This is a genomic window from Rhizobium sp. 10N414 (genome assembly GCF_056394785.1).
Map to the genome: position 1 here is coordinate 1 of NZ_JBFTIN010000004.1, position 57,671 is coordinate 57,671.

Below are 57,671 nucleotides of genomic sequence, written 5' to 3' on the forward strand. Positions count from 1 at the left end.
GCGCAATGTCGGTTGCCGTCACCTTGATGTCTGACGTGCCTGATGTCGTCGGCGTACCGCTGAAGGTGCGCGTCGAGGCATTGAAGCTCAGCCAGGTGGGAAGAGCGGTGCCGTCGGAAGAGGTTGCCGTGTAGGTCAGCGTGTCGCTGCTGTCGACATCGGTGAAGGTGCCGGCCGGCAGCACGAAGGAGAAGGCGGTACCGGCCGTGGCGTTCTGGGTGGCGGTCTGGGCCGCCAGAACCGGCGCGTCGTCGGCGCCGTGGATGGTGATCGTCAGCGMGGCCGTGGCGGTGGCGCCGGCGGCGTCGCGCATGGTGTAGCTGAAGACCTCGTTCAGCGTGTTGGTTGATTGCCGCAGCGCCTGCACCGCGGAGTTGGTCTCGTTGATCGTATAGCTATAGGCGCCCGTTGCATCGATCAGCAGGCTGCCATAGGTGCCGGCAAGTGCGGTGCCGAGCGTGCCTGTTGTCGCGCCGAAGCTGACCGCTGTGACGGTCTTGGTGTCGTTTTGATCCGGATCGGTGTCGTTAGCAAGCACATTGCCGCTGGCGACAGAACCGCCCGAACCATTGGCAACGCCGCCCTTCTCGGTCGCATCCCCGGCATCGGCAACCGCCGTCGGCGTCGTGTTGCCCGCTATCGTCGTGGTAATATTGAAGGTCTCGCTGGTGGCAAGGCCGGCAATGTCTGTTGCCGTCACCTTGATGCCTGACGTGCCTGTCGTTGTCGGCGTACCGCTGAAGGTCTGCGTCGCGGCGTTGAAGCTCAGCCAGGTGGGAAGAACCGAGCCGTCGGCAGAGGTTGCCGTGTAGGTGAGCGTTTCGCCGCTGTCGACATCGGTGAAAGTGCCGGCCGGCAACGCGAACGAGAAGGCGGTATTGACCGTGGCATTCTGGGTGGCGGTCTGGGCCGCCAGAACCGGCGCGTCGTCGGCGCCGTGGATGGTGATCGTCAGCGCGGCCGTGGCGGTGGCGCCGGCGGCATCACGCATGGTGTAGTTGAAGATCTCGCTCAGCGTGTTGGTCGACAGCCGCAGCGCCTGCACCGCGGAGTTGGCCTCGTTGATCGTATAGCTATAGGCGCCCGAGGCCGCGAGGACGAGACTGCCATAGGCGCCGTTGAGTGCGGTGCCGAGCGTGCCTGTTGTCGCGCCGAAGGCGATCGCCGTCACCGTCTTGGTATCGCCGGCATCCGGATCGGTGTCGTTAGCAAGCACGTTGCCGCTCGCAACCACGCCGCCCGAACCATTGGCAACACCGCCCTTCTCGGTCGCATCGCCGGCATCGGCAACCGCCGTCGGCACCGTGTTTGCCGTTGCTGGATTAAATAGTACATCGACCCAGTAGTTCTCACTGTTGAAGGTGCTGCTCGGGAAGACGCTGGCCGAATTATAGGTGTAGACACCGGCATTCGCCGGAGCCGTAAGGAATCCGTTTGTCACGGAAGACGCGAAGTAGTTTCCCGTTGCCGTGTAATGTCCGTAGTTGGTGTGATACGAGACTACATAGGTCGTACCAGCGGTGATCGCGACCGGGTTGGAAAAGCTCGCCGCCTGCCAGCCTACACCTGACTCGTTGCTGAAGGTGACCGTTGCCAGCCTGGTCCCCGTGCTCGACCACAGCGACGCTGTATGTGGCCCGATGTTCAAGTCGCTCTTGTAGTACCGCACGCCCGTGACCGTGCCTGCCACTGAGGATTGGAACTTCATTCCCACTTCGATCGCGTTGGGATCGACATCCGGCACGATGGGCGGAACGGCCGAAGCGGAAAAGAAGTTGTTGCCAGTTACCGTCACAGTGCGGCCGGCACCGGGGGTTTCGAGATTGAGGCTGTCATCCACCGCCCGGGTCTTAATATTGAACGTACCGGCTGCCTGCGCGACCCAGCTATAGGTCCAGCTCTCGTCTCCAACGGCCCGGTGCCACGTTGTCCCGCCATCGGTCGACACTTCGACGGCAGCGATGACGCCGCCGACGTCGGAAGCGGTTCCGCTGATGGTGATGGCGTTGCCTACCTTAAGAGGGGTCCCGTCGTTCGGCGCGGTGATCGATGATACCGGTTTTGTCGTATCCGTCGACTGCGTTGCTGATACCAGGCCTGCCTCCAATGTGCCAGGCTGGATCCCCATGTCCGCCAGCAGGTTGACCATGGCCTGCTTGACCCGCGGATCGACCGGCGTGGCCTCGAGATCGTGGTTCTGATCGAGTCCCCATGCCCAGTAAACCGTGCCGGCGCCGAACACCAGGGCGCCGCTAGGAGCTCGGTAAAGCGTCAGATTGTGCGTTGCGGTGGCAGTCCCGGTGATGGTGCCGTAGTCCAGCAGATATTGGTCCACGGGCAAGGTGGTCGACGACAGTTCGATCAGTCCGGCGGGACGCCAGCCATTATCGGGTGACTGATCCCATTCATATCCGAGATAGTTCTGCTGGAGCGTGGCCGTCTGGCCAGGTTGCAGGTTTGCCACGCTGGTATCGCGCCAGAAGCGCAGATTGGCGTCGTCATACGGGATGGTGATCGAATCGCTTCGGTACGAGTCGACCTGGAACATGGTGCCGGTCAGCGCGTTCTCCGGCCGCCCTCCCCCGACCGCGGTCGGGGAGACGAACCGTGGATCCCGGTAGGTTCCGGTCCATTGGTTATTCGGATCGATGGGGCCGGCCCTGGTCTCCTTGTAGCACACTAGGGTGCGATACGCTTGGGTGCCAGAACTGATGCTCGGAGCGAAGCGCGTCTCCCAGTAGACCTCGTTGCCGCTCCAGAAGCAGAGATTTACACCAGCGTCCCGTGCTGCCTCGACGTTGGTGCGTTGTTGTCCCGACCAATACTCGTCGTGGCCGACGCTCAGGAACATCTTGTGGTTCTGAATCAGGCTGCCGAGGCGATCGGAGTCCACTCCGGCCATGTAGGAAACGTCATAGCCGTTCTTTTCCAACCACTGGATGGCTGGGTACTCGACACCGAATATATAATCCTGTGGTCCGGCCGCCAGGCCGCCGCCCCTCGTGGTGATCGGGCGATTGTAGCTAACCGCGTATGCGCGCCCTGGGGACGAGTCGCCCCCCGGCCCGTTGCCCTGGTATAAATTGGCCCCGCCCCAGGGATTGTAGGCCTGCCAGGTCTCATCCGAAGTTTGGAAGAGGACGTCGCTGTGGCTGCTGTCGTCGCGCACGATGAACGGGATTTGGTTCTCGCCGAAGGTACCATCCTGACGCACGAGCTTCGCGATATAGATTCCCGACGTTGCGTCGGCCGGAATTGCCCAGGACGCTGAAACCGACCAGTTGCCGGCGTCGACCAAACCGGTGGTGCTGTCGCGCAACGCTGTAGGCTGGTTCTGGACGCCCGTATGCTGAATGGTGTCGACCTTGCGTGCTCCCATGCCGCCGTAATAACCGAGGCGATAGATGTCGATCCGATAGTTGTTGGAATTGGTATTGATCTTGAAGCTGACAGTCTGGCCCCGATTGATGCTAATGTCGGTGGCGAACCCCTCGATGTTCGAGCTCCCGGCTCCCGTGATGCCCCATTCGCTCTGCGGATTGCCCTGCTTCTGGTTTTCCGCCACAATCGCATTGGTGGTGGCGGCCGCCGCCGCCAGACTCTGCGTCGCTGCGCTTTGCGTGCCCACCGGTTCAGTCATCGAGCCGGAAAGGATATTCACACCCTGGGAGGTTGCGCTTGCCCCTCCGATCTCTCGACGGCCTGGCGATGACCCGTTCGAGACTGTTGAGCCCGTCCTCATTGTTGTTCCGTGCCAACCTGACAAGGGCGAAAGGTCGCGGTTCAGAAGCGGGTCGCTGACAGACGCGCCAAATGTTCCCTTGCCGGTCGCATAGTCCGATCCCTCGGCCAGCCTGGTTCCGGGCAGTTGGCCGTAACGCTGGAGCATGCCGCCGCCTTGCGCCCAATCGAGCATTCGCGTCGGAGAGGTATGGTAGCCGCAGATGCCAAACGCCAGAAATGAGTGCGATCCGTGAACACTCGCCCGCGCTGACGGGGTCGATTCAGGGGTGACGACCTTGCCGGAAGCGGACCCGCTCTCTACACTCATCGAACCTGGTCCGGACGCTGTCTGCGCAGCACCGTCAACGGAAATCGGCTGATGTACTACAAAGTCGCCGCGTTGAACTCCGGCTCCGCAGATCGTTGCGAAACTATCGGCCAACGACGGCAGTGTGGTGTCGTTATTGACCTGGCCGTGAGCGTCGCAGACCACCCCCGTCGACCGTTCGTCATCCTCATTGACCGCGATGGTGTTGACGGGACTGTCGGCGGCAGTGCCAGACTTAATCGCATCGGTCGTTTGTGCGGCCAGCGCGAGTCGATAGTTGTTATCTTCCCTATAGGCGGTGTTGCGAAGCTTGGCCTTTCGGCCCGCTAGCCACCGGGGAGTCAACGAATCCAATAGCATTGAGCGAGATGCCCAACGGAGAGCTTTGCGATGCATGGCATGCCCCCTCGCGAAAATCTACCAATGTGCAGATTGTCGAATGATAGCCGAAGAGGCGCGAAATACCTTGTACGCCTTTCGAGCTAAATCGGGCGATCACCTTTTGGCCAATAAGGACTATACCGCTCTCGCGTGACCGAGAGACGCCGTTGGAGGCGTCAGCGACGCCATGCAGGCGTTTTATGAGATCGTCAGAGAAGCGGGTCATGTCGACTAAGACCACGAATGGACATGGTTTTCGAGGTTGAAGCCTCCCTCGCCTTCCATGACGATGATGTGACCATCGCTGCATCAAACATCGCAGGATGCAACTGGCCCATCCGATCCTGATCGCTGGACCAACTCTCCGGCAGGAGCAGCCGTAAGCTCACCGGGGAGCCTCGTCGCGGTCAGCGAACACTCGAGCTTGGGATGGCAGAACTGTACCGAGGGTGAGCAGGAACGCGTCAGGATGGCCATGCGACCGAGCGAGAACGAAAGGAAGTGCGGCGCCAGGACGTTTGCTGCGATTCTAGCCCGCGAGAGCCAGGAGTTAAGCGCCGAGCTGTCAAGGACTGTTCCTGCCTTTGGCGGTCTTGCAAGGCGCCGATTTGCTGACCGCGTCCGGTTTCCCCTCTGCAGAGGCATATATTGCCAAAGGGCTGTCCGGAATGCTCGGACAGCCCCTTTATGGCTAGTTTGCAAGCAGATCGTTGACGCGGGTTTCGGCGTCTGTGAGCGCGGCATCGATCTCCTTTTGCCCAGTGATCGCAGAAGCGATCTCTTCGCCGATGATGTCGTTGACCGCGAACTGATGACGAACCTGTGCAGGCAGGGGTTTTGCGACGTTTGCGATGCTGAGGATCGTGGCGCGATGCGGCAGCGCCTTGAACTCCGCTGAGTCAATGACCGCCTGCTGAGCCGGCAGGTGACCGGTCCGGGCCCAATCGAAGTTGTGATCGGCCATGAACTTCAAGAACTTGCCGATCGCCGCAACCTGCTCCGGGGTCCGATCCTTCTTTGTCATCGCCCAGGAGTGGCCATCCGACCAATAGGCCGGTTCACCACCGAACACTGGCGGATACGGATAGACCGCATAACCGTTGGTGAGCGCGTTGTCGGCCTCTTTCGACAGGGCATCGAAGTCACCCACAACCCAGGTACCATTCAGAAGAACACCACCGTCCCCCTTGGTAAAGCCGGACAGGGATGCAGCATAGTCCTGGTCTTTCGTGGTCAGATCCTGATCGTAAATGTCCTTGAACAGCTGGACGATCTTCTTGGCTTCAGGTGTGTTGAGTTTGACGTGGGTCGGATCTGCGAAGAAGTCGGACTTCATCTGGGTCAGGTAGATATAGAGGGCACGATAGAACGCACCCTTTTCGTTGGCCATGCTCTGAACGAGATAGGGCTTGCCGGTCTTTTCCTTGAACTGCTTTGCCTGTGCGAGCAGTTCATCGGCCGTCTTCGGCAGCACTGGCGTTCCGTCATTATTCACCAGACCCGCCTTGCGGAAATAATTCATGTTGATGTGCCACAACATGGTGTGGGAATCGATCGGCAGGCCGAATATCTGGCCTTCCTTCGTCACCCCTTCCCGGCCCGCCGCGGTGAAAGTGGAAGAATCCACGCCGGCAGCCTTTAGTACCGCGTCCAGAGGCTCAAGAAGACCCTTCGACTGATAGTCGGACAGGACGGATTCATGGATGGTGACGACATCTGGCGGCTCGCCCGATGCCAGCTGCGCCGTCAGCTGGTCGTAACCAGGCCATTCGACGGTGTTCACATTGATCTTGATGTCGGGATTGTCGGCAACGAACTTGTTGATCTGCGACGTGATGATTCCGCACTCGCCTACAGCCTTGCTGACGTCGGTGTTGGTTCCCCAATCGGCGTCGCACGCTCCGAAGAACCGTTGAACTGTAATTTCGACCGGATCAGCGGCCAGAGCCGGCCACGACGCCATGGTCAGCGTCGCCGCCAGTAAGATATTCCTCATGCCAATCTTCATTGCAATCTCCTCCTATTGCTTGCGAAAATGCGCGTTGAAACCGGATTGTCAGATCATGATCGTCATCGCACTGCGTAACCCGAAACCGCGGTGACGATGTATTTCTGGAAGAACAGGTAGACAGCGAGCGTTGGCAGGCCCGCGAACACGGCCTGAGCCATCAGGAAGCCGAGGCCCTCAGTCTGGGCGAAGTTCATCTGCATGGACGCAATGCCGGTCGTGATCGTGTACATGTCCTTCTTGGTCGCCGAGATGAGCGGCCACAGATAGTCGTTCCAGGCACCGAGGAAGGTGAACACACCGAGTGTCGCCTGGGCCGGGATGGTGAGGGGTAGAAGAACCGTCCAGAAGATCTTGAAGCGCGACGCGTTGTCGAGCAGTGCTGCCTCGTCCAGTTCCTTGGGAATCTCCCGGAAGTACTGTGTCATCAGGAAAACACCGAATGGCGCAGCCAAACCGGGCAGGATCAGGCCAGGATAGGTATTGTGCAGTCGCAGCATGCTGAAGATCTGGTGACGCGCGACGATCACTGCCTGCTCCGGCACGGCAAGGCCGAACAGAACGATGACAAACAGAATGTCGCGCCCCGGAAACCGTAGCCGGGCGAAACCATAGCCGGCAAGCGACGACAGGATCAGCACACCCAGCGTCATCCCCGACGAAACGATGAGACTGTTCAAGAACCAGCGGAAGACATTGGATCCGCCAAACACGTCCGCGTAGTTCTTGATCGTATACGGAACGTGGAAGACCGAATTCGTATCCAGCTTCAGTTCCGCATTGAGCTTGAACGACAGCCCGACGACCCAAAGGATCGGCAATACCATGATCAGGCCGGCTGCCACGACGGCGAGAAGGATGATTCTGTCTCCCAGGGATTTTCCGACAATGCGGGAGCTCGTGCGGCTCATCGATTTTCTCCCTGCCGGTTGGAAAGGAAGTACTGCAGCATGCCGGCCATCAGGATGATCGCGAACAGGACCTGCGAGGTCGCAGCGCCCATGCCGACATCGAAGCGGGTGAAGGCAACGTCGTAGATGTAAAGGACAATCGGTCTCGAAGCATTGTTGGGGCCGCCCTGCGTCATCAGCTGGGCCTGGCCGAATACCTGGAACTGAAGCACGCTTTGAATGATCAGCACGAGCAGGAATGTCCGACGGATCGACGGAAGCGTAATGCGCCGCAGCGTCTTCCAGCGCCCGGCATTGTCGAGCGCAGCCGCTTCATAGATCTCGCCCGGCACCTGTTGCAGTGCGGCCAGAAACAGCATCATCGGCAAGCCTACGCCCCACCAGACCGTTGCGATCGCAACGGCCGGAAGCGCAAGACGCGCATTGCTTAGGAAGGTTACCTGCGGCAGACCGAACCAGCCGAAGATATTGGAAAGCAGGCCAATGTCGGGAATGAAGACGATGCGCCATATCAGGGTGACGACCGTGACCGACAGCACCGACGAGGCAAAGAAGACGGCGCGCATCACCGAGGCGAAGCGTGTCTTGCGATTGAGCGCCAGCGCGAGTGCAAGTCCGAATACCGCGAGAACCGGCACGGTCAAGACAACGAAATAGAGTGTATTCAGAACTGCCCCGCGGAAAATCTTGTCGCTAAAGAGACGCGTATAGTTTGCAAGCCCCACAAATTTGCCGGGGCCGAACAGGTCAGCCTTCGTCAGGCCTAGCCAGAAACCCCAAAAGAGAGGAATGACGAGCAGGCAGACGAAAACAAGCACGAAGGGCGCAACGAACAAGCCGTTTCGCAATCGGGATTCGTTCATGTGGATGGCCTGGCTCATCACGCTGCCTCTGCGGTGTGATAGCCGCGGCCGGCCGCGTCAAAGAGGTGGGTCCGGCGGCCGTCGAACGTCAGGGCCACGGCTGCGCCTGGCGCGAGTGGGCTGTCTCCTTTGGCTTCTGCCACCAGCAGCGAGTTATCTGCGATGCGAGCATAGACGAGCGTGCGATCCCCCAGCCGCTCGATGACCTCGACAACGGCATCCGTGTCGCCTGTGCCGGATCGCCCGATCGAAATGGCTTCAGCGCGGACCCCCATCGTGTAGTCGCTGGCCGGCGCCAGTTCTTTGATTGGAACCGCCGTATGGACAGTCGTTCCGTCGGTTAGGCGAACAAAATCGCGGTCCAGTTTCACKGGCAGGAAGTTCATGGCAGGAGAACCGACGAACTCGGCGACGAAACGTGTCGCAGGTCGTGCATAAATCTCCATTGGTGTGCCGACCTGTTCGATGCGGCGATTGTTCATGACCACGATCCGGTGTGCGAGCGTCATCGCCTCGATCTGGTCATGCGTCACGAAAACCATCGTTGATTTGACGCGGTTGTGAAGCTGCGCCAGCTCGACGCGCGTTCTGACACGAAGTGCTGCATCAAGATTCGACAAGGGCTCGTCGAACAGGAAGGCTTGCGGCTCCTTGACAATCGCGCGGCCGATGGCCACGCGCTGACGCTGACCGCCGGACAATTGCCCCGGCTTGCGATCAAGCAGCTTGTCGAGAACAAGAACATTTGCCGCCTCCGTTACCCGGCGAACGATTTCCGCTTCGTCGACCCCGATGTTGCGCAAGCCGAAGGCCATGTTGTCGCGTACGCTCATATGCGGGTAGAGCGCATAGTGCTGGAACACCATGGCGATACCGCGCTCGCCCGGCGGCAGATGATCGATGCGTTTGCCGTCGATGCGTATCTCGCCGCCGTCGATGCTCTCCAGCCCGGCAATCATTCGCAGCAAGGTGGATTTTCCGCAGCCGGATGGGCCAAGGAAGACCATGAACTCGTTGGAATTGATCGTCAGGGACAGGTTGTCGATGACCTGCACCGCACCATATTGCTTGCTTATGTTCACCAGTTCGATGAGCGCCACTTATTCCTCCGCTGATTGAGTTCCAGAGCCTGCCGTTTGAGGCCGAGCGCGGCTTTCCGCGCCCGCCTCAGCTCGTTCATTTGCTCTGATTGACCGTCGCGATCATGGCATCGAACAAGGCAGCAGCGACCGGATCGGTGCCGGCCTGGCCACTCGTCAACCGGAAGGTTGTTGCAACGAGATTGCCGCGCCCCACACGTCGTTCAGCGATGGTGACCGCGGGTTTGTGGACCCAACCGATGACCAGCCCGCCGTGGACCGGTCCGGCATACTCGAAGGTGCGGAAGCCCGTCATGACATGATGTGGAACGACCTTCTCGAAGGACAGGTCGAGCAACGGACCACCCGGCAATGAAGCAAACGCACCTTTACGTCTTATCCAGCTGAAGTTGGCAATCCAGTCGCCACGCCACAGCGTACCTTCACGTGCGATCAGTCCGATTCCTGGGAGCTGCTGGTCTATACCAACAGGCATATCCCGTTCATCGATGGTCATCTCGCGATAGAGCTTTTCGCCTTCGGGAATGTCCTTGCGCAGATTGCGGTGCGTGGGAATGCTGCCATCGGCGATCACAAGATAGCGTGCCCCGTGGCGCATTGCCTCAATATCGCTCTCATCAAGGGCATGCGCCAGATTGACGTCCGCCTTATCAGGCTCAGAGACCGGATAGCCCAGTGTCTCTGCAAAAGCGCGAAGCGCCGGATCCTTCGAAGCGATGCTCGGCAGGTTGGCTCGGCTGCGCTTTGCGTACAGCGCGATATCGAGAACATTGGTCGCAAGCCGCCGTCCGCTGGACAGGACCTCAACTTCGATGCGAAGCGTGCGATTGACGTCGGTTTCCGGCATTTGCATCGGCACGATGCCGACGCTTGCCACCGCGTTGGCACCCGTTGCTGGCAGTGCCCGCTCGCCGTCCTGCCCGTAGGTCCAGCGGATCGTTGCGCCATCCGGAATGGACGCGCCACCGGTCGCCACCGAGAGATCCACCTCCAGGAGTTCGCCGGCGTAGGCAGACCAGGCATTCGGGCGGGCGATCACGACGATGTCGCTATTGATGCTCGCGAAGTCGTCGTGGAAGACACGCGGATTTCTGTTGATGTCCAGAAGGCCGTTTGCCTCCCAATGAACGTCCGTGAATTCGGTGATGACGTAGCCGACGATCTTGGGATGGGCGCGCATTACCTCGATTTCATATTTGAGGTTCGCGAACTGGTACCATTGCGCAGCCTCGATGAACGATCCGAAGTCCGTAAAGACGGTGTCCAGATGGAGCGCGCGGAAGCGCTTTTGAACGCCGTGCGGATAGGCGACGCCATCACCCCATGTCGCACCGGTTTCCATCCAGAAGGGCTCGGAACCATCTTGCAGAAGGAGTTTCGAGGGATCGGGCAAGCCCCACACGCCGAACTCGGAGACGATGAGAGGCTCTTCGCCTCGCCACTGCGCATCGCCAAGGCCAGAATAGGTCCACGCTGCGCCCTCGGCAAATTGCCTGGTGATGTCGTCCCACTCCTCGCGTCGTTCCGGAATGGAGCGGTAGTAGTGGTAGTCATTGAGGTCCGACTTCACGTGGAAGTTCGGGAAACAGGCGGAATTGTCCGAAACAAGACGGCTCGGGTCGAGCGTCTTCAACCAGTCGTAGGTCTCGGCGAGCCACTGGCGATGATCGGCGTTCTCGACGATACGGGTTCCCCAATCCTCATTGATGATCGTCCAGGCGATGATCGACGGGTGGTGGCCATCGCGCCTGACGATTCCCTGCATGGTCTCGCGCATTCGCCCGGCCGAGGCGTCGCTGAAGGTCTGGACGTTCGGAATTTCGGTCCAGATCAAAAGACCGATACGGTCCGCCACATCGTAGTAGCGCGGGTCGGGAACCTTGATGTGAATGCGCAGCGTATTCAACCCAAGTGCCTTGGCCTTGCGCGCCTGGTCCTCGAGGAACTCAAGCGAAGGCGGCGTGCAGATGCCTTCGGGATAGTAGTCCTGATCAAGGGCGGCACGCATGTAGAGCGGAGCACCGTTGAGGAAGAGCTGGCCGCCCCTGGTCTCGATGGTGCGAAACCCGAATGTAACCGAAGTCGCATCGACGATTGCGTCTGCGACCGAAAGACTGATATCGGCACGGTAAAGCTGCGGTGCATCAGGCGACCAGGACTTCACCTCGCCAACAACGACGCTCAAGGTGCGACCAGATCCCTTAGCCGCGGCCTCCAGGGCTCCGTCCGGCCCGTAGACAGCGACGCGCACCTCAGCGTCTGCCGCGGATGCGGAAAGGTCCAGATCGAAGCGAACAACACCCGAGGAAAGGTCTGCCCTTACCTCGGCATGCTTGATGTGGCTGGTATCACGCGCCTCCAGCGTCACCGATTGCCATATGCCGCCGAGAGGGCCGTACCAGCTTTGCTTGCCATGCGGAATTTCCGCAAAGGGAAACTGCGGGTACCTGGTCGCGTCGGCGCTCGGAAGCGTAACCGAGACCTCGATCTCATTTTCCGGTTTGAGGATGCTGTTCGGAATCGTCAACGAGAACGGAAGGTAGCCTCCTTCGTGGTTGCCGATAGGCTGACCATTGACCAGGACTTCAGCAAAATAGTTCACCGCGCCGAAGTGAAGGGAGATGTCGCGCTCCGCCCATTCTTGCGGCAGGAAGAACTGCCGACGGTAGCTTGCAGTGCCAAACGCGTCGCGAAGATCGGCAAATTCGGATTGCCAGACGGATGGAACGGAAATCGAGCGCCAGTCGGCATCCCCTTCGAATTTGAACTGCCAGAGGCCGTCGAGTGTCATTCGCTTGCGCGCGTCCTGGGATAGCGGCAAAGCGGGCGTGACAGGGGCGGTCATGTACTCTCTCCCTTGCGAATTATGTTATTAGTTATATTATTAGTTATGGGTACAGAGAATATAACTACCTGGCAAGCCGGAAAATTCGGGACCCGCAAAACCCACAGTGGACGGTTGTCGGAAAAGTGGGTTTTCTATAATTTGATGAATGGGATGGGCCGATCGATGAAGTGGGACAAGCATTGACCAAGCGTGCAACCATGGTTGACGTTGCACAGCGTGCAGGCGTCTCACAGGCAACGGTGTCGCTGGTATTGAATGGGGTCAGCAATCCCCGCGTTTCCGAGGTGACCCGATCGCGCGTCGTGGAAGCGGCCGAAGCCCTTGGTTATCGCAAGGGCCCTCGACACAATGTTCCCGAGCATCGGCGACCCGTTATCGGGCTGCTGCTCGATGAAGTCAGCACAACACCGTTTGCCATGCCCTTCATCGAGGGCGCGCGCGATGAAGCGGCCCTGCAGGATATCCTGATCGCAACCTTCTGCACGCGCTCGGATCCCAAGATCGAGAGCGCGGCTCTCGATCTGCTTCAGGAATTGAACGTCATCGGCATACTTTATACCACCCTGACGACCCGACAGATCGTTGTCCCGGAACGGCTGAACGACATCCCCACAGTTCTCGTGAATTGCTATGAGAAGCATCGGCGTCATCCCTCGGTCGTTCCCGGCGATATCGCCGGCGGGCATGCGGCGACCGAGGCGCTGCTGAAGGCCGGTCATCGAAGGATCGCTCACCTGAAGGGCGAGGACTGGATCGAAGCTGCCAGGGACCGCGAAAAAGGATACCGGCAAGCGCTGACCACATGGGATGTGCCCGTCGACGAAGACCTGGTACTGATGGGAGGATGGACCGTCAATGGCGGCCGCGAACTGACCCTCAAATTGCTTGATCGGAAAGACCCGCCGACTGCCATCTTCTGCTTCAATGACCGAATGGCCGTCGGCGCATATGATGCCATCAAAAGCCGCGGCCTGCGTGTGCCCGAAGACATCTCCGTGGTGGGATTCGACGACGAGGATCTGGCCTCCTACATGGTGCCACCACTTTCAACGGTGCTGTTGCCCCATGACGAAATGGCGCGATGGGCCGTCGGTGCCCTCCTCGACCACAACGAGGGTATTTCATCCCACCGAACCACCCAGAAGATCAAGCTCGAGTGCCCATTCGTTGAACGCGGTTCGATCGCAGCCCCTCAGTCTTGATGCGGTTGATACATTGCCCCGTCGTTTTTGACCTTGGAAGAGGATCATTGTCGGTCCGCCGAGGAACGGGATCATGTCGACCAGGAATCGCGGGATGTCGCGCACCCTGGCGCGCGCCCCGTGATTTTCCTGAAGTGGTTTCGTTTGTCAGCGTTCAGCAAGCTTGAAACTCACGCATCGTCGATGCTGGGCGGCGGCAGGTGATCTGGTGGGTTCCCGGGGCCGCTTACTCAAAGCCGAGGCGCTGGGCTGCCTGGCGGAACAGCGCCTGGTCAGTGGGCGGCAAGTGGAATGCCGAGATGAAATCGTTCAGCCGATAGGCGGGATACCGATCGTGTATCATGGCGAGATAAGACTTCCCCTCACTCAGCCGTCCCGCGATCGACAGGCAAAGTGCGGCGATCGCCAGAATGTGAGCGTGAGCATTCGGACGGGCGGCGGCCTTGACGCCCCAGTTCGCGGCATCCTCGAAGCTTCCGAGGCGCACGAGAGCCAGGGCACGGCTTGCAAGCATGCCGAAGAGCAGCGGGTCGAAAGGACTGAGCGCGCGGGAGTGATCGGCCGCCAGGATCGCGGCGCCCGGATCACCGGACTGGGATTGAACGAAAGCGAGGGAGTAATGCGCGATCGCGAAACTGGGGCTCAGTTCGACCGCCTGTTGCAGCTCGCTGACGGACTGATCGTGCAACGCTCTCAACCATAGCGCCCGGCCCATGGCGAGATGTGCCGTCGGGTCGCGATCATCGACCATCATGCTCTGGCTCGCTGCTCGATAGGCAAGTTCGGCCTCGGCGTCGCGATCCGCCCAATGCTGGAAGGCACTCTGGAAATGGGTGAAGGAGAGCCCCGCATGCGCACGGGCAAACGTCGGGTCGAGGCCAATCGCCCTTTCGAAGAAGCGCTGGGCTTGCTCGTTGTCGCTCTTGGTGAAGCGATACATGTGCCAGAGCCCCCGGTGGTGGGCCTCCCAGGCGTCGAGAGAGTTCGGCGTCTTCAGGAGGGCACGATTGCTCTCGATCGTTTCGACTTCGCGCTCGATCGAGACGACGATCCTGCTGCCGATTTCCTCAAGGAGGAGGAAGGTATCGGCCACACGGCGCTCGAAGACCTCCGTCCAGGCGATGCGCGCTGTTCTTGCCTCTGTCAACTCGACGCGAAGGATAATGCGGTCGCCGACGCGCTGAAACGATCCGTCGACCACGTAGTCGACGCCGAGCAGCCGTGCTGTCTCGTCAACCGTGTGGTGCCGGTCCCTCAGCGCAAACATCGTGCCCTGCGCGATTACATGGAACGAGCGCAGCTTCGCGAGCCGTGTGATAATGTCGTATGCCAATGCATCGGACGGACCGCCAGGAGCGGCTACGGCCGACAGCTCATTGAACGGCATGATCGCAATTGATGCGCGCCGAGGCTCCTTGAGCAAGCTTTCGGTTTCGGGTGGAGACGATGCAGCCACAGCGCTGGCGCTTGGGCGCTGCTGCCGGAAGGTCTCGTCTGTCTGGGTTCTGGCCGTCTGCCAGGCGTCGCGCAAGGATCGCTCATTGATACCCTCGGCATCAAACAGCTTCGCGGTCGCTTCCAGATGCTCCTCGCCTTCTCGAAAACGACCCGCCTTGGCGAGGGACATCAATAGCAATTCGTGCGGGCGAAGGTCGAAGGGCGCAAGCTGGATCCAGCGATCGAGATAGGTTTGTGCCTCTTCGGGCGGGAAACGCTGCACCATATGCTCGAGAAGGGCTGTATGGATGTCGCGCAGCCGACGACGTTGCGACAGCAGCCATGTTTCGAATGCCGGGCTACGCTCGACGCCCGATCCTTCGTGAAAGTCCCCGGCAAACAGGGCTGCCAGGGACCGCAACTGGCTGAGTGACTGCGTCTTGAATCCATGCTGACAAGCCGCAGCCGCCTCGATCGCATCGATAAAGCAGTCCGACAGATCCAGTCTGATGGTGTCGCCCTTCGTGATGACGCGTTGTTCCCCGATCAGCGTGCGAATCTTGCTCAAGCACCATCGCAACTCGCCACGCGGATCGTCGGGGATATCCCACAACAGATCGCAAAGCTGCGCCCTGCCGCACGGCCTCGGTGAAAGCGCAAGGTAGGCCAGAAGAGATCGCACCTTCCGGGAGCCGGGGAGCTTCAGATCGACGCCCTCTCGCCGGATCGCCATCGGGCCGAGCAGTCGGATCTCGAGCGGGCCTCCAGGTTGATTTGCGTCCCCGCCGCCCGATTCCACGCTCATTCCCACGCCAGCTGCCACGCCGACCCCCACTATCCCTGTCTAAGCCAGAGACCGTGGCACGACACGTGCCCAACCACGGTTGCCATAGACGCACCATGAGGCTGATCAATCTGACCCAAGGAGAAAACAATGTCCACATCTGCGGCCGTCGCCAGTAATCCTCAGCCCGCCGTCGATTTCAGCGCGCTCAAGGCCAGGCAACAAAGTGCATGGTCCTCGGGCGACTACGCAATCGTTGGGACGACCTTGCAGATTGTCGGGGAAAGCCTCTGCGAAGCGCTCGATCTGCGCGCCGGTTCGAAGGTACTTGACGTTGCGGCCGGCAACGGCAACGGCGCGCTTGCCGCAGCCCGACGCTGGTGCGAGGTCACGGCAACCGATTACGTTCCGGCGCTGCTCGAACGTGGCCAGGAGCGCGCCAAAGCCGATAGGCTGCCGATCGTCTTCCAGGAGGCCGATGCAGAACATCTGCCGTTTGCCGATCAGTCCTTCGACAATGTGCTGTCGATTTTCGGCGTGATGTTCACGCCCGACCAGGAGCGCGCTGCGTCCGAACTCATTCGGGTCTGCAAGCGCGGCGGCTCGGTTGGCCTTGCGAACTGGACCCCTGACGGTTTCATCGGGCAGATGTTCAAGACGATCGGCAAGCATGTGCCGCCTCCGTCAGGTGCTCGCTCGCCGGCGCACTGGGGCTCGCGGGCACGGCTTGACGAATTGTTCCCGAAAGCCGTCGCGTCGATCGCAGCAACGCCCAGGCAGTTCGTGTTCCGATACAAGTCACCGGACCATTGGCTTGAGGTCTTCCGGACCTATTACGGTCCAGTGCTGAAAACATTCGCCGCCCTTGACCCGGCGGCGCGAGATACACTGACCGACGACCTTTTGGTGCTCATGGAACGCTTCAATCGCGCCGATGACGGCACCGTGGTCGTGCCAAGCGAATATTTGGAGGTCATCGTCACGAGGCTCTGAACACAGGCTTCCGACACCGGCCGGGCATGGGCTTTAAATCCCGATGCTCGGCCGTCAGGTCGAGCGTGTTGTTTTCGAGCCAGGCGATGCCGCCCGCTTGGAGTTGGAACAACGCTCTGATCTTGGAAACGAAAGCCCGGCTGCTGGCAGACTGCCCCTGATTGGAGAGGAGACTCAACCAGGATTTCGCGCGTTTGAAATCGCGCCTGGGGGCAACATGACACCGTCTGAGTTTAGCGCGGCCGTGGTGGTCGCAAGAATGTCGGCAAGCGACATTCAGGAACTGCTTGGCATTGACGAACGAACCAGAAGCCAGCTTGCCTCTGGAGAGAAGCCTGTGCCTCGTTGTGTCGCCTTGTGTCTGTGGCTCATGGCTGCCTATGGCGTTTCCATTCTGGAGGCTCGTGTCCTTGCGGAGGATCCTGGCAGTTAAGAAACCCGCTCCGGCGGAGCTCAAGGAGCCGATCTCTCGCTTTCGCAAAAATGGATCAATGCTCCAGTTCTGGCCGCTATAATAGAAGCCGAGAATGATGGCCTGCTCGTCTGTGACGGTGAACGCGATGTCACACGCCGCTCGAACCCAACCGTGCGAAGGCCGGGACGATTACCGTCATGCAACGTACCGCGCTCGGAGGCGACATCGAAGCCGCGCACATAGGTTTCCAGGCGGTCGATAGCCAAGCGCGATGTCGGAGGATGTCGCATCCGCAATCCACGCATAGAGCGACAGCAGATCGGCCGAGCTTCCGGTGATATAACCGTGCGGCACTTCACGTCTGGTCTTTCACCCGCTCCGCATGACGGGTGCGCACGCTGGCGAACGCATCATCGACACTGACACCGCGCGCGGGATCGGCCTTCATCGCGTCGAGGCTCGGGGCTGCCTGATGCTGGAGCCAGCGCCCGACCGGCTCATCGCGTTCTTTCAGCGCAGGAATACCCTCGCGGACCACCTCGCTCGCCGAAGCACAATCACCCGCGCTCACCTTCGCGTCGATAGACGCTGCCTGATCGCCCGGCAGGCTGATGGTTCTTTTCTCGATGGTCGCCACGATACACCTCCAGCATCCATCACATCACGTGGTATGAAATTCATGCCATCGACCTAAGCGCACTTCCATAGGCCAAAACCGTAGAATTCTGCACACTCTGACGATCTGAAAGATGTGCTCTACCTCATCGACGTCTTGACGATGCCGTAAAGACTATGGCCGCGGTTTGTCGGCGAAATGCTTGATCGCGTATTCCGCAACACGCTGGTTCGACTGCCTTGCGTCATCGAGCCAGAACGGGAAGAGTTGCCACTGGTGGATCATGCCAGGCCAGATCTCGGTCTCGACGTCGACTCCGACCTTTCGGGCCTTTTCAGCCAGCCTTAGCGTATCGTCCAACAATGCCTCGCCCGAACCGACCTGGACAAGCAATGGTGGAAACCCGGTCATGTCGCCATAGAGGGGCGACACCATCGGATCAGTGGGCGAGCGTGTTCCGAGATAAGCCTTGCGCATGAGATCGAGCTGAGCGGCGTCGATCAGTGGATCGGTGCTGGCGTTGGCCGTCAGCGATGCGCCTGTTGCAGCCAGATCCGTAACGGGGCTCATCGCCACGACGGCCGCAGGCAACGGTCCCTTGACCCGCATCTGCCTGAGCGTGGCTTCGATCGCGAGGTTTCCGCCGACGGATTCGCCAACGACGACGACATTGCTGGCCTCATAGCCGGAACCAAGCAGCCACCGGTAGGCTGTCAGCGCGTCGTCGATTTGTGCGGGATAGGGGTTATCAGGTGCAAGCCTGTAGTCGATGAGAAGCACGTCGGCGGACGCCGCCTTGGCCAGTGCGCCCGCTATGGCCCGGTGCGTGCGCAACGAACCGCCATAAAAGCCGCCGCCGTGGATATAGAGAATAGCGCGCTTGCCGATCGGATGATGCAGCCTTGCTGGCCAGATGAGCTGCGCATCGACACCATCGGCATCGACAGGCCTGATTTGCACGCGCGTCGGCTCGGGGGTGGCTTCCATCATGTCTTCGAACGCGTTGCGCCGATCGCGCAGGCTGTCGGCCTTCGCATAATAGTGCTTCCATGTTTCGACGAGCTTGCGGACCTGGTCCTTCGAAACCTGCGTCTGGACTGGCGTATCCCCGGCGCTCGTGGGCGACATCGAGAAGGCGACGGCAAGGCTTGCGACCAGACATGTTTTGGTCAGTCCCGCTATTGAGCGCATGATCGCCGCGGACGCACGCCCGCGCGATATGTCGACCCGCCGCCGCAAAATCTCCATCACAAGCACCGCGAAACCTCCGATTCAGGACATCTGTCGAGACAGGTGAAACCTGCCACGACCACGGGCCCTGTCAAGCTCGCCATGGTTTAGGACGCGACCCTTTTCGGCGTGTGAAAGTAATGCCTCTGTCGTATGCCGGCTAGGCTTTGGCCGCGAGCTCTTCCACGCGCTTCAGATTGACCACCGCCTTTACCGGCAGGTGATCGGAGGCAATGCGGGCAAGCGGCGTGTCGTGCGCCTCGACCGCTGTCACGACGCCCTTGCGGTTTGCCATGATGCGATCAAGCGCGAGAACGGGAAGTCGTGCGGGAAAGCTCGGCACGGCGAGCGGCTGCGGGCCGAAGGCGGACTGGAACGTGTGCAGTGACGAACGGTCGCCGAGCCGCCACTCGTTGAGATCGCCGAGCAGGATGGTCGGGACCTCACGCTTGTCGGCCATCAGTTCGACCAGCATCTTGGCCTGCTGTGCGCGCGAATGGCGAAGCAGCCCGAAATGGGCGGCGATGATGCGCAAGGCCCCGCCGCGTTCGAGATCGAGTTCGGCGACAAGCGCGCCGCGCGGCTCAAGCCCGGGGAGGTTGATCTGGTGTACGTCACGGACGAGGCCACGCTTGAAGAGCACGACATTGCCATGCCATCCATGAGCCTTGGCCATGCCGTTAACCGGCACCGGGATAAGTCCGGTCTCCCGTTCCAGCCGGCCGAGATCGAGAATGCCGGTACGCTCACCAAACCGGGTGTCGGCCTCCTGAAGCGCAATCACATCGGCATCGATTTCGTGGATGACCCGGCTGGTGCGCTCCGGATCGAAACGACGATCATTGCCGACACATTTGTGAACGTTGTAAGAGGCAATCAAAGTGCCGTCCGAGCGCGGCTTCTTCTCCGAATGCGCTGCATCCAGTCGCCTTTTTCGATTGCGGATCGATGCGAGGATGTTCGAGGGCAGACTGTCCTTTTTGGCATGCATCGGAGTTTGCTCGCGCTCCGTTGGTCGAAGTGGTTTGATCCGGAGTATAGGCCGGCTATTGAAACTTGCCACGCCTTTAGGCCGAAGAAATCCGCTACAAATAGGGCGATCCGAGCCAAAGAACCTTCTCAAGCAGCCGGACAGCGAAAGGTCGCGCACGCAGCCCCTGCAACGTAACCGGCGACGCCGATTTGATGGCCTCGTCGATATGCTCGTCAATCTCGTTGGCAAAGCCTTCATTCAGCACTTCCAGGTCGACCTCGAAATTCAGCCGCAGCGATCTCGGATCGAGATTGGATGATCCGACATAGGACCAGACCCCGTCGATCGACAGCAGCTTGGAATGGCTGAAGGCCCCGCTCGAGCGCCAGATGCGGCAATAGCTGGTGAGGATCTGGTCGAACTGCGCGGTCATCGCCCGGTCGACCAGGACGAGGTTGTTGACGGAGGGAACGACGATATCAACCTCGACGCCACGTCGTGCGGCGGTCGCCAGTGCGCTGATCAGCTCCCGGTCCGGGAGGAAATAGGGCGACATGATGCGGATCGATTTGCGCGCAATGGAGAAGGCACCCATCAGCATCTTGTGGTTCGTCTCGATGCTTCTGTCGGGCCCGGACGCCACGACGCGCATGAAGACGGGATCCCCCGGTTGGCGCTCGGGCATCGCGGTTCGCCATGCTTCCCCTTGCAGGATCTCGCCCGTGGTGAAGCGCCAGTCTTCGGCAGCAACGTTGAAGAGGTCGGCAACAACCGGCCCGGTAACACTGAAATGGGTGTCGCGCGCAAAGCCCTCCCCTGCTATTTCGCGGGTAAAACCTGCCCGGATGTTCATGCCCCCGGTCAGCGCGATGCGGCCATCGACGATGAGGATCTTGCGGTGGGTGCGCAGGTTCGCATAGGGCAAACGCAACCCCATGATAACGTTGCCGTTGAAGACCGAGACCGTGACGCCGCCATCTGCAAGATATCCGAGTATGCTCGGCACCGAATAGCGGGCGCCGACCGCATCGATCAGCACGCGCACCTCGACGCCCCGCTTGACTGCAGCAATAAGGGAATCGCCGATCCTCAATCCGATCGGGTCGCGGTCAAAGATGTAGGTCTCAAGCAGAACACTGCGGGCCGCACTGTCGATTGCCGCCTTCATCGCACCATAGCAGTCGTCGCCGGTTTCCAGCATGTCGATCGTGTTGCCGGTTGCGAGCGGAACGCGGGCGACGCGGTCGCCGAGTGTCTGGAGGGCAGCGAAACGCCGGCCAAAGCCGCTGATGACGATATCCGTGTCGGCGTCGAAGCTTTCAAGCTCATCGAGGTCTGCGTCGGGGATCAGCGCATCGCGCCGAAGGCTGAGCGAGGCGCGCCGGATTCGATTGATACCGGCGATCGCATAGAGCACAGCACCGACGATCGGTGAGAGGATGATCACCCCGACCCAGCCGATTGCGGCGCGGACCTCTTCCTTTGTCATGGCCGCGTGGATTGCTGCCGCGGCGCCCATGGCGAGCGAAACAACGAATAGAATATGCGGCCAGTAGGTCGATATGAGATAAAACATTGAGTTGAACTATAAACACAAAGCTGCAGTGTTCAATTGCGCACTCATGGGCATGAAGCGTGCGGTCTCGCCGGCGCAAAACCTGTCGTCGGCAAGCACAAAGCACGCACTGCCTAGCAGCCGAATGCTGCGATGCGGGATTTATTTTTGCAGTGTGTCAAAAATTGCTTGAAACCGCACGATTACTCTGGAACTCTGAGGCCAGTATCGCGTTAGACCACGGGCCTCACTGACTGGAGATCGGCGATGACAGAAACTCGCGAAGAGTGGATCAGGAAGCGTGCCTATGCGCTTTGGGAAGAGGAAGGGCGTCCAACGGGACGAGATTTCAAACATTGGGAACAGGCCCGTGCCGAACGCCAAGCGCTCGAAGGGTCTGCTGCATCCCCGGATGGCAAGGAAGTGAAGACGCGCAAACGCACCGCCTCTGCTTCCAACGCAAATGGCGCCATAAAGGGCTCCGCCCCCAGAAAGACAGCTGGCCGCAAATCGGCCTGATCGCTTGCTTCCATTTCTGCGACGGGCATCACCATGACGCCCTTCGTCACATGATTGCATTGCTTCTGCCCTATTGATTTCCAATGGGAACGAAAGGTGCGTCACGGGAAGAATAAGCATGACTGCGGATGACGCCGACCTCGCGGAAAAAATGCTGCGGCGACAATCCGCGCTGGAACCAAAATCGAATTTGGAAGTTGATAGATTCGTCGTAGCGGATTGCTGCCTCCGCATCGCGCCTTGAGGGTAAAATGACCGCTCTTGTCATTGCCGCGTTAGCCTATCTGGCCCTCGCCCTGATCCTAGTCTATGCGATCGACAATCTCGTTGCACTGTTCTTTCCGGATGCGCATTCTGCCATGTCGGTGCATTTTCCCGCCTTTGAGAAGATGATGGCGTTGTCGCGCAAATATTATCGCAAGTAAGCGACCTCGTCGGCGCACTTTCCTTCAGCTTCTGCCCCTTTGGGTTTGCGAGAACGTTGGAACTTTTCGAGCGTCAGTTGGTTGCCCTTTGCTCTGTCAGAAAAGGAGCCAGACATGCCAAGAGGCGACAAATCCGCTTACACGGACAAGCAGAAAAGAAAAGCCGAACATATCGAGGAAGGCTACGAAGACCGCGGCGTTTCCACCAAGGAGGCCGAACGGCGGGCCTGGGCGACGGTCAACAAGGAGAGTGGTGGCGGCAACAAGTCCGGCTCCGGTCGTGGCAAGCAAGATACCCACGAGGCATCGGAAAAGGGTGGGCGCAAGGGCGCCGCCGCCTCCGCAGCGCGTTCTGCAGCAGAGCGCTCGGCTTCGGCCAAGAAAGCAGCAGCGACGCGCAAACGCAACGCGCAGCACGCGCATCACTGATCTCCAGCAAGCCACCAGGAGGGGCCTCATGGCATATGAACTGTACTATTGGGATGGCATTCAAGGTCGCGGCGAGTTTGTCCGCCTGGCCCTGGAAGAAGCCCAGGCGGACTATGTCGATGTCGCCAGGCAATCCGGGCCCGCGATGGGAACCGGAGCGATGCTGGACCTGATGAGGAGCAAGCGCCAGCCCCACATTCCCTTTGCGCCGCCGTTTCTGAAGGACGGCGAGTTCATCGTCTCGCATGTCGCCAATATTCTCTCCTATCTTGGCCCAAAACTTGGCCTCTCGCCGGAAGATGAGAAACTGCGCTGCGTCGCCAACGGACTGCAACTGACCATCACGGACCTGGTGGCGGAGGTGCACGATACGCACCACCCGATTGCGACCTCCCTTTACTATGAGGATCAGAAGGAGGCGGCGAAAGCCCGCTCCGCCGCCTTTATCAGCGAGCGCATTCCAAAGTTCCTCGGCTACTTCGAGCAGGTGCTGCAACAGAACCCTCGAGGGCCGCACCATATCGTTGGCGATGCTCTCAGCTATGTCGACTTGTCGCTGTTTCAGGTCATCGAGGGCTTGCGATATGCCTTTCCAAAAGCGATGAATGCCTGTGCGGCCGACTATCCGGGGCTGATCGCGTTGCACGATGCCGTCGCCAGGCGCCCGAACATTACCGCCTACCTACAGTCGGACCGCCGGCTTGCCTTCAACGAGGACGGAATTTTTCGGCACTATCCGGAGCTTGATCTCGTGCCATAGCGGATATGGCATTGCCCCGGGTTGAGGGAGGCTGATAAGCTCCCTGCAACTCGCCCCAAACCATCCCGTCACATTCCCGGAGGCTATCGCTGCCATGGCAAATCTTGCTCAATTGCTTGCATCCATCAAAATCCCGGACCTCGCCGGCAAGGCGGTGCTGATCACCGGCGCCTCGACCGGTATCGGTGCAGCGCTCGCCCGCGCCTTTGCCGCGCAGGACATGAAGGTTGGCATTCATTACAATGCGAGCCGGGAGCCCGCCGAAGCGCTTGCCGACGAAATCAGGGCATCCGGCGCAACCGTGCATCTCGTTCACGGCGACGTGTCGAAGGAGGGCGAGACGGAGCGTGTCGTCGAAGAGACGGCCAGAACCTTCGGGCATCTCGACGGGCTGGTAAACAATGCCGGCGGCATGCTCGGCCGCAAGCCAACCGCCGAATATACCGACGAGCACTACATGAAGGTCATGGATCTGAATGCCCGCTCGGTTCTCGCTGCAACGCGCGCTGCCCATCCATGGCTGAAGAAGCAGGGCGGCTTCATCATCAACACGACCTCGATCGCCGCCCGCAACGGTGGCGGCAATGGTGCCGTGCTCTATGCGGCATCGAAGGGTTTCGTCTCGACGATCACGCGCGGCCATGCCAAGGAGTTCGTTCCCGACCGCATTCGGGTCAACGCGGTGGCGCCGGGCGTCATCGCCACGCCGTTCCATGAGCGCTACACCAACGACGAACAGATGGAGCTCCAACGCAAATCCATTCCGATGGGTTTCGTCGGCACACCGGAGGATTGCGTCGGCGCCTATCTCTTCCTGGCATCGCCGACGCTTTCCGGCTACATCACCGGCCAGATCATCGAGGTCAATGGCGGCCAGCTGATGCCCTAAGCGTGGGCTTGCACAAAGAAAAACGGCGCGGACGATCTCCACGCCGTTTTCGTTCTGCGATGAAAATCAGACGCGCTCGAGCGCGATGGCAATCCCCTGCCCGACGCCGATGCACATGGTCGACAGCGAGTAGCGCCCACTGGCTTCCCGCAGTTCCATTGCAGCCGTCCCGGTGATGCGCGCGCCGGACATGCCGAGCGGATGGCCAAGCGCGATGGCGCCGCCGTTGCGGTTCACACGGCCGTCATCGTCGGCTACGCCGAGTTCGCGCAGAACCGCCAGACCCTGCGAGGCGAATGCCTCGTTAAGTTCGATGACGTCGAACTGATCCTGCGTCATGCCAAGCCGTGCCATCAGTTTGCGCGATGCCGGGACCGGGCCGATACCCATGATGCGCGGCGGCACGCCGGCAGCCGCTCCGCCGAGAATGCGGGCGATCGGTGTCAGTCCATACTTTCTGGCAGCAGCTTCGCTGGCAATGATCAGGGCGGCAGCGCCGTCATTTACACCGGAGGCATTGCCTGCCGTCACTGTCCCGCCCTCCTTCTTGAAGGGTGTGGCAAGCTTGGCAAGCGCTTCCATTGTCGTCGCGCGCGGATGCTCATCCTTCTCCACGACGACAGGATCGCCCTTGCGCTGGGGGATGGTGACGGAGGTGATTTCCTTTGCCAGCCGGCCATTGGCCTGCGCGGCCGCGGCCCTTGCCTGGCTTCGAACCGCAAAGGCGTCCTGATCCTGGCGCGAGACCTTGTAGTCCTCGGCGACGTTCTCGCCGGTCTCCGGCATGGAATCGACGCCGTATTGCTTCTTCATCAAAGGATTGATGAAACGCCAGCCGATCGTCGTGTCGTAGATCTCGGCGCGGCGGGAGAATGCCGTCTCCGCCTTCGGCATGACAAAGGGTGCGCGCGACATGCTTTCGACGCCGCCTGCAATCATCAGTTCGGCTTCGCCTGCCCTGATGGCGCGGGCAGCAGCGATGATGGCGTCCATGCCAGAACCGCAGAGGCGATTGATGGTCGTACCTGGCACCGAGACCGGCAGGCCCGCCAGCAGCGAGGACATGCGAGCGACATTGCGGTTGTCTTCGCCGGCCTGGTTGGCGCAACCGAAGATCACATCGTCAACCGCTTCCCAGTCGACATTGCCGTTGCGCTCAATCAGCGCCCTCAACGGCACGGCGCCGAGATCGTCAGCGCGAACCGCTGACAGCGAACCGCCGAAGCGCCCGATCGGGGTGCGGATATAGTCACAGATATAGGCTTCGGTCATCAGGCTTCTCCCTTAGAGTTCCGGGACGACGAGATCGGCAACCGGACCGTCGATGTAGAGGGGCGCGCCGGTCATCGCCTGCAATTCCTCGACCGTCATGGCGGCAAGCTTCTCGCGCAACACGAAACGGCCTTCCACAATGTCGATCACGGCATGGCTCGTATAGACGCGGGTGATGCAACCGACGCCGGTCAGCGGGAAGGTACATTTGTCGACAAGCTTCGGCTCGCCGTTCTTGGTGACGTGCTCGGTAATGACGCAGACCTGCTTGGCGCCGTGCACGAGATCCATGGCGCCACCGACCGCCGGCACGCCCTTGGCGCCGACCCTCCAGTTGGCGAGATCGCCATTCTGCGCCACCTGGTAGGCGCCGAGGATCGCGACGTCGAGATGACCGCCGCGAACCATGGCGAAGCTGTCGGCATGGTGGAAGAAGGCCGAGCCGGGCTTCAACGTCACCGGCCGCTTGCCGGCATTGATGAGATCCCAGTCCTCCTCTCCGGCGGGCGGTGCCTCGCCGAAATCGAGGATGCCGTTTTCCGTATGGAAAATCGCCTGGCGGCCTGGCGGCTGATAGCGTGCCACCATTTCCGGAAAGCCGATGCCGAGGTTCACATAGGCACCGTCGGCAATGTCCTGGGCTGCGCGCCATGCGATGCTGGCATTGGAAAGCTTGATGTCTTCGCGGGTGTTGATGATGCTGATATCGACGGTCATTGATAGACCACTCCGGCTCGAACGAGCTCTTCTTCCTGGGCGGGATTGGCGACCTCGACGACGCGGTCGACGAAGATGCCGGGGGTGACGACATGCTCGGGGTCGATGCCGCCGGCGGGAACGATGCTGGAAACCTGGGCGATGGTCTTGCCCGCCGCCATGCACATCAGCGGATTGAAGTTGCGCGCCGCCTTGTTGTAGGTGAGGTTTCCGTGGGTGTCGCCAAGATGGGCCTTGACGATGGCGAAATCCGCCTTCAGCCAGCGTTCCTGCACATAATGCCGGCCGTCGAATTCAGCGATGACTTTGCCCTCGGCAAGTTCGGTGCCGTAACCCGTCGGCGTGTAGAAGGCCGGGATGCCGGCGCCGCCAGCGCGGATGCGCTCGGCAAGCGTTCCCTGCGGCACCAGCTCCAGCTCGATCTCTCCCGCAAGATACCTGTCCGTGAAGGCGCGCGGGTCGGACGAGCGCGGAAAGGAGCAGATCATCTTCCTCACCATGCCGGCGTCGATCATCGCGGCAATCCCGATGCGGCCGTTGCCGGCATTGTTATTGATCACCGTGAGGTTCCTCGGCCGCTTGTCAATCAGGGCGTGGATCAGCTCGATCGGTGCGCCCGACCCGCCGAAGCCGCCAATCATCACGGTCGCTCCGTCTCCGATTTCGGAAACGGCCTCAGCCGTGCTCCCGATAGTCTTGTCCATGCTGGATCACTCCTTGCCGGCGAGATGCTCCTCTGCGCCCTTCACCGATGGATAAAACGCGCAGGCAGGGCGGGCAAGGCATTTTGTGCGGTATTTGACATTTGTTCGTATATCGCACAAAACAATGCGGCCACAGTATTCTGACCGGGATCCAGCAGTAAGCCCGCGAGCAAAGGAGGAACCATGCGCGAAACTGATTTTGTCAGCGGCTTTGCCAGAGGACTGAAGGTCATCGAGGCGTTCGAGGAGACCCGCCAGCGGCTTTCGATCGCCGACGCCGCGAAGCTGACCGGCCTCGACCGTGCCACGGTGCGCAGGTCGCTCCTGACGCTGGCCGAACTCGGCTATGCCGAATATGACGGCAAGTTTTTCGCCCTGACGCCCAAGATCCTGCGGCTCGGGCACTCCTATCTCTCGGCAACGCCCCTGCCCGTCCTCATCCAGCCGCATCTCGATCAATTGTCGGAAAAAGCCGGGCAGAGCGCATCCGCCTCCGTGCTCGATGGCACGGAGATCGTCTATATCGCCCGCGCTTCGCAGCGGCGTGTCATGTCGATCAACCTGACGCCGGGCAGCCGCCTTCCCGCCTTCTGTGCCTCGATGGGTCGCGTCCTGCTGTCAGCGCTGCCGGAGGCCGAGGCAAGGGCAGTCCTTGCCCGCACCAACCTCAAGCAAAATACGCCAAACACCAAGACCGACGTCGAGGACCTGATGGCGGAGTTTCGGCGTGTGCGCGATCAGGGTTACGCCGTGATCGACCAGGAACTGGAAATCGGCCTCTGCTCCATTGCAGTTCCGGTCGAGAACGATCGCGGGCAGACGGTGGCGGCAATCAATATCGGCGCACCGGCCGCACATGCACCAGCCGCGGAAATGCCGGCTCGCTACCTGCCGCTCCTCCGAGAGACACAGAAGGCGCTCCGCCTCGTGCTGCGCTAGACACTAAGCTTCGCACGCTCCGCCATGCGCCATGATCGAGGCGTCTGGCCAGCCTGTTTGAGGAAGAAGCGCGAGAAATAGGCGGGGTCTGAAAACCCGAGCCTGTAGGCGATCTCCTGGACGCTGCCAAAGGTGAAGACCAACTCGCGTTTTGCCTCATCGAGGAGCTTTCGGGCAATCAACTCATGCGCACCGTAACCGCTCGTGGCGCGCACGATCCGGTTCAGGTGGGTCGGCGAGATGCCGAGCGCCCTGGCATAGAAAGCTGCCGGCTGGTGCGATTTGAAATGCCGCTGGATCAGGCCGTGCAGCAGCTCCATGCGACGTTCATTCTCGTCGGCGGCCGCCTCGTCGTCCTGTCTTTCAGAGGAGAGACGCGCGGTCAGCAACAATGCCGACGTCAGGTAGGACTCGAGCAGGTCGTTGCGCCCGCTTTTGCGCTGCGCGAATTCGCGTCCGAGCCGCTGCAGGCAGGCAGCCACGTAGCGCGCCTCCTCATCGTTCATGTCAAGCCTCGTCAGATGCGGCGATGCCATCCACTCGCCGAGGCGGCTGCGGTCGCCGGGGATGGCCTTCAGATGCGAGCTCAACACCGTGATGACGAAGCCGTCGATGTCCCTGGAGAAACGAAAACCGTGATCGAGGCCGGGGGGAACGGTAATGACCGACTGACCTTCGATCGGGTGCCAGGCGCCTGAGAACATTGCCTCGCCGGAGCCGCTATCGATGTACAATATCTGAAAGAAACTATCGTGGCGATGCGGCCGGATCTCGAAATGATGCAGGCTGCTGCGGGTTGGAATTGTTTCGCAGTGCAGCCAAAACTCCGGCTTTTTGCCGGTATTCTCGCCGTAGAGCTCGTAGGTCGGCACAATCCTTACCATTCCTGCCTCCATCACCCGATGTTCGCTTTGTGCAATTTCATGATGGATTTGTCCATTGTTGATGGCGCCCTGCCCGGTCAAGATTTGACAAAAGACAAGTGCGGGAGGACACCATGCGCACCAAGGTAGCCATCATTGGCTCCGGCCCTTCAGGGCTTTTGCTTGGCCAGTTGCTGACGGAAGCCGGCATCGACAACGTCATCCTGGACCGCGTTGGCAAGGATTATATCCTTGGCCGCGTACGTGCCGGCGTGCTGGAGGAAGGAACCGTTGGACTTATCGATGAGGCAAAGGCTGGCGCGCGCATGCATGCCGAAGGTCTTTCRCATGACGGCTTTTCCCTTGCCTTCGACGGGCGTGACCATCGCATCGACCTGTTCGGTCTGACCGGCGGCAAGCGCGTCATGATCTACGGGCAAACGGAAGTCACCCGCGACCTGATGGAGCGACGCGAGGCCAGCGGCGCGCTGACGATCTACGAGGCAGCGAATGTCAAGCCGCACGATTTCGATGGATCAGCCCCTTACGTCGCCTACGAAAAAGATGGTGCCACGCGCCGCATCGACTGTGATTTCATCGCCGGCTGCGACGGTTTCCATGGCGCCAGCCGCAAGGCGGTTCCCGAAAAGTCGCTGCGCACATTCGAGAAGATCTACCCCTTCGGCTGGCTTGGAATTCTGGCCGAGGTCGCTCCCGTCAACCATGAGCTGATCTATGCCAACCACCCGCGGGGATTTGCGCTCTGTTCCATGCGCTCGGAGCATCGCAGCCGCTACTACATCCAGTGTCCACTCGATGAAAAGGTCGAGGATTGGAGCGATGACCGCTTCTTTGACGAACTTCGCCGCCGCCTGCCTGCCCATCATGCCGATGCGCTTGTGACCGCGCCTTCCTTCGAGAAGTCGATCGCACCGCTTCGCTCCTTCGTTGCCGAGCCGATGCGCTTTGGCCGCATGTTCCTTGTCGGCGACGCCGCCCATATTGTTCCGCCGACCGGTGCGAAAGGCCTCAATCTCGCCGCGAGCGACGTGCATTATCTGTTCTCGGGCCTGATCGAACACTACCAGGATCGTTCGAACGCAGGCATCGACACCTATTCCCAAAAGGCACTCGCCCGCGTTTGGAAGGCGGTCCGTTTCTCCTGGTGGATGACAACGATGATGCACCGGTTCCCCGATACCGGTGATTTCGACCAAAAGATTCAGGAAGCCGAACTCGACTATCTGACGCATTCACGCGCAGCTTCGACCGCGCTTGCGGAAAACTACGTCGGCCTTCCCTACTAGTTTCCCTTCCGCCATCCACGGAAGGGTGCACGGAGAGCGGCGGTGGTTCATGCGTCCCACCGCTGCTCGCCCATCGATCGAGACCCCTGTCGGCTGGCAGGCTTGCTGGCGTCAGACCTTGCGGAATTCGAGTTCGTAGACGACTTCCTCGCCGTTCTTTGGATCGACACCAGGCGCGCCGCTGATGACAAGCCTGTTGCCGTCGATGGAGAATGGCCGGATCAGGTCGCTGACGCCCCAGGCCGGATTCCAGCTCGCATCGACATGGTGCACCACACGTCCATTCTCGAAGGTATAGGTTCCTGCATAGGCGAGCATTGAATCGAACAGCGCGACCTTTTCGGCGTCCGTCGGCACTTCGCCCTTGAGTGCCGGTCGCTCGCGGCTGACGACCACAGCCATTACCCGGCCATCCGGATGATAGGAAAGATATCCGACGGGGTCGGGCCCCATCGCATTCGTAACCACCCCGGTCGCGACAGCACGGCGCGTCCAGGATACCATTCTCCATGTTCCATGTAATGCGGCTGCACTTCCCATAATGTGGCTCCCACGCGCAGTTGCACGAGCTGGACGATACCACGCAGGCCGTATCTACAACAGGGTCGCTAGGTCTTGGTGGCAACCTCCATCGCCGCCTCCCGCAATGTCTGCATGAGGATCGAAAGCGGCAGCGAGGGGATGGCGTCCGTGCGCATTGTCAGGCCAACCGGTCCTTTTGTTTCGCTGGTGTTAATCGGCAAGACTTCCAGAAGGCCGTCGGCGATATCGGTTGCGACCACACCTGTGGAAATGATCCAGATGGCGTTGCTCGACCGCACGAAGGCGCGGCCGAAGGAGTCAGACACCGTTTCGATCTGGTTCGGCAGACTGGCGACGCCATTGGCAATCAGGAAGCTTTCCACGAAGGGGCGAATGATCGAGGCGCGCGTCGGCATCAGCACGGTATATTCACCGAGCTTCGCAAACAGCGACTGGCGCGATTTCAGCAGCGGATGGCCGGCACGAACGGCAAAGACGACCTGTTCGGAGTAAAGATGCTCGAAGGAAAAGCCGGCCATCTTCTCCGCGCCGGCAAGCCGCCCGACGACGAGATCGAGGTCGCCGACGCGCAGCTGCTCCAAGAGCACCGCATTCTCTCCCGTCACGATCTTGATGCGGCTCCAGGTGTTTTCCTTGAGGAAAAGCTCCATGGCACGCGGCATGATCCGCGTCGAAACCGTCGGCAAGGCGCCGATGCGGATCGGCGGCGCCTCGCCGAAACGCTCCTGGGATACCGAATCAAGGCCCTGGCGCAAGGCCGTGAGCGCTGCTCCCGCATGGCGGAGAAAGACGTCGCCATAGCGGGTAATCTTGATGCCGCGCCCGTCGCGCTCGAAGACCGCAACGCCAAGCACCTCCTCCAGTTCGCGGATCGTCTTGGTCACCGCGGGCTGGCTGACATTGAGCAGTTCGGCTGCCTTCATCACGCTTTTCTGGCGCGCGACCTCGACAAATGTCTGTAGATGACGAAACTTCACCCGACTGTCGATCATGGGTTTCATAACTCCGGAGTTATCGAAATGCCACGAAATATCATTTTACCTAACCAGACTAAACATCCAATTTGATCCAGGGTCTGTGTCGGACCCTCTCGTCAAGTCGAGTGCGACTTGCATGGGGACCGGCACGGAGAGGAGATTTGCCGTGCAGTTTGCCCATATCAATGACATCGCGATCCACTACCAGCTGATCAGCGGCTCCGCTGACAAGCCGGTCATCGTCTTTGCAAATTCGCTTGGCACCGATTTTCGCATCTGGCGCGACGTGATCGTGCGACTGGCCGGGGATTACGCGATCATTGTCTACGACAAGCGGGGCCACGGGCTTTCCGATGTCGGCCAGGTTCCCTATTCGATCGACGATCATGCTTCCGATCTTGCCGGGCTGCTCGATCTTCTCGCGGTCAAGCAGGCCTTCATCTGCGGTCTTTCCGTGGGCGGGCTGATTGCTCAGGCGCTCTACAAGGCGCGGCCCGACATGGTGCAGGGACTGATCCTGTGCGATACGGCGCACAAGATCGGCACCACCGAAAGCTGGAATGCACGGATTGCAACCGTCGCCAGCAAGGGTATTGCGAGCATTGTCGACGGCGTCATGAAGCTCTGGTTCACGCCGGCTTTCCGGCGACCGGAGAACACGGCCTATCACGGTTACAGCAACATGCTCGTGCGCCAGCCGGTGGAAGGCTACCTTGCCACCTGCGAGGCAATCCGCGATGCCGACTACACGGACGCCGCCACCAGGATCAGCGTTCCGACGATCTGCATTGTCGGTGATCAGGACGGCTCGACGCCGCCCGATCTGGTCAAGTCGACGGCCAGGCTCATTCCCAACGCCCGCTTCGAGATCATACGCGATGCGGGCCATATCCCTTGCGTCGAGCAGCCGGAAGCGCTGACGGCAATCATTCGCGCATTCATCGATTTCGCATTGCATGGAGAAAAGAGCCCATGAGTGAACTCCACCAGCCGTCGAAGCGCTTCGAGCAGGGTATGGCGACGCGCCGTGCCGTGCTGGGCGATGCCCATGTCGATCGCGCCGAATCAAGCTCGACCCCCTTTGACAAGCCGTTCCAGGACCTGATCACGGAAGCGGCCTGGGGACATGTCTGGTCGCGCCCGACACTGACGCGCCGCGAGCGGTCGATCGTGACGATCGCGCTTCTGGCAGCACTTGGCCAGGACGACGAGGTGGCGATGCATGTCCGCGCCACCGCCAATACCGGCGCCTCGCGCGATGATATTTGCGAAGCGTTGCTGCACGTGGCGATCTATGCCGGCGTTCCCGCCGCCAATCACGCCATCAAGATCGCCAAGCATGTTTTCGAACAGATGGACGCCGGCAAGGCGGCCTGAAAGGCATAGGATGTCCGATCTTCCCAACCGCAAGCCAGAAACCGGCGCCTTCTTCGCGCGAGACCGCGAATGGCATGCGCCTGCCTTCACCCCAGGCTACAAGACCTCGGTCCTGCGTTCGCCGCAGCGGGCGCTGTTGTCGCTCGACGGAACGATTTCGGAAATCACAGGGCCGGTCTTCGGCCACTCCGTCATCGGTGAGCTCGACAACGATCTGATCCATAACTTCGCCAGGCCGGGCGAAAGTGCCATCGGCGAGCGCATTATCGTCCACGGCCGTGTGCTCGACGAACGTGCACGCCCGGTACCCGGTGCCCTTGTCGAGTTCTGGCAGGCCAATGCCGGCGGGCGCTATCGGCACAAGAAGGAAACCTATCTCGCCGCCATCGATCCGAACTTCGGCGGATGCGGGCGCTGCATCACCGATGAGCATGGTCAGTATGCGTTTCGCACGGTTCGCCCGGGAGCCTATCCCTGGCCCAACGGCGTCAACGACTGGCGCCCGGCCCATATCCACTTCTCGATCTTCGGCCATGGCTTTTCCCAGCGTCTGATCACGCAGATGTATTTCGAGGGTGATCCGATGATCTGGAAGTGTCCGATCGTCGGCACGATCCCCGACAAACGCGCCATCGAGCAATTGATTGCGCCGCTCGACTGGGGCAACACGATTCCGATGGATGCGCGCGCCTACAAGTTCGACATCGTTTTGCGCGGCCGCCGCTCGACGATGTTCGAAAACCGCATGGAGGGGAACTGATGGTTCAGGAACTCGGCTATCTCAAGGAAACGCCCTCGCAGACGGCAGGCCCCTATGTCCATATCGGCCTGACCCCGAACTTCTGTGACATCAAGGGCGTCTATGAAAATGACCTCGGAACGGTGATGGTCAACGACAAGACGCTTGGCGAGCGCATCACGGTAACAGGCCGCGTTTTTGACGGTGCCGGTGCCCTGGTGCGCGATGCAGTCATCGAAATCTGGCAGGCCGACGGCGCCGGCCTCTACAATAGCCCGTCCGAGATGCGTGGCACGGCAGATCCGAACTTTACCGGCTGGGGCCGTTGCCCTACACGCGCCGAAGACGGCGTTTTCACCTTCGACACCGTCAAGCCGGGCCGCGTTCCCTTCAAGGACGGCCGCAAGATGGCGCCACACATCACCTTCTGGATCGTCGCACGCGGCATCAACATCGGCCTGCATACGCGCATGTATTTTCCAGAGGAGGCCGAGGCCAACAAGGCCGACCCGCTACTTGTGCGCATCGAGCACCGGGAGCGCGTCGACACGCTGATCGCCCAGCGTGACGGATCGACCTATACTTTCGACATCCGGCTGCAGGGCGACCGGGAGACCGTGTTCCTCGATATCTGACCGCAGGGACTTGCGTTAAGGCCATTGCAGGCGCAGTTGTCGGTCGCAGCAAGAAAGACACCGATGACCATCTCAGCCTTTGATCACCCGTTTCTGTCTGGCCTGCTCGGCGACGAGGAAACGGCTTCGTATTTCTCCGCGGCGGCGGATATTCGCGCCATGCTCGGGTTCGAAGCAGCACTCGCCAGGGCCGAGGCCGTTCACGGTCTGATTTCGCATGAAGCGGCACGCCATATCGGCACGGTCTGCGCAACGTTTGAACCGAATGTCCTCAATCTGAGAACGGCCACGGCCCGCGACGGGGTTGTGGTTGCCGATCTTGTCAAACAGCTGCGCGAGGCAGTCGGGGAGCCGTATTTTGATTGCGTTCACCTCGGCGCCACGAGCCAGGATGTCATCGATACCAGCCTGATGGTTCGCCTGAAGGCAATCGCGTTCCTGTTTTCAAACCGGTTCACGAAGCTTGCCAAGGTGTTCGACAGTCTCGACGCGCAGTTCGGGAAAAGCGCCTTGATGGGGCGGACCCGCATGCAGGCTGCGATCGCGATCACAGTCTCTGATCGCCTTCGCGCCTGGCGCGCACCGCTTGCCGGTTATCGGGACCGGCTGACCGAACAGAACTTTCCCCTGCAGTTCGGCGGGGCAGCCGGTACTCTCGACAAGCTTCAGGATCTTGCCCCAGCCGTGCGCTCAGCCCTGGCCCAGGAGCTCGGCCTCTCAGACACGCCGCAATGGCAAAGCCAACGCGGGTTCATCGCGGATTTCGCCAATCTGCTGTCGCTCATCAGTGGCAGCCTTGGCAAATTCGGGCAGGATGTCGCGCTTCTGGCGCAGGCGGGCGATGAGATCGAGCTGTCCGGGGGTGGCGGTTCGTCCGCAATGGCGCACAAGCAAAACCCGGTCGCAGCCGAAACGCTCGTTGCTCTGGCGCGCTTCAATGCGACCCAACTCTCCGGCATGCATCAGTCACTGGTGCACGAACAGGAGCGATCGGGCGCGGCGTGGACGCTGGAATGGCTCATTCTGCCGCAAATGGTTATGGCGAGTGCCACTTCGCTTCGCCTGGCGCTTGAACTGGCCGGCAATATCATGCGAATTGGCCACAAATCATAACCCTCGGGGTATGATTTGTGCCGTTTATTTCATTTTACATTACCGTTTTGAATGAGACACTATCGCCAAGGCTTTAGCTGTGAACTAAAGCGGCGTAGGAGTGCGCCATCGTCAATGGGAGGATTTATGAAACGGTTTGTCCTGGCCGCCGTTGCGGCAGTCGTCATGAGCACAKCGGCCTATGCCGATACCGTCAAGGTCGGCGTCGTCGGGCCGTTCTCTGGTCCGTTCGCCCTGCAGGGCAAGAACTTCAAAGCCGGTATCGATGCCTACATGGCGATCAACGGCAACAAGGTCGGCGACAACACCGTCGAAGTGATCTATCGCGATCTGCCCGCGGCCGATCCGGCGCAGTCGAAGGCGCTGGCGCAGGAGCTGGTCGTCAAGGAAAAGGTCCAGTACCTCGCGGGATTCTATTTCACGCCTGACGCGATGGCCGTGACGCCGATCCTGAAGCAGGCCAATACGCCGCTCGTCATCATGAACGCGGCCACATCGGCAATCGTCACCAAGAGCCCGCTGGTGGTGCGCACCTCGTTTACCACGTGGCAGACCTCGACGCCGATCGCCAAGGTTGCCCATGACGCCGGCGTCAGCAAGGTCATCTCCGTTGTCAGCGACTACGGTCCGGGCGTTGACGCCGAGAATGCCTTCAAGGCGGCCTTCGAGAAGGAAGGCGGTCAGGTCGTCGAGGCGATACGCATGCCGCTCTCGACCAACGACTTCAGCCCGATCATGCAGCGCATCAAGGATTCCGGCGCGCAGGGCGTTTTCGCCTTCCTGCCATCCGGTCCGACGACGCTCGGCTTCGTCAAGGCCTACAATGAAAACGGCCTCAAGGCTGCCGGTATCAAGTTCTTTGCGCCAGGTGACCTGACGCAGGAATCCGATCTTCCGGCACTTGGCGATGCTGCTCTCGGCATCCAGACAACCTTCCATTATGCCGTCTCGCATGATTCGCCGGAGAACAAGGCGTTTGTCGAGGCTGCAGCCAAGGCAATCGGCAGCAAGGCAGAACTGTCCTTCCCCGCCGTCGGTGCCTATGACGGCATGAACGTCATCTACAAGATGATCGAGGCGACCGGCGGCAAGCAGGATGCAGCCAAGGCAGTCGAGGCAGTCAAGGGCCTGACATGGGTCAGCCCGCGCGGTCCGGTCTCGATCGATCCGGAAAGCCGCCATATCACGCAGAACATCTACCTGCGCGAAGTCACCAAGGCCGATGATGGCACCTATTACAACAAGGAAGTCCAGACGTTCGAAAAGCAGGGCGACCCTGGCCTTGCGGCTGCGAAGTAACGACCTCTGACATCTGTAGCGGACCGGGATGCTTGCGGCGCCGAGCGCGCTCGAAGCACCGCAATGCCGGCCCGCTCCAACAGCATCGGGATAGCCTCATGCAAACAGTCTTCAGCATAGCCGTCGATGCGCTTGCCTATGGCATGGTGCTATTCGTCATCTCGATCGGTTTGTCGGTAACCATGGGACTGATGCGCGTCGTCAATCTCGCCCACGGCGCCTTCGCCATGATCGGCGGTTACATCGCGTCCTATGCCGCGCGCGATCTCGGGCTTGGCTACGGTGTTGCGGTGATTGCCGCTGTCGTTGGGACCGTCATCATCGCAATTCCTGTCGAACGCTTTCTCTACAGGCGGATTTATGGGGCGCCAGAGCTGACGCAGGTGCTGATGACGATCGGCATTACCTTCTGCATCATCGGCATTGCCAACTACGTGTTTGGTCCAACCCTGAAGACGATCCCGCTGCCATCGGGACTTCAGGGCTCGGCGGACCTTGGCTTCCGAACCATCCCTGTCCACCGCCTGTTTGCTATCCTGTGCGGTCTCGCAGTCGCGGGCGGACTTTGGTATGCGATCGAAAGGACCAGCTTTGGCGTGAAGCTGCGCGCCTCCGTCGACAATGCGTCGATGGCGGCAGCACTCGGGGTGCGCACCGAGATCATCTATGCGCTAAGCTTTGCCGTTGCCGTTGGCCTTGCCGCGTTCGGCGGGGTTGTCGGCGCCGAACTGCTGCCGGTCGAACCCTACTACGCGCTGCGCTATATGGTGACCTTCCTCGTGGTCGTTTCGGTCGGCGGAGCCGGATCCATCCCAGGCGCATTGATCGCCTGCCTCGTGCTCGGCGGCATCGATACGACAGGACGCTACCTGATGCCGGAATTCGGCGAATTCTTCTTCTACCTCGCGGTCATTGCGATCATCTGCATCTTCCCGCGCGGTCTTGCGGGAAGGACGAAATAGAATGGCTGCCGTCATGAACACCGAAGCAGGCGTTTCCGCCTCCGCCCGCCTCCATCGATCGCTCGGCCGTGATGCGGCAGGCGCTGCGGCGATCCTGGTCGTTGCCGTCATCGGCTACTTCCTGTTTCCGGATAATCTTGCGCTGCTTACCCGCATCGTCGCCGTCGCCCTGCTTGTTCTCTCGCTTGATCTTGTCACGGGCTATTGCGGCGTCGCGACGCTTGGACACGCGGCCCTCTTCGGTTCGGGCGCCTATGCCGCGGGTATTCTCTCGGCGCATTATGGCATCAATGATCCGCTGCTGATGACCCTTGCGGGCATCGCTGGCGGCGCTGTCGCGGGACTGATCAGCGGTATCATTATCCTGCGTGGCCATGGCCTGCCGCAGCTCGTCCTGTCGATCGCGCTCATCCATCTCTTCCACGAGTTCGCCAACAAGGCGTCCAGCTGGACCGGTGGGAGTGACGGGCTGTCGGGGATCTCTGCCGACCCTATCCTCGGATATTTCGAATTCGATCTTTATGGCCACACCGCCTACGTCTTTGCGATTGTCGTGCTGCTCATCGTCTTTGTGCTTCTGCGTCTCATCGTGCGCTCGCCCTTCGGCATGTTGTGCCGTGGCATAAAAGAGGATCCGTTGCGCATTAAGGCCATGGGGGCCTCGCCAAAGGCTGCCCTGATGAAGATGTATGTGATCTCGGGTGCTGTCGCCGGCGTCGGTGGGGCACTTAACGCCATCACCACACAGGTCGTTGGCCTCGACAGTCTCTCCTTCACCCTGTCGGCGGAGTCGCTGGTCATGCTCGTTGTTGGTGGCACGGGCTCACTGTTCGGCGGGCTTTCCGGCACGGTGATCTTCATGCTCTTCGAGGACTATGTCTCAGCGGCAAACCCATTCCACTGGCTGACGATGGTTGGCGCGCTTTTGATCGCCGTCGTCCTGTTCGCACCGAAGGGGCTCTACGGCTCCGCCGCAGCCTTCTTTAACCGCAGGAAGGAGGCGGGACAATGAACGCCGTCTTCGAAGTTGCCAACCTGAAGAAATCCTTCGGCGGCCTTGCCGTGACAAACGATGTCTCGCTGTCGATGGCGCCGGGCGATCGCGTGGCGCTAATCGGACCGAATGGTGCTGGCAAAACGACCTTCGTCAATCTTGTGACCGGCAACTTGCAGCCCGATTCCGGCGATGTCCGGCTTGCGGGCGAGACTGTCACCAAAGTTGGTGCCAATGGCCGTGTCAAGCGCGGCCTGGTGCGGTCCTTCCAGGTTACCCGGCTCTTCCTCGAGATGACGTCGGCCGAGCATGTCGCCCTTGCCATCCTCCAGCGTCAAGGACGCACGGGGCGCATGTTCGGGAATTTTCTTGCCATGCCCGATGTGATGGATGAAGTCAGCGAGCTGCTCAGTACGCTGGGGATCGCCCACCTCATGCATCGCAAGGTGAATGAGATTGCGTACGGCCAGCAGCGGCTCCTGGAAATCGCCGTTGCGATGGCCCTGCGGCCAAAGGTGCTCCTGCTTGACGAGCCGGCCGCCGGCGTTCCCCAGAGTGACACCGGTCGCATCGAGCAGGCGCTCGCCGACCTGCCCGCCGATCTCGCTGTCTTGATGATCGAGCACGACATGGATCTTGTTTTCCGTTTCGCCAAGCGCGTTGTCGTTCTCGCGGCTGGCACGATCATCTTCGATGGATCGCCCGCCGACGTGACCAAGGATGCCCGCGTTCGCGAGGCCTATCTCGGGAGCTATGCCAATGCCAGCCACGCCGCTTGAGGTCGAAAACCTGTCCGCCGGCTACGGGCCGACACGTGTTCTCGAAGGCATCTCATTCTCCGTTCCATCAGGCGCGCGCCTTGCCGTTCTAGGCCGCAACGGAATGGGCAAGACCACCCTGCTTGCGACGCTCGCCGGGCAGACCAAACGCTACGACGGCACGATCCGGATCGGTGGTGCCGACGTGACGGCCATGCCAAGTGCGTCACGCGCGCGCAAGGGACTGGGCTATGTTCCGCAGGCGCGCTGCATCTTTCCGACATTGACGGTGGAGGAGAACCTCTTCGTCGGCCTCAAGGGCCGGCCGAAGAGTGCGCTTGAGGAAGCCTATGGCATGTTCCCGCGCCTGAAGGAGCGACGCCGCAATCTTGGCAACCAGCTTTCGGGCGGCGAACAGCAGATGCTGTCGACGGCACGCACGATCCTTGGTCGTCCGTCGGTGCTTCTGCTTGACGAGCCGCTGGAGGGCCTGGCACCCGTCATCTGCGAGGAGCTCATGGCTGCGTTCGCCGAGCTCGCGAGGACCGGCGACATGACGATCCTGCTGGTTGAACAGCGCATCCAGAGCGCGCTTGATTTTGCCGACCATGTGATCGTGCTGGAGCGCGGGCGCCTCGCCTGGGCCGGGACGCCAAAGGCGCTGTCGGACGATCACGCGGCTGTCGAGCGCTTGCTTGGCGTTGGCGGTCTGCATTAGGCGGAGAACCAGGGGCACGATCGTCGTCCTGCCCCGTGGCCAAACCGCCCGCGGCGCTCTCATACTATTGACGGAGAAGCATTCAATTGTATTCCGGCCGTCGAGAAACCATCTAATAGACAAGAAAAGTGGGCCATGCCGTCTCCTTTCTGGCCAGGCGTCATCGTCCGTTTACGGAAAACAAACCATAAGCAGTTGCGTTCTGGCGTGAAAACCGATTGCTTAGAAATATCTACCATTCTGCTCGCAGCTGGTAGAAACGGCACGAAGGATACGGGTCGCCGACAAAACTCAACGCTTCGCTTGTTCGTCAAAGTATGATTACCATGGCGTAGAGAGGTCGGCCCATTTTGAAGACGCGATGAGTAAAGATCTGTTTCAGGTAAAGTTTTGGGGCGTTCGCGGCAGCATCCCGGTCTCGGGCCCCGAATTCGATCGCTATGGCGGCAACACCTCGTGTATCGAAATCCGCTGCGGTGAACACCGGATGATCTTCGACGCCGGATCAGGCGTGCGCGAAGCCGGGCTTGCCATGCTCAACGAGGATGTCAGGGATGTCGACCTGTTCTTCAGCCACTGCCATTACGACCACATCATCGGCCTGCCCTTCTTCAAGGCCATTTACTATCCGACGATCGACCTGACGATCTGGTCGGGCCATCTCGACGGCAAGATGAGCACGCGCGAGATGATCGAGCAGTTCATCAGCCCGCCGTGGTTCCCGGTCAAAACCGACATCTGCCAGGCGACGATGAGTTTCCGCGACTTTCACGCCGGCAAGACGCTGGAGCCGCGGCCCGGCGTCAAGATCAAGACTTTCATGCTGAACCATCCGGGCGGTGCGATCGGCTACCGCATTGAATGGCAGGGGCGCTCCGTCGCCCTGATCTACGATATCGAGCATATTCCCGGCGTTTACGATCCGGTTGCCCTTGAAATGATGAAGGATGTCGATCTCGCCGTCTATGATTGCACCTACAACGAAGACGAGATGCAGCGCTTCAAGGGCTTCGGCCATTCCACCTGGCAGCATGGGATCGAACTGGCCAAGATGGCGGGTACCAGGCAGTTTGCCTTGTTCCACCATGCTCCATCGCGAACCGACACGCAGCTCGAGCAGATGGAACAGGAGGCCCAGGCCGCATTTCCAGGAGCTTTCGCCGCAAGGGACAATCAGGTCCTCGAAATCTAGTCCAGCAGATCGCGCGCCGACATCCAGGCGGCGCCCGGATGTTTCCCGGTCTCCTGGAAGAGGCGGGTCAGGAATTTCCACTCCGACGGGCCGTGCACCAGATGGTGGGTGAGAATGCCAACCGGCTCATCGTCCCTGGAAAAGCGTGCCTTCAACTCTGCAACCAATTCCGCGACCAGATCGGCATGCGGGCGGTTCCCACGCTGTCCGCGCTGGTTGACGACGTCGACATGCGTGTTCAACAGGCGGATCGGGCTATCAGCCGTGGACCTGCCGAATATCGACAGCACATCAAAACCCTGAGCTCCAAGCAGCGGGATGAGCTCGGCGCCAATCCTGTTCCAGGGCGGCACGAGCATTGGAACGAGCCTGAAGCCGTAAAGGCCTTGAAGGCTGACAAGGCCATCGCGCAATTCGCCGAGCACGAGGTCGGCCGGCCGATGGCGGCCAAGCTCCTGTTTCTTTTCCTCCGGGCCGGCATGGTTTGCATGTGACCAGCCGTGAACGGCGACAAGGATATGGTTTTCTTGTAAGAGGCGCGTTGGCAGTGCCTCGCCAGTCGAGGCTGGAATGACGGCGATGGTCAGCGGGACGGAAGCTTGACCTGTGAGGGCGAGCAGGCTCTCGAGTGCGTCGGTCGGCTCGATCGCGTCGTCGTCGCGCAACCAGAGCCGTGCCCTTCGACCTGCCTGCTCCCAGCGGTCGAGTTCCCGTCGGAGGGGCAGCCAGATCTGATCGTCGCTCATGCTTCTCGTCTCACGTAAGTCCGCAAAATGGTGTCGAGGGCCTTCGCCGCGACCTTGAGCGAACGTTCTTCCAGAACGAATTGGCGCGCGCTTGCACCCATTGTCGAGCGCCTGCCGGGATCGTCGAGCAAAGCCGCGATTGCTGCGGCAAAGCCAGGCAGATCGCCGTCGGCCGTCAGATAGCCGGTCGTGCCGTCGATGACCACCTCCGGGACACCCGCCGTCCTCTGGGCGACCACCGGTAACCCGGCTGCCTGCGCCTCCAGATAGGCAAGCCCATAGGCTTCCCCGCAACCCGGCCACACATAGATGCCGGAGCGGCTGAGTTCAGCAGCGATTTGTCCGCCATTCAGCTCTCCGAGCCATTCAATACGGCCCGGTTCGAAGGCGCCAAACAATTGCTCCACGTCGGCCCGCATCGCCCCATCACCGGCGATCGCCAGTGTCCAGGCACGATCGCCAAGCAGCCTCAGAGCCTTGGCCAGCATCGTGTAGCTCTTGATCTTGTCGCCGCTGCGCATCATCGCGACGGCGATCAGACGTTGTGGCTTTGCCTGATGCAAGGCGGTCTCGAAAAACGCAGTGTCGATGAAGGGCTTGAGTACGGCCAACGAGCCGGTCGGCAGGACTTCTGCCAGCCCCGCCCTGTCGCGTTCCGTAAGAGCGATGTTGACGGCCGCGTTACGGGCTCCGTCCACAACCAGTTTCTGCAGCGGTGCCCAATCGGTGGCGTCCCGCTTTGCCGAATAGGATGCCTCGGCCGTGACGTAGGGAATGGCAAACTCCCGGCAGAGCGTCGGTCCGAAGAAATCGGGTGACTTGTAGTAGGGATGGTAACAGAACCAGAGATCCGGGCGCAGCCCGCCTGACCAGTCCTTGCGGAGACTTTGCAGTTCCGCTTGTGCCACCGGCCATAGCCCGGCGGCATCCTCGGCGGTCGCAGCAAAACTGCGAAACTCCGAGACGACCTCGACGGAATGTCCGGCCAGCTCCAGAGCCTGCATGATGAGCCGCGCCATCAGACGGTCACCTGACGGAACGGGATGGTTCGGGGACTTCAACGGTGCATAGAATGCAACCCGCATCAAAGCGCCTCCGTGGACACGCACTGTTTACAATCGATGTCTGGGCTTGCCACGAGAAATTCCGCTATTGTCGGCTTCCTTAGATTTTGCTGATAGCATGTGAAAGGCGATCACAATCAGAGACGGTGGCTATTCCACCTCAATTCCGTCCTCTCTATTGTATTTGTCATTTGGTATTCAAGAACGGGAATGAATGGCGACGGTCGCTGCCACCAGTATTTTTTCAGAGCGGACGATCAGAAGAGCTCGGCTTGGTTCCGGCCTCGTCATGTTTCTTTTTGTCCTGCTGCATCTGTCCAACCATGCGCTGGGTCTGATCTCCGTCCCGGTTGCCGACGATGGGCGGACGCTTTTCCTGGCGATCTGGCGCAACCCTGTCGCAACCGTCGTCTTCTACGGCGCCGTCCTCGTTCACATCACGCTGGTGCTGAGGGCGGTCTACAGGCGCCGTAGCCTTGTCATGCCGGCGGGCGAGATGACCCAGATCGTGTTCGGGATCGCGATCCCGCTGCTATTGATCGACCATGTCATCGGCACGCGGATCGCCCATACGCTGTTTCACTACCGGGACGACTACGAGACGATCGTTCGGTTGCTGTGGATTACCTCTCCTGGCAACGGATGGCGCCAGATCATCGCACTGCTTGCCGTCTGGATCCATGGCTGTATCGGCCTGCATTTCTGGCTTCGCTACCGGCCTTGGTACGACACCATCGCCGCCATGCTTCTCGCGGTCGCGATCCTCTTGCCGGTGCTTGGCATACTCGGCTTCATTGAAATGGGAAGGACGATCGCGGAGCCGGCCTATGAGGGCATGGTCAACACCGACCGCTATCTCGAGAATCTCAACACGCGCTATTACTCGAACCCTGAGGCTCAACGCCAGCTTACCATGATCCGCGCCGGCCTCTACGGCTCGTTTTCGGGCGCGCTTTTGATCGTCGTCGGCGCGCGGACATGGCGACGGTGGAGGGAGCGGGTCAATCAGATCACAGTGCGCTATCCGGGTGGCGAGGCGATCAGCGTGCCGCGCGGCTTTACGGTTCTGGAGGCAAGCCGGCTCGGTGGTTTGCCGCACTATTCCGTCTGCGGCGGCAAGGGCCAATGCTCGACCTGCCGCGTCCAGATCCTTGGCCGATACGAGGATCTGCCGCCGCCCGACAAGCTTGAGCAAACGACGCTGAAGAGGATCAAGGCAGCACCCGATGTGCGGCTTGCCTGCCAGCTGCGGCCAAATCATGATGTAACCGTCGCACCACTGCTCGTCGCGGCGCCAGAGGCGACATTGCCGCCAAACGCACAGGAAACCAGCCCCGGACGCGAGCGTGAGATCACGGTTCTCTTCTGCGACATTCGCCACTTCACGTCACTGACGGAAATGCGCCTGCCCTTCGATATCGTATTTTTGCTCAACCGCTATTTCGCCCTGGTTGGAAACGCCGTTGAAAAGGCAGGCGGCCGTGTCGACAAGTTCATCGGTGATGGCGCCATGGCGCTCTTCGGCATCGGCAGCGCGCCTGAAGAGGCATGTCGCCAGGCGCTTGCCGCGGCAGCGGCCATCGTTCGCGACATCGAAAGGCTCGGCGTCGAGCTTTCGGACGAACTATCCATGCCGCTTCATATCGCCATCGGCATTCACACGGGCCCCGCTGTCGTCGGAACGCTTGGCTATGGCCGGGTGCGCAGCCTCACCGCGATCGGCGACACCGTCAACGTTGCAAGCAGGCTGGAGACCGCAGCCAAGGAATTCGATGCAGCCATCGTCATTTCCGACGCGGTCGCAAGCCTTTCCGGGGCCGACACGGTGGGTGTGGAAAGCCGTGAAATCAACGTGCGCGGTCGCGCATTGCCCTTGAAAGTCTATGTGATTCCGAGCGACAAGGCCGCTGAACTGATCGAAGGAAAAGATGCATGAGGAGCCGCGGCTGGCTCAACACCAAATTCTGGCAGAAACGGCTGCGAAAGGCGCGCAACGCTGTCGCAAAAAGGTTCTTCAATACTCGCACCGGCAGGCGGTTGCTGATCGAGAGCATCGGGCCGCGCGTCGTGTCGATGACGGTCGATGCTGGTGATCATCTGATGACCTTCTCGCCGTCCGACTACATTGGGCGCAAGGTCTTTCGAAAGGGGCACTTCGAGCGCGAGCATGTGGACCGCCTGATTGCGGTGCTGCGTGAGCGCGGGCTCATGCACGGGCGCCATCTTCTGGAGATTGGCGGCAACATCGGGACGCAGACCGTCTATTTCGCACTGAGCGGCGCCTATGATCACATCGTCAGCATCGAGCCCGATCCGCGCAACTTCCCCCTGCTGCAGACCAATATCCGCCAGAACAGGCTCGATCAAATGGTGACGCTGGTCAACTGTGCCGCCGGGGCGACGGCTGGCGAGATCGACTTCTTCATGAATGCCGACAATCACGGCAAGAGCAGCGCGTACCGGAAAAGTGCCAGCGACCAGAAAACGAGCGTCCCGGTCAGACCGGTGACTGAGATCCTCGATGAGCTCTCCATCGATCCCCTCGATATCGGCCTCGTCTGGATGGATATCGAGGGCTATGAGCCTGTCGCCTGCGCCTCGATGGCACCGCTCCTGTCGCGCCGCGTGCCGCTCTACATGGAATTCACGCCGCTCTTTTACGGACCGGAACAGACCCGCGATTTCATCAGGACGCTCGCCGGCTACTACGAGGATTGCCTGGTCTTCTTCGAGGAGGAAGAACAGGAGATGAAGGTCGTCAACCTGCCGGGCAGCATCGAACAGTACGACGTTTTGTTTCTTCCCTGATTATTTCCGCCGATAGAGATAGTAACGGCCTTCCTTGACCCCCGCCGGTAGCTCGAGCGGTTCCAGTTCCGGGCGATCCAGCGGCAGACCGCTGACCGCGATGCCATTCTTGGCAAGCACGCCTGCCATGAGTTGCGGCAGCCAGGTCAATGTGACAGCATCGATATCGTCATGCCCGGTGCCGATATCGGCATGGGCGAGTGCCGCTCCGATCCCGACGAAGGCCTGGCCGGATTCGCGGATATCGCCGGTCACCATATTCTCCGCCGGGGGTGTCGAAGACGAATAGGAGCGAACGTCGCGGTCGAAGGCAATGATGCGACGATCCGGAAAATGCTCGCGCAGATGATCATAGGTGCGGCCATTGCCAAGGCCGAATTCCAGAACCGGCCCCTCGGTGCCGTTCACGAGCTCGACGATCGCATTCAATATGTCGCGCTGAGCCGTCAATCGGCGGATGAAGCTGTCCAGGCGGCTCATCTATGTTCTTGTCCATTCAATCGTTTTTCGAAAGCGGTGCTAGCACATGAAACTGTATGAAGTCGATTGCCGTAGATGGAAAAATGGCGTTGCAGTTACAGCATGGGTCTGTGCTAGGTTTCTCAGATGAACGACATCTCGAATGAAAGATTCTTTGCCGACGTACCCGTTTTCACCGATTTCGAGCGGGTAACCGATACGAGCAATTATCACCCGCTTCCCGACGGCTGGTTCCTGGCCCTTGCCGACATCGTCGGTTCGACGCAGGCGATCGCCGCCGGCCGCTACAAGGACGTCAACATGGCGGGCGTCAGCGTCATTTCGGCCGTCCTGAATGCGGTTGACAAGGGCGACTACCCGTTCGTGTTTGGCGGCGATGGTGCCGTGGTTGCGCTGCCGGGGAACCTCGAGAATGCGGCGCGAAGTGCACTGTCTGCAACGCAGCGATGGGTAGAGGATGAAATGGGCCTGACGCTGCGCATTGCGGTCGTCCCGCTTGCCGATATTCGAAATGAAGGCCTGGACGTTCGCGTCGCCCGTCACGCCGCCAGTCCCTTCGTAACCTATGCCATGTTTGCCGGCGGCGGAGCCAGCTGGGCCGAGCGCCAGATGAAGGCCGGACGCTACGGCGTCGAGCCTGCACCGCCAGGGACGCGGCCGGATCTGACCGGTCTCTCCTGTCGGTGGAGCCCGATTGCGGCGCATAACGGCGAGATCGTCTCCATTATCGCCGTACCAGCCGAGGGCGGGCGCCCCAGCCCGGAGTTTCGCAAGCTCGTGATGGAGGTGGTGGCTATCTCTTCAGAACAGGGCCGTGGCGGCCACCCGATTCCGGCCGATGGCCCTGAATTTGCCTTTTCGATGAAGGGCGTTGATCGTGAGGCACGGGCAACCGCACTGCCGGGAAAGAGACTGCTGCGGAAGGTGATCATCCTGTTGCAGATCGCGCTTGTCGTCGCGCTCCACAGACTGGGCATCAAGCTTGGCCGTTTTGACGCCCGGCGCTACACCCAAGACGTCTCGGGAAATTCAGATTTCCGCAAGTTCGACGACGGGCTGAAGATGACGATCGACGTCGATGCCGGCCATCTTGGCCGTATCCAGGCGCTCCTCGAAGAGGCGAAAGCAAAGGGCATTGCCCGTTACGGCCTGCACCGGCAGTCCTCCGCGCTGATGACCTGTTTTGTCCCGACACCGGTGTCACGCGACCACGTGCACTTTGTCGACGGTGCCAGCGGCGGCTACGCCGTCGCTGCCAGCCAGATCACGGGCAAGACATTGTCAGCAGTCGATATCACGCCTTGACGATGTGGTCGGCAAACAGCCCGAGGCGCGTGAAGACATTGCGGGTGTCTATGATCAGCGGCGCACTGTCTGCGATCACCGCATAGTCGAGTTGATCATGGTCGGTTGCGACAAGAACTGCATCGTAGGCTTCCAGGGCCTCGGGCGTGAGATCGACCGATTTCCGGCCTTTCAAGTGCTGATATTCGCGCGTCGAGGGGATCTCACCGACATGGGGATCGTGATAGTCGGCCTTGCCGCCGCGCTCTTCGATGATCTCCATCAGGCGCAATGAAGGGCTCTCGCGAATGTCGGCGACGTTCTTCTTGTAGGCGAGGCCAAGGATCAGGACCCGCGAGCGGCTGAGCGCCTTGCCGGCCTTGATGTCGAGTGTTTCGGCAAGTTTGCCGACGACATAACGCGGCATCGCCGAATTGATCTCGCCAGCGAGCTCGATAAAGCGGGTCGGCAACTCGTATTCGCGGGATTTCCAAGTGAGGTAGAAGGGATCGATCGGAATGCAGTGGCCGCCAAGGCCCGGGCCCGGGTAGAAGGGCATGTAGCCGAACGGTTTGGTCTTGGCCGCGTCGATCACTTCCCACACATCGATTCCCATGGCGGCGTAGACGGTCTTCAGCTCGTTGACGAGCGCGATGTTGACCGACCGGAAGATGTTTTCGGTCAGCTTGACGGCTTCTGCAGTGGCGTTGGAAGACACCGGAACGACGGTTTTGACCGCAGCGCCGTAGAAGCTCTTCATCAGCGCCAGGGCCTCTGCGCCATCGCCGGCGACAACCTTCGGAATTGTCGCCGTGTGATAGTGCTGGTTGCCCGGATCCTCACGCTCGGGCGAGAAGCCGATGAAGAAGTCGCGGCCGGATTTCAGGCCGGTTTTCTCCAGGATGACCTTGACGACATCATCCGTGGTCCCCGGATAGGTCGTCGATTCCAGCACCACAAGCTGGCCGGCACGCAGATGGGTAGCAATCGACCGAGAGGTTGCCTCCACAAAGGAAAGGTCAGGATCGCGATGCCTGGTGAGCGGCGTCGGAACACAGATGACAATGACGTCGCAGGCTGCAAGCCCGGCAAAATCCGTCGTCGCCGAAAAGCGCTGGCCGTCAATTTCGGCAGCGAGGTCGTCGCTTGCGACCGCATCGATATAGGAACGCCGCGCATCCAGGGAGACGATCTTGTTCGGGTCGATGTCAAAGCCAGTGACAGCAAAGCCGCTTCGGGCAATGGCGATTGCAAGCGGCAAGCCGACATAGCCGAGGCCTATGACACCGGCTCGGGCATCGCGGGTTTCGATCTTGTTTGAAAGGAGGTCGTAGGTGGAGGAACTCGCCAAGGCAGGTCTCATCATAGTGCTGAAGGTACCTTGATCTAATGTAAGAGCGCACCAATTGAAACCCGCCGCCAAATCGACGTCCGTTGATGTAACCGCGAAGACTCGCGCTGCGGCTGTGCCTCGATCCTCCGGCAGTCCCGACCAGTGTGACCAAAAAGGCGCGGATGCCCCAAGAGATTTCAGTGCAGGGTCAGAAAATGCGCAGATACCATTGTTTGGGATTGGCCCCGTGCCTATTTAAATCGAATAACGAACCACGAGAAAGGACTGCCTATCCTACCCACTTTATCAAGGGTTTGACAGGTGCCGCTGCCGGGTTCCCGGCAGATCGTTGACACAATATTACCGCTCGTCCATCCTCCTTCCCGCCCTGCGCACGACGTTGCTGCAGGCAGGGTTGCGACGCTTTTCAGGAATGGACGTGCTTTATGAGGATACTACCAAGAATGGGCACGATCGAATCCAGCGTCTCCTCTATTTTGTTGGATCGGGTCGCTGAATGGCTGACGAATTCGTCGCTGGCCGGAGATGACCTCGAAAGCATCGTTCGCGGATTCTGCGAGCGTATTGCGGCGGCAGGGCTGCCGATCGCGCGCGTGCATCTGACCTTTTCGATGCTGCACCCGCTTTACGACGCGTTGAGCTTTACATGGCGACGTGCAAGCGGTGTCACGATCGAGGGTTATCGCCATGCCGCCGGGCAGAAGCCGGACCGCTTCCTGCAGAGCCCCTACTACTATCTCCTGGACAATAACCTCCAGCACATCCGTCGCCGGATACCGGCCGACGGCCCAGCCGAATTCCCGGTCTTCCTCGACCTGCGCGATGAGCGCATCACCGACTATCTGGCTTTCGTCCAGCCATTCGGCGATGGCTCCGTCCAGGGCATGATGGGCTCATGGTCGACGGATAGCCACGCCGGTTTCTCCGACGACATGATCGATGCGCTCTTGCGCATGCAGAACCATCTTGCCGTTGCCGCGAAGATGGCGGTCTTAGGCAAGCTCGCCAACAACATGCTCACCACCTATCTCGGCGGCGATGCGGGCAAGCGGGTGTTGAATGGCCAGATCCGCCGTGGCGACGGCGAGACGATCCGTGCGGCTCTCGTCATGGGCGATATGCGCCAGTCGACAGTGTATGCCGAAAAAGAGGGGCGGCAGGCCTACATCGATACGCTGAACCAGTTCTTCGACGCCATCGCTGCGCCATTCAACCGCAATGGCGGTGAGATCCTGAGCTTCCTCGGCGACGGTTTCCTGGCCGTCTATCCCTGTGGCCGGCACAAGGATCCATCCAAGATTGCCTGTCAGGCAGCCCTTTCCGCCGTCCACCAGGCGCAAGCCCGTGTCGCGGAATTGAACCGGGAGCGACTGGATGCCGGCCTTACCAAGGTTTCCTACGGGATCGGCCTGCACGTCGGCAACGTCATGTTCGGCAATGTCGGCCTCAAGGATCGCCTGACGTTTTCGGCGTTCGGCTCGGCCGTCAACGAGGTCCAGCGCCTGCAATCGCTGACGAAGAAATATTCGAGCGAGGTCATCGCAAGCCAGGCCTTTGCCGGCTACTGCGGCGGTGAGTGGCGCACGCTCGGCGAGGAAAAGCTCCGCGGCATCCGCCAAAAAGTCACGGTCTTGCAGCCGCATGTGCCAGCGCCCGTCCTGCATGTCGAGGAGAATTTCCGCGAGGTCGCACCGGCCGCACTTTCCGAGGCGGAACAGGTCATTCTGCTTCATCGCGATGCTAGAAAGCAGGCCAAAAGGCCAGCCGTGGAGGAATTCATTCAGTGAGGATGCCGGCGACCGATTTGGCCGAGATCTAATCTTCCCCAGCCTGTAAAATGCCAGGGTTTTCACGTGTCCGTCATCAACTGGACACCCCGATTGCGGTACGATAGTGTGCCTTAACGGGAACATGGAAAAACTGGGGAATTTCATTGGTATGGCGTCCGCCTCGGATCTGTTGCGCATCGAGAACCTCGACGTTTCTTTCTCGGTTTTCGGCGATCGCCTGCGCGTCGTAAAAAACGCGAATATCCGCATATTGCCGGGCAAGGTCACTGYGCTCGTCGGAGAATCCGGCTCAGGCAAATCGGTCATCAGCCAAAGCATCATGGGCATCCTGCCAAATCCCGCAACGGCCGAGGGGCAGATCCTCTTTACCGACCCGCTGGATGGCAAGACGACAGACATTCTTCGCTATTCCCGCGACAGCGAGCAAATGCGTGATCTGCGTGGCCGCCGCATGGCGACGATCTTTCAGGAGCCGATGACCTCGCTGTCGCCGCTCCACACCGTCGGCAATCAGATCAGTGAAGCACTCCTCATCCACACGGAGGCCGACAAGAAGGAAGCACGCGAAAAGACCGAGGAGATGCTGGGTCTTGTCGGCTTTGCCAATCCGAAGCGCACCTTCGACATGTACCCCTTCGAGCTCTCGGGCGGCATGCGCCAGCGCGCGATGATCGCAATGGCGCTGATCTGCAATCCGGCGCTCCTGATTGCCGACGAGCCGACGACGGCGCTCGACGTGACCATCCAGGCACAGATCCTGGAGCTGCTGCGCGACCTGCAGCACAAGCTCGGAATGGCGATGCTGCTGATCACGCATGATCTCGGCGTCGTTGCCAACATGGCCGACGAGGTGGTGGTGATCTATCATGGCGAGATCATGGAGGCGGGACCGGTCGAGTCGATCTTCCGCAACCCGCAGCATCCTTACCTCAAGGGTCTGATGGCTGCCGTGCCGCATTTCGACATGAAGCCAGGCGAACGTCTCAAGGCGCTGCGCGACGTGCCTGTCAACCTCGAGTCCCTGATCGGCAAGAAGAAGGTGAAGGCCGAAGGGCCGGAGATCCTGCTTTCCGTCAACAATCTCTCCAAGACCTTCAAGACCCGCAACCGCGGCCTTTTTGGAACGCGAGAAGCCGCCGTCGTTCATGCTGTCGACGATGTCAGCTTTGACATCCGGCGGGGGGAATGCCTGGGGCTCGTCGGCGAATCCGGCTGCGGCAAGACGACGGTCAGCAAGATCTTGATGCGGGCCGTGAGGCCTGATGGTGGCTCGGTGATCTTCAATGATGGCAAGGACGTCATCGACGTCCTGTCTGTTTCCGGCGACGATCTGCAGGAGCTGCGCACCAAGATACAGATGGTGTTCCAGGATCCGGTCTCGTCGCTGTCGCCGCGCATGACTGTGCGCAACATCCTCAGCGAGCCGCTGGAGATCCATGACCGCGGGGATAGCGCCGAGCGAAAGCAGAGGGTAGAGGCTCTGATGGGTGCGATCGGCCTCGACCGGCGCTATCTGAACCGTTACCCGCACAGTTTTTCCGGCGGGCAGCGCCAGCGCATCGGCATTGCGCGCGCGCTGGCACTCGGGCCAAAGCTCATCATTCTCGACGAGCCTGTATCGGCCCTCGACGTTTCCGTCCAGGCACAGATCCTGAACCTTTTGAAAGACCTGCAGAAGGATCTCGGGCTGACCTATCTGTTCATTTCGCACAATCTGGCGGTCGTCGACTACATGGCCGACCGCATCGCGGTGATGTGCAAGGGGCGCATCGTCGAGATTGCCCCCCGCGAGATCATTCTGCGCGATCCGGTGTATCCCTATACGAAGTCGCTCCTGGCGGCGGTCCCCTTCCCCGACCTCAACCGTCCGCTCGATTTCGAGGCGCTGCGAAGAAACGGCGCCGCAGACAAGCAGAACTGGGGCATTACCTTTACGGCGGAGCATGATGATGCGTCCGAGCTCGCCTACGCTGATCTCGGCAACGGCCATCTTGTGCGCGCCCGCAAGGGTGCAGACGCAAAGGAGCTTCGCTCATGGTAACGCGGCGCACGTTTCTCGGTGGTCTTATCGGTTCGGCAGTGTTGCCCTCCGCTGTCAAGGCGGCGGCGGATCGCGATATCGAGCCCGAATTCTTGAGGGATTGGCTGCGCGCAGGGCGCATTCCACCCATGGTCGATCGCCTGCCGACGCATCCGCGGATCGTCAATATGAAGGATACGGGGCGCCTGCCGGGCGTCTATGGCGGCACGGTGCGCACCATCATCGGCAGCCAGAAGGATATCCGCTACATGACCGTCTATGGCTATTCGCGCCTGGTCGGTTACGACAAGCATCTGATGTTCCAGCCGGATATTCTCCTGGGTTTCGAATCCAAGGATGACACGGTCTTCACCTTCTATCTCCGCGAAGGTCACCGCTGGTCCGACGGTGCACCCTTTACGGTGGACGATTTCCGCTACTGGTGGGAGGACGTGATCCACAACAAGGACCTGACACCTGGTGGTGGCGCGCTCGAGTTGCGACCCCATGGCACATTGCCGAAATTCGAAGTGCTCGACGCTTTGACAGTTCGCTACACCTGGGAGCGACCCAATCCGATGTTCCTGCCGGCGCTTGCCGGCCCTCTGCCGCTCGTGATCTTCGGGCCGGGGCACTATCTCAAGCAGTTTCACAAGAAATACCAGGACGATTTCCGTATTTCGGCGCTGATGAAGGAAAACCGCGTCAAGAAGTGGGCGGATCTGCACATCAAGATGTCGCGTTCCTCGCGTCCTGAAAATCCGGACCTGCCGACGCTTGATCCCTGGCGCAACACGACGCCGCTGCCGGCCGACCAATTCGTGTTCGTGCGAAACCCGTTTTTCCATCGCATCGACGAGAACGGGGTACAACTTCCCTACATCGACAAGTTCATCCTCAACGTCAGTTCATCCTCGATCATCGCCGCCAAGGCGGGCGCCGGTGAATCCGACCTGCAGGCCACTGGCGTCGACTTCAACGATTACACATTCCTCAAGGATGCCGAAAAGCGGTTCCCCGTGAAGGTCAACCTGTGGAAGCAGGTGCGCGGATCGCGCGTGGCGCTCCTGCCGAACCTCAACTGCGCCGACGAGGTCTGGCGCAAGCTGTTCCGGGAAACTCGCTTCCGCCGGGCGCTGTCGATGTCGATCGATCGGCATGAGATCAACATGGTTGCCTTCTATGGTCTCGGCAAGGCAAGCGCTGATACCGTTTTGCCCGATAGCCCCCTCTTCAGACCCGAATATGCGGAAGCCTTCATTGCCCATGATCCCGATCAGGCAAACAAGCTCCTGGACGAGCTCGGGCTGGCGAACCGTGGCGCCGATGGCATTAGGCTGTTGCCGGATGGTCGCCGTGCCGAAATCACCGTGGAGACCGCTGGCGAAAGCAACCTCGACACGGACGTTTTGGAACTGGTGCGTGATCATTGGTTTGAGGTCGGTCTTGCTCTTTATACCCGCACCTCACAACGCGACGTTTTCCGCAGCCGCGCCATGAGCGGCACGATCATGATGTCGATCTGGTACGGCATCGAGAACGGGGTTGCGACCGCGGACATGTCTCCGGGGCAGCTTGCGCCAACCGTCGACGATCAACTGCAATGGCCGCTTTGGGGGATGTATCACCTGTCGGCCGGGCAGGAAGGCAGCGCGCCGGACCTTGAGGAAGTGCAGCAGCTCGTCGCGCTTCTCAAACAGTGGGGTGATACCTCGAGATTCGAAGAGCGAGAGGTGATCTGGCATAAGATGCTGGCGCTCTATACCCAGCAGGTTTTCTCGATCGGCCTCATCAACAGCACGCTGCAGCCGATCGTCCGATCCGCCAAATTGCAGAACGTGCCGGATGAGGGCCTCTATGGTTTTGACCCGACATCCTATCTCGGCCTCTACATGCCGGATGCCTTCTGGTTCAAGGAGGCTTGAGGGATGCTGAAATACATCCTCTGGCGCATTGCTGCGATGGTGCCGACACTGTTCATCATCTCGGCGCTGGTCTTCACCATCATCGAACTTCCGCCGGGCGACTTTTTCGAAAGCCAGATCGCTGAACTGCGGGCGCAGGGCGAGAGCGCCAACCTGCAGGAAATCGAAGAACTCAGGATACAATACGGTTTCGACAAGCCTGAGATCGTCCGCTACTTCTTCTGGGTCGGCGGCATGCTGCACGGGGACTTCGGCTATTCGTTCGAATATCAGCTGCCGGTCTCGGAAGTCGTCGGTGATCGTCTCTGGCTGACGATGCTCGTTTCCTTTTCCACGATCCTGCTGACGTGGTTGATCGCCTTTCCGATCGGGATCTATTCCGCGACCCATCAGTATAGTTGGGGCGACTACGGGCTGACCTTTCTGGGGTTGCTCGGCATCGCCATCCCGAACTTCATGCTGGCCCTGATCCTGATGTACTTCGCCAACATCTGGTTTGGCGTCTCGATCGGCCACTTGATGGACCAAAGGTTCCTGAACGAACCGATGAGCTGGGAAAAGGCGCGGTCCATTCTCTCGCATCTGTGGATTCCGGTCATTATCGTCGGCACGGCGGGAACGGCCGGCATGATCCGCCGGCTTCGCGCCAATCTGCTCGACGAGATGCAGAAACAATACGTCGTCACCGCCCGCGCCAAGGGGCTTCACCCGCTTCGCGCGCTCGTGAAGTATCCACTGCGCATGGCTCTCAACTTCTTCGTCGCCGATATCGGATCGATCTTGCCTTCGATCATCTCAGGGGCGGAAATCGTCGCCATCGTGCTGTCGCTCGAGACGACAGGGCCCATGCTCATCAAGGCCCTGCAGAGCCAGGACATGTATCTTGCGGGTTCGTTCCTGATGTTCCTCGCCTTCCTCAACGTCATCGGGGTGCTCGTCTCCGATATCGCACTTGGCTTTCTCGATCCGCGTATCCGCCTGCAAGGCAGGAGCACCAAATAGATGTCGCCCTTGCCACCGCCCGGCGCGCCGATGCCGCATTATGTTTCGACCGCACCCTTCGATCCCATGGCGACCGAGGGGATGACGGCTGCGCAATCGCGCATCCACCTTGCCTCGCAGAAGCAGTTGATGTGGTGGAAGTTCAAGCAGCACCGGCTGGCACTTGCCTCCGGCATTTTTCTGCTTGCGCTGTACTCCATGATTATCGTCGTCGAGTTCATTGCGCCCTATGGGCTGCATACCAAGAATGTGGACTTCATCCATTCCCCGCCACAGCGCGTGCACTTCTTCCACGATGGCAAATTCGTCGGCCCCTTCGTCTACGGGCGCTCCATGTCGCTCGATCTCGACACCCTCCATCGGCTTTACTCCGACAAGCCGGATGAGGTGCAGCCGATCCGCTTCTTCTGCCGCGGCGATTCCTACAAGTTCTGGGGACTGGTCAAATCGGATCTTCACCTGGTTTGTCCGGCAGTCGGCGGGCAGATGTTCCTGCTTGGCACTGACCGCCTCGGCCGTGACGTGCTGTCGCGCATTCTCTATGGCGCCCGCATTTCGCTGACGATCGGCCTGATCGGTATCGCCATCAGCTTCTGCCTCGGTATCGTCATCGGCGGATTGGCAGGCTATTGGGGCGGTGTCTTCGATCTAATCGTCCAGCGCCTCATCGAAGTTCTTCAGTCGCTGCCAAGCCTGCCGCTCTGGATGGCGCTGGCGGCGATCATGCCTGTCACGTGGAGCCCCATCGTCATCTATTTCGGGATCACGGTCATCCTCGGTATCATCGACTGGACTGGTCTTGCGCGAGCCGTGCGCTCAAAGCTCTTGGCCCTGCGTGAAGAGGATTATGTCCAGGCTGCCCAGCTGATGGGCGCCAGCACGCCGCGCATCATCGGCCGGCATCTTGTTCCAGGCTTCATGTCCCACCTGATCGCCTCTGCCACGATCTCGATTCCCGGCATGATTCTCGGTGAGACGGCGCTCAGCTTCCTTGGCCTCGGTCTGCGCCCGCCGATCACCAGCTGGGGCATTCTGCTGACAGAAGCAAAGAGCGTAAGCGTCATCGCCTTCTATCCATGGTTGCTTTTTCCGATTATACCTGTCGTTCTGGTGATTTTGGCGTTCAACTTTCTGGGAGACGGCTTGCGCGATGCGGCAGATCCCTACAAATAGCGGCCAGCCCGGCGGAGCACTGCTTTGTCTTTTGACGGCCAGCAATAAACCGGCGGTGCTTGTATGATCCACAGCGCAGAAGGATTGCCCATGGCACGGCGCCTGGAAGATGCCCGTATCCTCATGTACAGCCACGACACGTTCGGGCTCGGCCATTTGCGCCGCTGCCGCGCGATCGCGCATGCTCTGGTCGAGGATTATCGCGGGCTTAATATTCTGATCATCTCCGGAGCCACGATTGCCGGCGCGTTCGATTACCGGGCGCGCGTCGACTTCGTGAAGATCCCGAGTGTCATCAAGCTGCGCAACGGCGAATATACGTCGATGGCGGGCCATATCGATCTGCATGAAACGCTGAAGATGCGTGAGTCGAGTATTCGACACACCGCCGAAACCTTCCAGCCCGACATTTTCATCGTCGACAAGGAACCGATGGGACTGAAGGGCGAAGTCGAGGAGACGCTGGCCTATCTGAAGGCGCAGGGCACCGTTCTGGTGCTTGGCCTGCGCGAGATCATGGATGCCCC

General features: G+C 60.3%; 50 protein-coding genes (1 of these 50 running past the window's edge). 29 read left to right on the top strand and 21 right to left on the bottom strand.

All coding sequences use genetic code 11. The annotated features are described in order from the left end of the window. The 6 genes from AC1DE4_RS06190 to AC1DE4_RS06215 form a co-directional block, all read right to left on the bottom strand. Positions 1–4,447 (bottom strand): N,N-dimethylformamidase beta subunit family domain-containing protein (locus AC1DE4_RS06190; RefSeq protein ID WP_477880490.1); only part of this gene is annotated, 4,447 nt, incomplete at its 3' end. Between the two features lie 676 nt (positions 4,448–5,123). Further along, positions 5,124–6,440, bottom strand: coding sequence for an extracellular solute-binding protein (locus tag AC1DE4_RS06195; RefSeq protein WP_477880492.1), 1,317 nt, complete (start codon positions 6,438–6,440; stop codon positions 5,124–5,126). A 62-nt stretch (positions 6,441–6,502) separates the two neighbouring features. Continuing rightward, a complete protein-coding gene (locus AC1DE4_RS06200) occupies positions 6,503–7,351 on the bottom strand; it encodes a carbohydrate ABC transporter permease (RefSeq protein WP_477880494.1) in 849 nt (282 codons plus the stop codon). Continuing rightward, complete coding sequence (locus AC1DE4_RS06205; RefSeq protein WP_477880496.1) at positions 7,348–8,232, bottom strand: carbohydrate ABC transporter permease; 885 nt, start codon at positions 8,230–8,232, stop codon at positions 7,348–7,350. The genes AC1DE4_RS06200 and AC1DE4_RS06205 overlap by 4 nt, the downstream gene beginning before the upstream one ends. Then, entirely contained in the window at positions 8,232–9,314 is a 1,083-nt protein-coding gene (locus tag AC1DE4_RS06210) for an ABC transporter ATP-binding protein (protein WP_477880498.1), read from the bottom strand. Before AC1DE4_RS06210 ends, AC1DE4_RS06205 begins: the two co-directional genes overlap by 1 nt. A 76-nt stretch (positions 9,315–9,390) precedes the next feature. Beyond that, on the bottom strand, positions 9,391–12,159 hold the full coding sequence (locus tag AC1DE4_RS06215; protein WP_477880500.1) for a glycoside hydrolase family 2 protein: 2,769 nt from the start codon (positions 12,157–12,159) through the stop codon (positions 9,391–9,393). 182 nt (positions 12,160–12,341) lie between these two features. Between AC1DE4_RS06215 and AC1DE4_RS06220 the strand changes: the two genes are divergently transcribed. Further along, a complete protein-coding gene (locus AC1DE4_RS06220) occupies positions 12,342–13,364 on the top strand; it encodes a LacI family DNA-binding transcriptional regulator (protein ID WP_051420024.1) in 1,023 nt (340 codons plus the stop codon). A 226-nt stretch (positions 13,365–13,590) separates the two neighbouring features. Here the strand turns inward: AC1DE4_RS06220 and AC1DE4_RS06225 are convergent, their stop codons facing one another. Beyond that, positions 13,591–15,606, bottom strand: a complete 2,016-nt coding sequence (locus AC1DE4_RS06225; RefSeq protein WP_477880503.1) for a transcriptional regulator — start codon at positions 15,604–15,606, stop codon at positions 13,591–13,593. Between the two features lie 129 nt (positions 15,607–15,735). Here AC1DE4_RS06225 and AC1DE4_RS06230 point away from each other — a divergent pair, with 129 nt between their 5' ends. Beyond that, complete coding sequence (locus tag AC1DE4_RS06230; RefSeq protein WP_477880505.1) at positions 15,736–16,578, top strand: class I SAM-dependent methyltransferase; 843 nt, start codon at positions 15,736–15,738, stop codon at positions 16,576–16,578. Positions 16,579–17,348: 770 nt separating this feature from the next. On the opposite strand, the gene AC1DE4_RS06235 is transcribed toward AC1DE4_RS06230, so the two are convergent. The 4 genes from AC1DE4_RS06235 to AC1DE4_RS06250 all read right to left on the bottom strand — a co-directional run bounded on the left by AC1DE4_RS06235 (position 17,349) and on the right by AC1DE4_RS06250 (position 21,388). Further along, positions 17,349–17,630, bottom strand: a complete 282-nt coding sequence (locus tag AC1DE4_RS06235; protein WP_477880507.1) for a ribbon-helix-helix domain-containing protein — start codon at positions 17,628–17,630, stop codon at positions 17,349–17,351. Positions 17,631–17,783: 153 nt separating this feature from the next. Continuing rightward, entirely contained in the window at positions 17,784–18,857 is a 1,074-nt protein-coding gene (locus AC1DE4_RS06240; RefSeq protein ID WP_477880509.1) for an alpha/beta hydrolase, read from the bottom strand. 142 nt (positions 18,858–18,999) lie between these two features. Next, positions 19,000–19,830 carry an endonuclease/exonuclease/phosphatase family protein gene (locus AC1DE4_RS06245; protein ID WP_477880511.1) on the bottom strand — a complete coding sequence of 277 codons (831 nt, stop codon included), beginning with the start codon at positions 19,828–19,830 and terminating at the stop codon, positions 19,000–19,002. A 94-nt stretch (positions 19,831–19,924) separates the two neighbouring features. After that, on the bottom strand, positions 19,925–21,388 hold the full coding sequence (locus AC1DE4_RS06250; protein WP_062368451.1) for a phospholipase D-like domain-containing protein: 1,464 nt from the start codon (positions 21,386–21,388) through the stop codon (positions 19,925–19,927). A 246-nt stretch (positions 21,389–21,634) separates the two neighbouring features. On the opposite strand from AC1DE4_RS06250, the gene AC1DE4_RS06255 reads away from it, so the two are divergent. The 5 genes from AC1DE4_RS06255 (at position 21,635) to AC1DE4_RS06275 (ending at position 24,389) form a co-directional block, all read left to right on the top strand. Continuing rightward, positions 21,635–21,886, top strand: coding sequence for a DUF2934 domain-containing protein (locus AC1DE4_RS06255; RefSeq protein ID WP_025658280.1), 252 nt, complete (start codon positions 21,635–21,637; stop codon positions 21,884–21,886). Between the two features lie 251 nt (positions 21,887–22,137). After that, positions 22,138–22,311: a hypothetical protein gene (locus AC1DE4_RS06260; protein WP_198021124.1), complete on the top strand. Its 174-nt coding sequence runs from the start codon at positions 22,138–22,140 to the stop codon at positions 22,309–22,311. Positions 22,312–22,425: 114 nt separating this feature from the next. Continuing rightward, positions 22,426–22,740, top strand: coding sequence for a hypothetical protein (locus AC1DE4_RS06265; RefSeq protein WP_025658279.1), 315 nt, complete (start codon positions 22,426–22,428; stop codon positions 22,738–22,740). A gap of 28 nt (positions 22,741–22,768) precedes the next feature. Further along, positions 22,769–23,500, top strand: coding sequence for a glutathione S-transferase (locus tag AC1DE4_RS06270; RefSeq protein ID WP_025658278.1), 732 nt, complete (start codon positions 22,769–22,771; stop codon positions 23,498–23,500). Between the two features lie 94 nt (positions 23,501–23,594). Then, complete coding sequence (locus tag AC1DE4_RS06275; protein WP_477880515.1) at positions 23,595–24,389, top strand: SDR family NAD(P)-dependent oxidoreductase; 795 nt, start codon at positions 23,595–23,597, stop codon at positions 24,387–24,389. A gap of 66 nt (positions 24,390–24,455) precedes the next feature. Here AC1DE4_RS06275 and pcaF read toward each other — a convergent pair whose 3' ends face one another. Genes pcaF through AC1DE4_RS06290 form a run of 3 tightly spaced genes read right to left on the bottom strand, consistent with a single transcriptional unit; the run spans position 24,456 to position 27,082 of the window. After that, complete coding sequence (gene pcaF, locus AC1DE4_RS06280; RefSeq protein WP_025658276.1) at positions 24,456–25,661, bottom strand: 3-oxoadipyl-CoA thiolase; 1,206 nt, start codon at positions 25,659–25,661, stop codon at positions 24,456–24,458. Positions 25,662–25,673: 12 nt separating this feature from the next. After that, positions 25,674–26,378, bottom strand: coding sequence for a CoA transferase subunit B (locus tag AC1DE4_RS06285; protein WP_025658275.1), 705 nt, complete (start codon positions 26,376–26,378; stop codon positions 25,674–25,676). Continuing rightward, a complete protein-coding gene (locus AC1DE4_RS06290; RefSeq protein WP_025658274.1) occupies positions 26,375–27,082 on the bottom strand; it encodes a 3-oxoacid CoA-transferase subunit A in 708 nt (235 codons plus the stop codon). Before AC1DE4_RS06290 ends, AC1DE4_RS06285 begins: the two co-directional genes overlap by 4 nt. Before the next feature lie 183 nt (positions 27,083–27,265). Here AC1DE4_RS06290 and AC1DE4_RS06295 point away from each other — a divergent pair, with 183 nt between their 5' ends. After that, entirely contained in the window at positions 27,266–28,021 is a 756-nt protein-coding gene (locus AC1DE4_RS06295; protein WP_025658273.1) for an IclR family transcriptional regulator domain-containing protein, read from the top strand. Here the strand turns inward: AC1DE4_RS06295 and AC1DE4_RS06300 are convergent. Further along, positions 28,018–28,905, bottom strand: a complete 888-nt coding sequence (locus AC1DE4_RS06300) for a helix-turn-helix domain-containing protein (protein ID WP_025658272.1) — start codon at positions 28,903–28,905, stop codon at positions 28,018–28,020. The genes AC1DE4_RS06295 and AC1DE4_RS06300 overlap by 4 nt on opposite strands. 113 nt (positions 28,906–29,018) lie before the next feature. On the opposite strand from AC1DE4_RS06300, the gene pobA reads away from it, so the two are divergent. Then, positions 29,019–30,191: a 4-hydroxybenzoate 3-monooxygenase gene (gene pobA / locus AC1DE4_RS06305; protein WP_477880519.1), complete on the top strand. Its 1,173-nt coding sequence runs from the start codon at positions 29,019–29,021 to the stop codon at positions 30,189–30,191. Positions 30,192–30,302: 111 nt separating this feature from the next. Here pobA and AC1DE4_RS06310 read toward each other — a convergent pair whose 3' ends face one another. Both AC1DE4_RS06310 and pcaQ read right to left on the bottom strand, forming a co-directional pair. Next, a complete protein-coding gene (locus AC1DE4_RS06310; protein ID WP_025658270.1) occupies positions 30,303–30,731 on the bottom strand; it encodes a lipocalin-like domain-containing protein in 429 nt (142 codons plus the stop codon). A 68-nt stretch (positions 30,732–30,799) separates the two neighbouring features. After that, positions 30,800–31,726, bottom strand: a complete 927-nt coding sequence (gene pcaQ, locus AC1DE4_RS06315) for a pca operon transcription factor PcaQ (RefSeq protein WP_477880522.1) — start codon at positions 31,724–31,726, stop codon at positions 30,800–30,802. Positions 31,727–31,877: 151 nt separating this feature from the next. Here pcaQ and pcaD point away from each other — a divergent pair, with 151 nt between their 5' ends. From pcaD to AC1DE4_RS06370, 11 genes are all read left to right on the top strand, one after another. After that, entirely contained in the window at positions 31,878–32,687 is an 810-nt protein-coding gene (gene pcaD / locus AC1DE4_RS06320) for a 3-oxoadipate enol-lactonase (RefSeq protein ID WP_477880524.1), read from the top strand. Then, positions 32,684–33,088, top strand: a complete 405-nt coding sequence (pcaC, locus tag AC1DE4_RS06325) for a 4-carboxymuconolactone decarboxylase (protein WP_018856638.1) — start codon at positions 32,684–32,686, stop codon at positions 33,086–33,088. The genes pcaD and pcaC overlap by 4 nt, the downstream gene beginning before the upstream one ends. 10 nt (positions 33,089–33,098) lie before the next feature. Continuing rightward, positions 33,099–33,848: a protocatechuate 3,4-dioxygenase subunit beta gene (gene pcaH, locus AC1DE4_RS06330; protein WP_477880526.1), complete on the top strand. Its 750-nt coding sequence runs from the start codon at positions 33,099–33,101 to the stop codon at positions 33,846–33,848. Continuing rightward, a complete protein-coding gene (pcaG, locus tag AC1DE4_RS06335) occupies positions 33,848–34,462 on the top strand; it encodes a protocatechuate 3,4-dioxygenase subunit alpha (RefSeq protein WP_477880528.1) in 615 nt (204 codons plus the stop codon). Before pcaH ends, pcaG begins: the two co-directional genes overlap by 1 nt. Before the next feature lie 63 nt (positions 34,463–34,525). Next, positions 34,526–35,575, top strand: coding sequence for a 3-carboxy-cis,cis-muconate cycloisomerase (locus tag AC1DE4_RS06340; protein WP_477880530.1), 1,050 nt, complete (start codon positions 34,526–34,528; stop codon positions 35,573–35,575). Between the two features lie 126 nt (positions 35,576–35,701). Then, entirely contained in the window at positions 35,702–36,874 is a 1,173-nt protein-coding gene (locus AC1DE4_RS06345) for an ABC transporter substrate-binding protein (protein ID WP_477880532.1), read from the top strand. A gap of 98 nt (positions 36,875–36,972) precedes the next feature. Continuing rightward, positions 36,973–37,836, top strand: coding sequence for a branched-chain amino acid ABC transporter permease (locus tag AC1DE4_RS06350; RefSeq protein ID WP_025658265.1), 864 nt, complete (start codon positions 36,973–36,975; stop codon positions 37,834–37,836). Between the two features lies 1 nt (position 37,837). Beyond that, complete coding sequence (locus AC1DE4_RS06355) at positions 37,838–38,848, top strand: branched-chain amino acid ABC transporter permease (protein WP_477880534.1); 1,011 nt, start codon at positions 37,838–37,840, stop codon at positions 38,846–38,848. Next, complete coding sequence (locus AC1DE4_RS06360) at positions 38,845–39,609, top strand: ABC transporter ATP-binding protein (RefSeq protein ID WP_062368437.1); 765 nt, start codon at positions 38,845–38,847, stop codon at positions 39,607–39,609. Before AC1DE4_RS06355 ends, AC1DE4_RS06360 begins: the two co-directional genes overlap by 4 nt. Next, positions 39,590–40,306: an ABC transporter ATP-binding protein gene (locus AC1DE4_RS06365; RefSeq protein ID WP_477880536.1), complete on the top strand. Its 717-nt coding sequence runs from the start codon at positions 39,590–39,592 to the stop codon at positions 40,304–40,306. The genes AC1DE4_RS06360 and AC1DE4_RS06365 overlap by 20 nt, the downstream gene beginning before the upstream one ends. 361 nt (positions 40,307–40,667) lie before the next feature. Then, a complete protein-coding gene (locus AC1DE4_RS06370; protein ID WP_477880538.1) occupies positions 40,668–41,498 on the top strand; it encodes an MBL fold metallo-hydrolase in 831 nt (276 codons plus the stop codon). Here the strand turns inward: AC1DE4_RS06370 and AC1DE4_RS06375 are convergent. Further along, a complete protein-coding gene (locus AC1DE4_RS06375; RefSeq protein ID WP_477880540.1) occupies positions 41,495–42,244 on the bottom strand; it encodes a polysaccharide deacetylase family protein in 750 nt (249 codons plus the stop codon). The genes AC1DE4_RS06370 and AC1DE4_RS06375 overlap by 4 nt on opposite strands. Continuing rightward, a complete protein-coding gene (locus AC1DE4_RS06380) occupies positions 42,241–43,329 on the bottom strand; it encodes a glycosyltransferase family 4 protein (RefSeq protein WP_477880542.1) in 1,089 nt (362 codons plus the stop codon). The genes AC1DE4_RS06375 and AC1DE4_RS06380 overlap by 4 nt, the downstream gene beginning before the upstream one ends. Before the next feature lie 193 nt (positions 43,330–43,522). On the opposite strand from AC1DE4_RS06380, the gene AC1DE4_RS06385 reads away from it, so the two are divergent. Next, positions 43,523–45,244, top strand: coding sequence for an adenylate/guanylate cyclase domain-containing protein (locus tag AC1DE4_RS06385; RefSeq protein ID WP_477880544.1), 1,722 nt, complete (start codon positions 43,523–43,525; stop codon positions 45,242–45,244). Then, positions 45,241–46,116 (top strand): FkbM family methyltransferase, encoded by an 876-nt coding sequence (locus AC1DE4_RS06390; protein ID WP_477880546.1) that lies wholly within the window; start codon positions 45,241–45,243, stop codon positions 46,114–46,116. Before AC1DE4_RS06385 ends, AC1DE4_RS06390 begins: the two co-directional genes overlap by 4 nt. On the opposite strand, the gene AC1DE4_RS06395 is transcribed toward AC1DE4_RS06390, so the two are convergent. Then, complete coding sequence (locus AC1DE4_RS06395; protein ID WP_025658256.1) at positions 46,117–46,596, bottom strand: class I SAM-dependent methyltransferase; 480 nt, start codon at positions 46,594–46,596, stop codon at positions 46,117–46,119. It lies immediately after the preceding gene. 126 nt (positions 46,597–46,722) lie between these two features. Between AC1DE4_RS06395 and AC1DE4_RS06400 the strand changes: the two genes are divergently transcribed. Continuing rightward, on the top strand, positions 46,723–47,901 hold the full coding sequence (locus AC1DE4_RS06400) for a DUF3095 domain-containing protein (RefSeq protein ID WP_477880549.1): 1,179 nt from the start codon (positions 46,723–46,725) through the stop codon (positions 47,899–47,901). Here AC1DE4_RS06400 and AC1DE4_RS06405 read toward each other — a convergent pair. Beyond that, positions 47,891–49,246 (bottom strand): nucleotide sugar dehydrogenase, encoded by a 1,356-nt coding sequence (locus tag AC1DE4_RS06405; protein ID WP_477880551.1) that lies wholly within the window; start codon positions 49,244–49,246, stop codon positions 47,891–47,893. The two genes, AC1DE4_RS06400 and AC1DE4_RS06405, sit on opposite strands and share 11 nt — an antisense overlap. Positions 49,247–49,677: 431 nt before the next feature. Between AC1DE4_RS06405 and AC1DE4_RS06410 the strand changes: the two genes are divergently transcribed. From AC1DE4_RS06410 to AC1DE4_RS06435, 6 genes are all read left to right on the top strand, one after another. Then, positions 49,678–51,021: an adenylate/guanylate cyclase domain-containing protein gene (locus tag AC1DE4_RS06410; RefSeq protein ID WP_477880553.1), complete on the top strand. Its 1,344-nt coding sequence runs from the start codon at positions 49,678–49,680 to the stop codon at positions 51,019–51,021. 151 nt (positions 51,022–51,172) lie between these two features. Then, complete coding sequence (locus AC1DE4_RS06415; protein ID WP_477880555.1) at positions 51,173–53,065, top strand: ABC transporter ATP-binding protein; 1,893 nt, start codon at positions 51,173–51,175, stop codon at positions 53,063–53,065. Next, the gene (locus tag AC1DE4_RS06420) at positions 53,059–54,969 is read left to right on the top strand and encodes an ABC transporter substrate-binding protein (RefSeq protein WP_477880557.1); all 1,911 of its coding nucleotides are present in this window, start codon (positions 53,059–53,061) and stop codon (positions 54,967–54,969) included. The genes AC1DE4_RS06415 and AC1DE4_RS06420 overlap by 7 nt, the downstream gene beginning before the upstream one ends. Positions 54,970–54,972: 3 nt before the next feature. Then, on the top strand, positions 54,973–55,971 hold the full coding sequence (locus AC1DE4_RS06425) for an ABC transporter permease (protein WP_169683721.1): 999 nt from the start codon (positions 54,973–54,975) through the stop codon (positions 55,969–55,971). Next, on the top strand, positions 55,972–57,144 hold the full coding sequence (locus AC1DE4_RS06430; protein WP_169683720.1) for an ABC transporter permease: 1,173 nt from the start codon (positions 55,972–55,974) through the stop codon (positions 57,142–57,144). Positions 57,145–57,234: 90 nt separating this feature from the next. Further along, positions 57,235–57,671: the beginning of a glycosyltransferase family protein gene (locus AC1DE4_RS06435; RefSeq protein WP_169683719.1), read on the top strand. Its footprint extends 772 nt past the window's final position; only the first 437 of its 1,209 coding nucleotides appear in the window; the start codon lies at positions 57,235–57,237; the stop codon falls past the right edge of the window.

Bases quoted from the DNA above. Each gene is read 5' to 3' on its own strand.
- AC1DE4_RS06195 (WP_477880492.1), bottom strand. From the start codon at position 6,440: ATGAAGATTGGCATGAGGAATATCTTACTGGCGGCGACGCTGACCATG.
- AC1DE4_RS06200 (WP_477880494.1), bottom strand. From the start codon at position 7,351: ATGAGCCGCACGAGCTCCCGCATTGTCGGAAAATCCCTGGGAGACAGA.
- AC1DE4_RS06205 (WP_477880496.1), bottom strand. From the start codon at position 8,232: ATGAGCCAGGCCATCCACATGAACGAATCCCGATTGCGAAACGGCTTG.
- AC1DE4_RS06215 (WP_477880500.1), bottom strand. From the start codon at position 12,159: ATGACCGCCCCTGTCACGCCCGCTTTGCCGCTATCCCAGGACGCGCGC.
- AC1DE4_RS06225 (WP_477880503.1), bottom strand. From the start codon at position 15,606: ATGAGCGTGGAATCGGGCGGCGGGGACGCAAATCAACCTGGAGGCCCG.
- AC1DE4_RS06230 (WP_477880505.1), top strand. From the start codon at position 15,736: ATGTCCACATCTGCGGCCGTCGCCAGTAATCCTCAGCCCGCCGTCGAT.
- AC1DE4_RS06240 (WP_477880509.1), bottom strand. From the start codon at position 18,857: ATGGAGATTTTGCGGCGGCGGGTCGACATATCGCGCGGGCGTGCGTCC.
- AC1DE4_RS06245 (WP_477880511.1), bottom strand. From the start codon at position 19,830: ATGCATGCCAAAAAGGACAGTCTGCCCTCGAACATCCTCGCATCGATC.
- AC1DE4_RS06250 (WP_062368451.1), bottom strand. From the start codon at position 21,388: ATGTTTTATCTCATATCGACCTACTGGCCGCATATTCTATTCGTTGTT.
- AC1DE4_RS06255 (WP_025658280.1), top strand. From the start codon at position 21,635: ATGACAGAAACTCGCGAAGAGTGGATCAGGAAGCGTGCCTATGCGCTT.
- AC1DE4_RS06260 (WP_198021124.1), top strand. From the start codon at position 22,138: ATGACCGCTCTTGTCATTGCCGCGTTAGCCTATCTGGCCCTCGCCCTG.
- AC1DE4_RS06265 (WP_025658279.1), top strand. From the start codon at position 22,426: ATGCCAAGAGGCGACAAATCCGCTTACACGGACAAGCAGAAAAGAAAA.
- AC1DE4_RS06270 (WP_025658278.1), top strand. From the start codon at position 22,769: ATGGCATATGAACTGTACTATTGGGATGGCATTCAAGGTCGCGGCGAG.
- AC1DE4_RS06275 (WP_477880515.1), top strand. From the start codon at position 23,595: ATGGCAAATCTTGCTCAATTGCTTGCATCCATCAAAATCCCGGACCTC.
- pcaF (WP_025658276.1), bottom strand. From the start codon at position 25,661: ATGACCGAAGCCTATATCTGTGACTATATCCGCACCCCGATCGGGCGC.
- AC1DE4_RS06285 (WP_025658275.1), bottom strand. From the start codon at position 26,378: ATGACCGTCGATATCAGCATCATCAACACCCGCGAAGACATCAAGCTT.
- AC1DE4_RS06290 (WP_025658274.1), bottom strand. From the start codon at position 27,082: ATGGACAAGACTATCGGGAGCACGGCTGAGGCCGTTTCCGAAATCGGA.
- AC1DE4_RS06295 (WP_025658273.1), top strand. From the start codon at position 27,266: ATGCGCGAAACTGATTTTGTCAGCGGCTTTGCCAGAGGACTGAAGGTC.
- AC1DE4_RS06300 (WP_025658272.1), bottom strand. From the start codon at position 28,905: ATGGTAAGGATTGTGCCGACCTACGAGCTCTACGGCGAGAATACCGGC.
- AC1DE4_RS06310 (WP_025658270.1), bottom strand. From the start codon at position 30,731: ATGGGAAGTGCAGCCGCATTACATGGAACATGGAGAATGGTATCCTGG.
- pcaQ (WP_477880522.1), bottom strand. From the start codon at position 31,726: ATGATCGACAGTCGGGTGAAGTTTCGTCATCTACAGACATTTGTCGAG.
- pcaC (WP_018856638.1), top strand. From the start codon at position 32,684: ATGAGTGAACTCCACCAGCCGTCGAAGCGCTTCGAGCAGGGTATGGCG.
- pcaH (WP_477880526.1), top strand. From the start codon at position 33,099: ATGTCCGATCTTCCCAACCGCAAGCCAGAAACCGGCGCCTTCTTCGCG.
- pcaG (WP_477880528.1), top strand. From the start codon at position 33,848: ATGGTTCAGGAACTCGGCTATCTCAAGGAAACGCCCTCGCAGACGGCA.
- AC1DE4_RS06340 (WP_477880530.1), top strand. From the start codon at position 34,526: ATGACCATCTCAGCCTTTGATCACCCGTTTCTGTCTGGCCTGCTCGGC.
- AC1DE4_RS06350 (WP_025658265.1), top strand. From the start codon at position 36,973: ATGCAAACAGTCTTCAGCATAGCCGTCGATGCGCTTGCCTATGGCATG.
- AC1DE4_RS06355 (WP_477880534.1), top strand. From the start codon at position 37,838: ATGGCTGCCGTCATGAACACCGAAGCAGGCGTTTCCGCCTCCGCCCGC.
- AC1DE4_RS06360 (WP_062368437.1), top strand. From the start codon at position 38,845: ATGAACGCCGTCTTCGAAGTTGCCAACCTGAAGAAATCCTTCGGCGGC.
- AC1DE4_RS06365 (WP_477880536.1), top strand. From the start codon at position 39,590: ATGCCAGCCACGCCGCTTGAGGTCGAAAACCTGTCCGCCGGCTACGGG.
- AC1DE4_RS06370 (WP_477880538.1), top strand. From the start codon at position 40,668: ATGAGTAAAGATCTGTTTCAGGTAAAGTTTTGGGGCGTTCGCGGCAGC.
- AC1DE4_RS06375 (WP_477880540.1), bottom strand. From the start codon at position 42,244: ATGAGCGACGATCAGATCTGGCTGCCCCTCCGACGGGAACTCGACCGC.
- AC1DE4_RS06380 (WP_477880542.1), bottom strand. From the start codon at position 43,329: ATGCGGGTTGCATTCTATGCACCGTTGAAGTCCCCGAACCATCCCGTT.
- AC1DE4_RS06385 (WP_477880544.1), top strand. From the start codon at position 43,523: ATGGCGACGGTCGCTGCCACCAGTATTTTTTCAGAGCGGACGATCAGA.
- AC1DE4_RS06390 (WP_477880546.1), top strand. From the start codon at position 45,241: ATGAGGAGCCGCGGCTGGCTCAACACCAAATTCTGGCAGAAACGGCTG.
- AC1DE4_RS06395 (WP_025658256.1), bottom strand. From the start codon at position 46,596: ATGAGCCGCCTGGACAGCTTCATCCGCCGATTGACGGCTCAGCGCGAC.
- AC1DE4_RS06400 (WP_477880549.1), top strand. From the start codon at position 46,723: ATGAACGACATCTCGAATGAAAGATTCTTTGCCGACGTACCCGTTTTC.
- AC1DE4_RS06405 (WP_477880551.1), bottom strand. From the start codon at position 49,246: ATGATGAGACCTGCCTTGGCGAGTTCCTCCACCTACGACCTCCTTTCA.
- AC1DE4_RS06410 (WP_477880553.1), top strand. From the start codon at position 49,678: ATGGGCACGATCGAATCCAGCGTCTCCTCTATTTTGTTGGATCGGGTC.
- AC1DE4_RS06420 (WP_477880557.1), top strand. From the start codon at position 53,059: ATGGTAACGCGGCGCACGTTTCTCGGTGGTCTTATCGGTTCGGCAGTG.
- AC1DE4_RS06425 (WP_169683721.1), top strand. From the start codon at position 54,973: ATGCTGAAATACATCCTCTGGCGCATTGCTGCGATGGTGCCGACACTG.
- AC1DE4_RS06430 (WP_169683720.1), top strand. From the start codon at position 55,972: ATGTCGCCCTTGCCACCGCCCGGCGCGCCGATGCCGCATTATGTTTCG.